Source organism: Caulobacter sp. CCUG 60055 (assembly GCF_022750545.1).
Taxonomy (GTDB): domain Bacteria; phylum Pseudomonadota; class Alphaproteobacteria; order Caulobacterales; family Caulobacteraceae; genus PUIC01.
In genome coordinates, this window is sequence record NZ_PUIC01000013.1 from 55369 (window position 1) to 96598 (window position 41230).

Consider the following 41230-nt stretch of genomic DNA (forward strand, 5'->3'; position numbering starts at 1 on the left):
GCCTGCTCGGCGTCGATCTGGCAGTAGGTGACGATGATCACCTTATCGTTCTTCTGCACCAAGCGGGCGGCGGCGCCGTTGACGCCGATGACCTTGGAGCCGCGCGGCGCCTCGATGGCGTAGGTGGTGAAGCGCGCGCCGGTGGTGATGTTCAGCACGTCGACCTGCTCGTGCGGGAATATCCCGGCGGCGTCGAGCATGTCGCGGTCGATGGCGATCGAGCCTTCATAGTCCATATCGGCCTGCGTCACCGTCGCGCGGTGCAGCTTGGCCTTCATCATCGTCACCAGCATGGGCGGCTGAAATCCCTGTCGCTCATGGCGCGGCCTAACCCACGGCCGCGAAAAATAGGGCGAAGGGCATATACCCATTTTGCCCCCGCCGTTCAATTGCGGCCCCGTGTCGCCGGCCCGCCGCGCCGGCCGGCGGTCGGGAGCGCCGACGGCTTTACGCGCGCCGCTTAGGTTGCGACCCTGGCGCGACGACAATCCGGAGTTCCCCCATGCGTCTCGCCGTCCTCGCCATGATCGCCGCCGCCTCCCCCGCCCTGGCGCAGACGCCGCCGGCCGACCTCGCCCGCTACGACAAGGCGCCCTGGTGGATGGACAAGCCGGTGATCGCCTCGACCGGTTTCGTCGAGAGCGAGATCGCGCCGAACCGGGCGACATTCGCCGGGCGCTTCCAATCGGTCGCCCGTGACGCCGCGGGCGCGACCAAGGCCGCCGCCGACAAGGCCCGCATCCTCGGTCGGGTGCTCGCCGCCTACGGCCCCGAGACGGTGAGAGTGGAAACCAGCTTCAGCATGGTTCCACTCTACGAACAGTACCGCGACAAAAACGGGACCATGGTCGACAACGAACGGGCCGACAAGATCGACCGCTACCAGGTCTCAGCCAATGTTTCCGTCGAGGTGCGCGACGTGCGTCTGGTCGAGAAGGTCTATGCGACAGTGTTGTCGGCCGCACCGACCGACGTCTCGCAGGTGCGCTTCACCCTGGAGCCCGACAACGAAACCAAGACCCAGATGTTCAAGCTGGCGGTCGGCGACGCGACCCGCCGGGCCCGGCTGGCCGCCGAAGTCGCCGGGGCGCGGCTCGGCCCGGTCAAGCTGATCGATCCGACCGGCCGGGCTTGCCAGACCGACGTGCTGGTGGCCGGCGCCGGGCGCAGCTACGGCGGCGGCTTCGCCGAACGGGCGCCGCCCCCGGCCCCGCTCGCCGCCCGGCCGTCTGTCGACGAAATCATCGTCACCGGCCAGAAGCGGGCGGCCGAGGCCGGCCTGAAACCCGAGGACATGCAGCTGCCGCTGCAACCGCCGCTGCAGACGTTGAACGCCAGCGCCTGCGTGGTGTTCTCCCTGAACTGAGGCCGCTCACCGCCCCTTCCAGACCGGCGCGCGCTTTTCGGCGAAGGCGCGCGGCCCTTCCTTGAGGTCTTCCGAGCGGAACAGCGCCGCGACGGCGGGATAGCGGCCCTGGCCCTTGATCGCCGCCTCCAGGCTCGGCTCGTCCAGGCCCCTGAGGACCGCCTCCTTGGAGGCGCGGATCGACATGGGCGAGCATTCGCAGATCAGCGTCGCCCACCGGCGGGCGGCGGCCATCAAGTCGGCCGGGGCGACCACCTCGTTGACGAAGCCCAGCGCCGCGCCCTCGGCGGCAGGGACGCGGCGCCCGGTCAGGATCATGCCCATGGCCGCCTTCAGGCCGATCTGGCGCGGCAGGCGGTGCAGCCCGCCGGCCAGGGCCGCCAGGCCGACCCTCGGCTCGGGCAGGGCGAACACCGCCGTCTCGGCGGCGACGATGACGTCGCAGGCCAGGGCGATCTCGAAGCCGCCGCCCATGGCCACGCCGTTGACCGCCGCGATCAGCGGCTTGTTCAGGTCGAACCGGGAGGTCAGCCCGGCGAAGCCCGAGGGCGGCGTGCTCATGTCGCCGCCGGCGGCGGTGTTCTTGAGGTCGTTGCCGGCCGAGAACGCCCGCTCGCCGGCGCCGGTGACGATGGCCGCCCACTGGTCGGGATCGGCGGCGAAGGCGTCGAACGCCTCGTGCAGCTCGAAATGCATCGGCGAGTGCAGGGCGTTCATCACCTCCGGCCGGTTCAGGGTGATGACGGTGACCGGCCCGTCGCGCTCGACCTTGATGAACTGATAGGGCATCGGCTTTCTCCCCGCTTTCGCCAGCGTCGGCGGGGAGCACAGCACGCCTTACCCGAGGGCATGCAATTGCCGGCGATAGCGCCGCCAGTTCTCGACATAGTGCAGGGCCGAGGCGGTCAGCCGCTGCGCCTGGTCGGCGGTGAGTTCGCGCACCACCTTGCCCGGCGCGCCCATCACCATCGAATTGTCCGGGATCTCCTTGCCTTCGGTGATCAAGGTGTTGGCGCCGATCAGGCAGTTGCGCCCGATTTTCGCGCCGTTGAGGATGATCGAGCCGATGCCGATCAGGGAATTGTCGCCAACGGCGCAGCCATGCAGCATCACCATATGGCCGACGGTGACGTTGGCCCCGATGGTCAGCGGGCTGCCCATGTCGGTGTGCAGGACGGCGCCGTCCTGAATATTGCTGTTTTCGCCGATGACGATGGGCTCGTTGTCGCCGCGCAAGGTCGCGCCGAACCATATGCTTGCGTTTTTCTTCAGGATGACGTCGCCGATCACGGTCGCGTTCGGCGCTATCCAGTATTCGTCTTCGTCCGGCAGATTAGGGACGGCTCCGCCCAAGCTATAAACATTCATCCGAACACCCCGTAATTTGGAATCGACGGTTGATTAACCCTATCGAAAGATGTGTAGCATCATTCTAGTGGTGCGATTCGAGGGGTGCGCCTCTCCAGAGTTTTCGGCTGCGGCCCTCACCGGCGGCGGCCCTCCAGGGCGGAGAACAGGGTGTCGCGTTTTTCGGTTCGGCGGTCGGAAGGACCGCCCCCGCATCAGAGCGCAGCGGAGCCGCCCGGCTCCGCGTCCCCGATCTCTCCCGACATTTCCCAGTTTCCTCAAGGGCGGTCCATTGCGGACGCGCCCTTTTTTCTTGGTCCAACGGAGGGCTCCATGACCAAGCGTGCTCTGAAGCGGATGGTGCGCGAAGGCGCGTTCGACGCCGGGCAGTTCGAGGACGCCAAAGTACGCCGCCTCCCGGTCGAACGCGGCTGGTCTCCGCTAGGGCATGGCGACAACGACGAGCGCGACCAGGCCTATCTGAAGACCATAAAACCCAAATCGCCCGGCCAGGCCGAACTGCTGGACGCCATCGACACCCGCAACCTCGTGGTCGCCCTGGGTCCGGCCGGCACCGGCAAGACCTATCTGGCGGTGGCCAAGGCGGTCGAGGCGCTGGAGGCCGGCAAGGTCGGCCGCATCGTGCTGTCGCGGCCGGCGGTCGAGGCGGGCGAGTCGATCGGCTTCCTGCCCGGCGACATGGAGGACAAGCTGGCTCCCTATCTGCGGCCGCTCTACGACGCCCTGTCGGACCGGCTGTCGATGAAGCGGGTGCGGGCGCTGATGCAGGAAGGTGCCATCGAGATCGCCCCGGTGGGCTACATGCGCGGGCGCACGCTGAACAACGCCTTCATCGTCATCGACGAGGCGCAGAACTGCACCTACGTCCAGCTCAAGATGCTGCTGACGCGGCTGGGCTGGCACTCGACCATGGTGGTCACGGGCGACCCGAACCAGTCGGACCTGCTGCCCGGGGTCTCGGGCCTGAAGGACGTGGCCGACCGCCTGGAGCAGGTGAACGACATCAGCGTCGTCCGCCTGGTCGAGCGCGACATCGTCCGCCACCCGCTGGTGGCCAGCATGCTCGGCGTGCTCTGAGAACCGGCGAAGGCGGCTGGCCGCCTTCGTCCCCGCCTTGACGAGGGGCCGGCCGCGACGCGGCCGGCCCTAGCTCTTCGGAGCCTGCGGCAGGCGTGGAAGGGCCTGGGCCGGCCCCTCGCCCCGGGCGAAGAAATCCAGGCGGACCACCGCGCCCGCGCCGTCGCGCACCGGCGCGAAATAGGACAGCTCGTCGGGCTCGAAATAGAGCCGGCCGTCGGCCCCGGCCTGGATCGGCGACGGCGTGCGGCTTCCGCGCTGGGCGAACAGGCGGCCGTCCTTGACCGAGAAGGTCCAGGCGGTGGTCTCGTCCAGGCGATAGCTTCCGGCCAGGGCCGCCAGGTCCGACGCCGACGGACGGCCGGGGACCACCTGGCCATAGGGACGGCCCAGGGCCGCCGCCGCCAGCCGCCGCCCCAGGGTCTGGGCGTCGAACTCGTCGTCATTGGCCAGCACCACGACGGTGACGTCCTGGCGCGGCAGATAGGCGATCATCGAGGCGAACCCGTCGATCTGGCCGGTATGGCCGACCATCGGCTCGCCGCGCACATGCCAGAGGAAGAGCCCGAAACCATAGCCGTAGGCGGCATTGAACCCGGGCAGACCCGCCGGCGGCGGCGCGGTCATCGCCTGGAACGAGGCCGGCGTCACGATCCGCCCCCGGGCCAGGGCCCGCATCCACAGCCGCAGGTCGTCGGCGGTCGACACCAGCCCGCCCGCCGCCGCCGGGATGGAGGCGCTGATATAGGCGGCGTTGCGCACCGCATGGGTCTGCGGATCGGTGGTGTAGCCGGCGACGCGGCCAGGGATGATCGGCGCGGCGGCGCCGTAGGCCGTATGCTTCAGGCCGAGCGGGTCGACCACCGTCGCCTTGACCGCCTCGTACCAGGGCCGGCCGGTGACCTTCTCGATCACCGCGCCCAGCAGCACGTAGCCGTCGTTGGAATAGGCGTACCGGCTTCCGGGCGCGAAGGTCGGCGACTTCTGGCGGAACTCGGCCAGCAGGGTGGCCGTGTCCACGTCGCGGCGCATGAACCCCGGCGGGGCGGCGTGCGGCTGCGTGGCGACGCCGGAGGTGTGGCTGAGCAGGTGGCGCAAGGTCACGCCCTCGGCCCCGGCGATGTCGGGCAGATATTTGGGCAGCGGATCGTCGAGCGACAGCCGCCCGTCCTCGGCCAGCTTGACCACGGTGGCGGCGGTGAACGTCTTGGTCACCGAGGCGATGCGGAACACCTGGTCCGTCGCCAGCGGGACCGGCAGCTCCAGGTCGGCGCGGCCGAGCGCCTCGCGATAGACGACGTCGTCGCCCCTGGCGATCAGCACCACCGCCCCGGGGCCGGCGGCGCTGGCCGTCCGGGCCAGGGCGTCATGGACGGCGGCGGCCATGGCCGGGTCGAGCCCCGGCGCGGCGCGGGCGACGGACCACGGCTGGCCGGCCAGGGCCAGGACCGCCGCGAAAGCAAGGACGCGCCCGCGCATGTGCAAGTCTCCGCAGCGGCTGAGGATCGCGCGGATGCTCCTATGAAACCGCCGACGCCTCCAGCCGTCCGACGGCGTGGGCGAGATTAAATATCCGACAGGATCGGGCGGCGGCGGCCGTCAAGGCCCCGCCGCGTTGGGGAAAAGGTGAAAAATCGCCGAAACGGCGACGATCGCCGCAACGTTGACGCTCAGGGAGCCCGCAACTAGGGTTCGCCGCCCCGGAACCTCTCGCATAGACGGCTCACCGTGGCCCTGGACGCCCCACAACCGGCGACGATCAACCGCGACGGCGTGCCCGTCGGGCGGGACGATTTCGACGCCCTGCGCGCGCTGATGCAACGGTCGGTGCAGGCCTGGGGCGCTGGCGACGCCGAGGCCTACGCCGCCTGCTTCACCGAGGACGCCGACTACGTGGTGTTCGACGGCGCCCGGCTGCACGGCCGGGCCATCAACGCCGTCATGCATCACCGCGCCTTCGAGGGTCCGTTGAAGGGCTCGCGCCTGGAGGCGCAGCTGGAGAGCGTGCGCTTCCTGTCGCCGGAGGTGGCGCTGGTGCACAGCCGGGCCCAGTTGGTCCGCCGCGGCCGGCGGCGATCCGGGCAGATGTTCCGCCAGACCCTGGTCGCGGTATGTCGCGACGGCGAGTGGGCCTACGCCGCCTTCCAGAACACCCGCATCATCGACCGGCCGATGTGGAAGGCGTGGCTGGCCTGGGCGCTCAATCTCTGACCCGGACCGGATCGACATAGGCGTCGATCAGCAGCGCCGCCTGCGCGGCGACGCCGCCGGCCGGACCGCCCGGCCCGAACAGCTGGCTCGACACATAGACGCCCTCGAGCAGCAGCAGCAGCCCGTCGGCCAGGGCGTCGGGCCGCGCAGCGCCCATCGCCCGCGCCATGTCGGCGAGCCGCGCGCGCAGCGCCTGCTTGTGCTCGGCCGAGACCTGGCGGGCGGGATGGTCGGCGCGGGGATACTCCACCGCCGCGTTGGTCAGGCCGCAGCCGCGATAGCCAGGTCGTTGCGACCGCTCGCCCAGCCCCTCGAAATAGGCCAGGACCTGGGCGCGGGGATCGCCCGGATGCGCCTCGCACACAGCGTCGAACAGGCCCCAGAAGTGCTCTTCCTCCTGCCGCAGATAGGCGACCGCCAGATCGTCCTTGGAGGCGAAGCTGCGATAGAGGCTCGGCTTGGTGACGCCGGCCCGGGTGACGATCTCGTCCACCCCCACGGCGCGGATGCCGTCGCGATAGAACAGGTCGCAGGCGGTGTCGAAGATCCGCTCGGCGGCGCGAGGCGGCCTGGCGACGGATTCCGGGTCCTTGTGATCGGCGGACATGATTGGCCCTTGACGATGTAACCGATCGGTACGTAGATCGGGCGGAACGGGGACGTACCGGTTAGTCACATGATCATAGCGCTGCGCAGGGCCCTTGGCCAGAACTACGCCTTCCTGGCGGCCGGCGCGGCCTTCCTCGCGCTGCTGGCCTCGGCGGCGGTCCGCTCGGCGCCCGGCGTGCTGATGCTGCCGCTGGAGCACGCCTTCGGCTGGGACCGGGGAACCATCTCGTTCGCGGCGGCGACCGGCATCCTGCTCTATGGCCTGACCGGCCCGTTCGCGGCGGCGCTGATGCAGTCGTTCGGCGTGCGGCGCACGGTGGCCCTGGCGCTGGGCCTGATGTCGCTGTCGGCGGCCCTCAGCGCCTTCATGACCCAACCCTGGCAGCTGGTCGCCACCTGGGGGGTGATGTCGGGCCTGGGCACTGGAGCGGTGGCGATGGTGTTCGCCGCCACCCTGGTCAACCGCTGGTTCGTCGCCCGGCGCGGCCTGATGAGCGGATTGCTGGCGGCCAGCACCGCGACCGGCACCCTGGTGTTCCTGCCGGTCCTGGCCGCCATCGCCCAGAACGGCGGCTGGCGGCCGGTGGTGTTGATCATCGCCGTCGCCGCCGGCGTCCTGGCGCCGCTGGTCGCCCTGCTGATCCCCGACAGCCCGGCCGAGATCGGCCTGCGCCCCTACGGCGCCGAGGCGGACGCGCCGCCCCCGCCGCCGGCCTCGGCCCGCAACGCCCTGGCCCTGGCCTTCGGGGCCCTGGGCCGCGCCCTGCCCTCGCCGACCTTCTGGATCCTGTTCGGCACCTTCTTCGTCTGCGGCCTGACCACCAACGGCCTGATCGGCGCGCACATGATCGCCTTCTGCTCCGACCACGGCCTGCCCGAGGTCAAGGCCGCCGGGGTGCTGGCGATGATGGGGCTGTTCGACCTCGTCGGCACCACCCTGTCGGGCTGGCTGACCGACCGCTACGACCCCAGGAAGCTGCTGTTCGTCTATTACCTGCTGCGGGGCCTGTCGCTGATCTGGCTGCCGTTCACCGACTTCTCGCTGCTGACCCTGACCATCTTCGCGGTGTTCTACGGCCTCGACTGGATCGCCACCGTCCCGCCGACCCTGCGCCTGACCACCGAGGCCTTCGGCGAGCGCGACGCCCCGGTGGTGTTCGGCTGGATCGCCGCGGGCCACCAGATCGGCGCTGCCACGGCGGCCATGACCGCCGGCCTGCTGCGGGTGGCGCAGGGACGCTACCTCGAGGCCTTCGTCATCGCCGGCGCCACCGGGATCGCCGCCGCCGCCGCCGCCCTGCTCGTCCGCCGCCGGGCCGCCGAAACGTTCCAGAGGGCTTGAGCCGAAAGCTTAAAACTGGTCAGTGTCGGCGCCACGACGCCGCACGAGCGGCCCACCCCATATGAGGCCGCCTTGACAGCGACTGCACTTCCCACCGCCGGCCGCGGGGTCGAACTGACTCTGCGCGGCCTGATCCTCGGCGCCCTGATCACGGTCCTGTTCACCGCCGCCAACGTCTATCTGGGCCTGAAGGTCGGCCTGACCTTCGCCTCCTCGATCCCCGCCGCCGTCATCTCGATGGCCGTCCTGCGCCTGTTCCGCAACGCGACCATCTACGAGAACAACATCGTCCAGACCGTCGCCTCAGCGGCGGGCACGCTGTCGTCGGTGATCTTCGTCCTGCCCGGCCTGGTGATGATCGGCTGGTGGACAGGGTTTCCGTTCTGGCTGACGGCCGGGATCTGCGCCATCGGCGGGGTCCTGGGCGTCATGTACACCATCCCGCTGCGCCGGGCGCTGGTCACCAACTCCGACCTGCCCTATCCGGAAGGCGTCGCCGCCGCCGAGGTGCTCAAGGTCGGCGCCGGCTCGCGGGCCGACGCCGCCGAGGCCGCGGCCGACGGCAAGGCCGGCCTGGCCGCCATCGTCATGGGCTCGCTGGCTTCGGCCGGCGTCGCCCTGCTGACCGCCTTCAAGGCGTTCGCCGGCGAGGTCACCGCCTTCTTCCGCATCGGCGGCGCGGCGACCGGCATCGGCGGATCGGTGTCGATGGCCCTGATCGGCGCCGGCCACCTGATGGGCATCGCCTGCGGCGTGGCCATGCTGGCCGGCCTGATCATCGCCTGGGGGGTGGCCACGCCGCTGCTGACCCTGATGCATCCGGCCGCCGGGCCGGCGGCCGAGGCGGCGACCGCCGTGTGGAAGACCCAGGTGCGCTTCATCGGCGCCGGCGCCATCGGCGCAGCCTCGCTTTGGACCCTCGGCAAGCTGGCCCTGCCGGTATGGAACGGACTGATCTCGGCTCTAGCCGCCGACCGCCAGCGTCGCGGCGGCCAGGGCGCGACCCTGCCGATCACCGAGCGTGACATCCCCATCGGCCTGGTCGGGGTGATCATCGTCGCCTGCCTCGTGCCGCTGGCGGCGCTGCTCTACGCCTTCCTGGCCGGCGGCGCCCTGCAGGGACTGGCCGTGCCGCTGATCGCCGGCGCGGTGCTCTACACCGTCATCGTCGGCTTCCTGGTCGCCGGCGTCTGCGGCTACATGGCCGGGCTGATCGGCTCGTCGAACAGCCCGGTCTCGGGCCTGTGCATCCTGGCGGTGCTCGGCGCGGCCGGACTGCTTGCGGTGACGGTCAAGACCGCCGCCGGCCCGGAGAACGTCCCGGCCCTGGTGGCCTTCGCCCTGTTCGTCACGGCCGTGGTGCTGTGCGTGGCGACCATCGCCAACGACAACCTCCAGGACCTGAAGACCGGCCAGCTGGTCAACGCCACTCCCTGGAAGCAGCAGCTCGGCCTGATCGTCGGCGTCGCCGTCGGCGCCCTGATCATCCCGCCGATCCTCGACCTGCTCAACCGCACCGCCGGCTTCGCCGGGGCGGCCAGCGTCCACATCGCCGGGGCCACCCCCCTGCCCGCCCCCCAGGCGACCCTGATCTCCACCCTGGCCAAGGGCGCGCTGGGCGGACACCTGCCGCTGGGCCTGCTGGGAATCGGCGCCCTGGTCGGGATCGGCCTGGTGGTCGTCGACGAAATTCTGCGCAAGACCGGCCGCTACAGCCTGCCGCCGCTGGCGGTGGGGCTGGCCATCTACCTGCCCAGCGCCGTCACCGCCCCCGTGGTGGTCGGGGCGGTGGCCGGCTGGCTCTACGACCGCTGGGTCGCCAAGGGTCCGCGCGCCCAGCACGCCAAGCACATGGGCGTCCTGCTGGCCTCGGGCCTGATCGTCGGCGAGGGCCTGTTCAACGTCGCCCTGGCCCTGCTGGTGGCGACGACCAACAACGGCTCGCCCCTGGGCTTCGTCGGCGCGCCGCTGGTCAAGCTGTTCGGCGGCGAGGAAAGCCCCGGCTTCGTGCTGTTCAGCTTCGTCGGCTATTTCGCCATCGCCGCCTGGCTGTACGTCTGGGTCCGCCGCCGGTCGCTCAAGACCGCCTAAAGCAAACGCCGCCCCCGGAGCCTCGTCCGGGGGCGGCGCCTCAGCATCACCAAACCGAGCTCGCCGCCGGCGCCCGCAGGCGCCGACGGACGGGCCTTAGACGTCCAGGTCTTCGGCCAGGATGGCCATCTCGAACAGGAACGAGCCGTCTTCGTCCTCGTCCTGATAGATGACGCCGATGAACTCGCCCTTCAGCTCGACCTCGGCGGAATCCTTCTGCTTCGGCCGCGCCTTCAGCGCGATGTGCGGGTTGCCGAAGGTGCGTTTCAGGTGCGCTTCGATGCGCTTGATGTCTCTGTCGTCCACGGGGAGCGCTCCAAATCTTCAGGGCGCGAACCTAGCGGCATCCGCAGGAGGGGCAAGCCCCAAAGGCGCGGCGAGCGGCGGATCGGGCGTCGTCGCCCCCTGCTCGACCAGCCAGTCGCGGAACGCGGCCGAGGCCGGGTTGCGAACGCCTTCGGGCCGCAGCGCCACATAGTCGCCGGCCGTGGCCACGAACCCGAGCGGCGCGGCCAGCCGCCCGGCGGCGATGTCCGGCATGGCGAAGGCCCACGGGCCGATGGCCACGCCCAGGCCGGCGGCGGCGGCCTCCAGCATCGAGAAATTGTGCTCGAACTCCCGCTCCAGCGGCGGCGGCCCCAGGCTGACGCCCATATTGGCCTGCCAGTCGGACCAGGCCTGCGGGAAGGTCTTGGGGAACAGGCGCGGCAAGGCCGACAGCGACGCCAGCGAGGCGCCCTTGGCCGCCAGCAGGGCCGGCGACAGCACCGGGCCATGATATTGCTTGAGAAACCGCGTCGCCTCGCCCTCGCCGGCCTGCGGGTACGAGACGCGGATGGCGAGGTCGGTCCCCGAGCGCCGGAAGTCGCAAGGCTCGTGCGACTCGCTGATGCGCACGGGAATGTCCGGATGACGGGCGATGAAGTCGGGCAGGCGCGGGATCAGCCACTTCATGGCGAAGGTCGCCAGGCACGACACCTCCAGCGGCGCGCCCCGGGGAGCGGCCTCGGGCAGCCCCCGCTCTATGGCGTCGAAGGCGGTCGTCAGCGAGGCCGCCAGCCGCGCGCCCTCCTCGGTGAGGCGCAGCCGGTTCCTCGGCCCTTCGACCAGGACGACGCCGAGCGCGTCCTCCAGCTGCTTGACCTGGCGGCTGACCGCGCCGTGGGTGACGTAGAGCTCCTCGGCCGCCGCCGTCATGCTGCCGCGCCGGCTGAACGCCTCGAAGGCGCGCAGGGCGTTGAGCGGCGGCAGGCGACGACGGGCCATGTGAAGAAACCTCACAAACAGGCCCAGTTAAATCGATTGGCCGAACGCCGCAACGCGTCGATATCCGTCGGCGATGAAAGACGCAGAAAAACACCGCGAAACGCTTTCGGCGCAACGGCGCCGGACCCTGGACGGCCTGGTCGCGGCGGCCCTGATGACCGCCGCCGCCGCCTTCGGACTCCATGAGGCGCGACACGCCGCGACGCCGGCTCCGGCCGCTAGACGCCAGGTGCTGGCGGCGCTGCCCGCTCCGCCCGCCTGCCCGGCGACGCCGGCGGGCTAGATCACGTAGTCGTAGACCACGTCGGCGAGGGTGTGGTCCATGGTCCGGGCCGGCTCGTCGCAGGTCGGGCAGTTGACCAGCCGCGCCGGCACGCCGGCGGCGGTGCATCCCGGCGGCACCGGCTTCAGCACCACCGAGCCCGAGGCGATCTTGGCGTAGTCGCCGATATGGATGTTGCCGAGCACCTTGGCGCCGGCCCCCAGCAGCACGCCCTTGCCGATCTTGGGGTGACGGTCGCCGCGCTCGGCCCCGGTGCCGCCCAGCGTCACGCCGTGCAGCATCGAGACGTCGTCGCCGACCACGGCGGTCTCGCCGATCACCACGCCGGTGCCGTGGTCGAGGAACACCCCCGCGCCGATGCGGGCGGCCGGGTGGATGTCGACCTGGAACAGCTCGGACATGCGGCTCTGCAGATAGAGCGCCAGGGTCTCGCGCCCCTCGCTCCACAGCCAGTGGGCGACGCGGTGGGTCTGCAGCGACAGGAAGCCCTTGAAGAACAGGAACGGCTGCATGTAGCCCTTGCAGGCCGGGTCGCGCTCGAAGACGGCGCGCAGGTCGGCCTCGGCCTTGTCGATGATCGACGGATCGCCCTCATAGGCCTCCTCGGCGACCTCGCGCATGCTCATGGCGCGCAGCTCCTGGTCGCCCAGCTTGCGGGCCAGCTGGTAGGACAGGGCGGCGGCGAGGTCGCCGTGCTTGAGGATCACGGCGTTGATCAGCGAGGCCAGGCTGGGCTCGACGGCGGCGACGTGCTGGGCCTCGTTGCGCAGGGCGGCCCAAACCGGGGGCGGACCGCCTCGGGTCACCACTTCAAAGCGCTTGGACATGCCTGCTCTCCTGTTCCCGCTAGCCTAGCATAGCCTTGGCCAGATCGCGCGGGAGCTCTCCCTCCCTGGCCATATGGTAGGCCCGCCACAGCATCGCCAGCGTGATCATGTCGCGCAGGCCGCCCTCGCCGGCCTGGTCGAGGGCCTCGCGGAACGGCACCCGCGCCAGGGTCAGGGCCTCGGTCTCGTCCGGCTCGGCCTCGACCGCTGCGAGGCCGGTGGCGATGTAGCCGTAGCCGCGCTCGTCGGTGATCGAGTTGGAGACGTCGAACCGCATAGCCTCGCGCCAGACGGCGGCGGTCAGCCCGGCCTCCTCGCGCAGCTCGCGCTTGGCGGTGTCGAGCGGATCGACGCCCAGCGGTCCGCCGCCCTCGGGGATCTCCCAGGAATAGGCCCCGTGCGCGAAGCGGTGCTGGCCGACCAGCACGATCGTGCCGTCGTCGTGGATCGGCAGCACGCCGATCGCCAGGTTCTTGAACCGCACCACGCCATAGAGCGCCGGCCGCCCGGTGGGCGCGACCGCCTGGTGTTCGCTGACGCTGATCCACGGATTTTCATAGACCAGCCGCGCCTCGCCCGGCCGCCACGGCGTTCCGTGCGACGTCAGCCAGTTCGGTTTTTGCGACATATTCTCAAGAGCCCATTGCCGAGACCGGTCGAGGTTTATACCTGAGGCCTTCCCAAACCGTTCCCGCAGCGAGCCCGACCTTGACCGTTCCCGCCCAGCCCGAATTCGGCGCCGCCCTGCCGATCACGCCCTCGCCCGCCACGCTCGACTTCCTCGCCCTTCGCCGCTCGGCCTCGCCGTTCGAGCTGACCGGCCCGGCGCCCGACGAGGGGACGCTGGAGACCCTGCTGCGCCTCGCCGCCCGCGTTCCCGACCATGGCAAGCTGTTCCCCTGGCGCTTCGTCATCCTGGAAGGCGAGGCCAAGGCCGCCTTCGCCGCCCGGCTCGAAGCCCTGGCCGCCGCCCAGCCCGACGCCGCCAAGGCGCTGGCCACCCTGGGCAAGCTGAAGACCCCGCCGCTCACCGTGGCGGTGATCTCGACCTTCACGCCGGGCAAGATTCCGGAATGGGAGCAGCGGCTGTCGGCGGGCGCGGTGTGCATGAACCTGCTGATCGCAGCCCAGGCCATGGGCTTCGGGGCCAACTGGATCACCGACTGGTACGCCTACGACCCGCAGGCCACGGCCCTGCTCGGCCTCGGCGAGCGCGAGGAGGTGGCCGGCTACGTCCATATCGGAACCGCGCCGACGCCGCCGCTGGAACGGGTGCGCCCGGACGTGGCGGCGATCACCAGCCGGTGGTCGCCGGCCTAGGACGTCGCGGGCGGCTCAGCCCCGGCCGCGATAGGGCGGCACGCCCTGGTCGGGCAGCCACAGGCCCTCCGGCGCGGGGCCGGTCTGCCAGAACACGTCGATGGGAATGCCGCCGCGCGGATACCAGTAGCCGCCGATGCGCAGCCAGCGCGCCTGGGCGGTCTCGGCGAACTTGCGCCCGATGGCCACGGTGCAGTCCTCATGGAAGGCGCCGTGGTTGCGGAACGAGCCCAGATAGAGCTTCAGCGACTTGGACTCGATCAGCCAGTCGCCGGGGGCGTAGTCGATGACCAGGTGGGCGAAGTCGGGCTGGCCGGTCACCGGGCACAGCGAGGTGAACTCCGGCGCCACGAAGCGGGTCAGGTACAGCACCCCCGCCTGCGGGTTGGGCACGCGCTCCAGCACGGCCTCCTCCGGACTGGCGAAGCCGCGGGCGTCGCGCCCCAGCTGCGTGAGATGCTCGGTCAGATCGGTGCTGTCGGTCATGCCCGACAGTTAGGCCCCGACGCGACGCGGGACAAGCCCGCCGCCGGCCGCTATCACCGTCGCAGGCCAAGAGGGAGAAAACGGACATGTCGGGCAAGGATTTCGACGGCGCGGTGGTGGTGGTGACCGGCGCCTCCACCGGGCTGGGACGCGCCATCGCCGTGGAGACGGCGGCGCGGGGCGCCCGCGCGGTGGTCGTCAACTTCGCGAGCAGCGCCGCCGAGGCCGAGGCCACCGCCGCCCTGGTGCGCGCCGAGGGCGCGGAGGCGGTGCTGGTCCAGGCCGACGTGGCCGAGGACGAGGCCTGCCGCCGGATCGCCGCGGCGGCCGAACCGTTCGGCCGCGTCGACGCCCTGTTCAACAACGCCGGCATCACCCGCATGGCCCCCAACCACGGCGATCTCGACGCCGTCCAGGGCGAGGACTTCCTGCGCCTCTATCAGGTCAATGTCGTCGGCGCCTTCCAGATGATCCGGGCCGCCCGCGCGCTGCTCGAGGCGGGCCCCGCCGCCGGGGCGGTGGTCAACACCTCGTCGATCGCCGCCGTGACCGGCATCGGCTCGTCGGTGCCCTACGCCGCCTCCAAGGGCGCGCTGACCACCATGACCCTGTCGCTGGCGCGGGCCCTGGCCCCGAAGATCCGGGTCAACGCCGTCTGCCCCGGCTTCATCGACACGCCGTGGTTCGACAAGGCCATGCCCCAGGACCGGGTCGAGCGCCTGCGCCAGGGCGTGGTCGCCTCGACGCCGCTGCAGGCCGCGTCCAAGGCCGAGGACGTCGCCGGGGCGGCGGTGTTCCTGGCCTCGCCCGCCGCGCGCCACGTCACCGGCGAGACGCTGCTGGTCGACGCCGGCACGCACCTGGGCTACGCGCCGCTCGGCATGCGGTGATCCTTACGCGACCCTTATCCCGCCGGGGGCTTTTCCGGATCGCCGGCATAGGGCCGATCTGGCACTCAAAGCGCCCAACAAATGGGCGCCGCGGGGACCTGCCGCCTAGCGAAGGGTCACCGCCGGCCATAGCAGGACCCGCGTTCGCCCGTTCGTTGATCGCCTCCCCCGCCGCCGCGATGCTGATGGTCGGCGTCGGGCCCGGCGGGGCGGCGTCCGCCCGTTGACGGCCCGACGCGGCCGCCGACGGTTCGATAACAAAGGGGATAAGCGATGAGAGTCTTCAACCTGTTTCTCGGCGTCGCCGCGGCGTCGCTGGGCCTGGCCGGCGCGGCCCTGGCCGACGAGGCGCCGTCCGGGCCGGCGATCGCGTTCAACGCGGCCTACTCGTCCGACTACATTTTCCGCGGCATCAGCCAGACCGGCGGCAAGGGCGCGGCCTCGGGCGGCGCCGACCTGACGTACCAGCAGTTCTACGCCGGGACCTGGCTGTCGCAGGTCAACTTCGGCCCGACGGCCGGCGACCCGCAGAACAAGACCAAGATGGAGTACGACCTCTACGCCGGCGTGCGGCCGACCGTGGCCGGCTTCAGCCTCGACCTCGGCGTCATCCGCTACGGCTATACGGACTCGCCCTCCAGCGCCCATTACGCCTATTGGGAAGGCAAGATCCTGGCCAGCCGCGCCGTCGGGCCGCTGACCGTAGGCGGGGCCTTCTACTATTCGCCGGAATATTTCGGCAAGGTCGGCGACGCCGAATATGTCGAGCTCAACGGCGCCTACACCTTCAAGAACAAGGCCTCGCTGTCCGGGGCCGTCGGCTACGAGAACCTCGACAAGAGCAAGGCCGGCATCGACGGCTACACGACCTGGAACCTGGGCGTGACCTACCCGATCACCGACCATTTCGGCATCGACCTGCGCTATTCGGACACCGACGACACGTCGCGGCGGTTCTACACCTCCAACTTCGCCGGCGACCGCCTGACCGCCTCGCTCAAGGCGACCTTCTAGTCCGGCGAGCGGGCGCGCGCTTTCGGTTGCGCGCCCGCCCCGTCGCGGTAGTTTGCTCCCGGCCCGCGCCGCGCGGGAACGGGAGCACGCCATGCCTTACCGCATCAAGGTCAACGGCCGCGAGCGGACCGTCGACGTCGACGGCGACACACCCTTGCTGTGGGTGCTGCGCGACAGCCTCGACCTGCCCGGCGCCAAGTTCGGCTGCGGCATGGCCCAGTGCGGCGCCTGCACGGTCCACGTCGACGGCGCGCCGACCCGGTCCTGCGTCACCCCGATCGAAAGCGTCGGCAAGGCGGCGGTGGTCACCATCGAAGCCATGAGCGCCGATCCGATCGGCGCGCGGCTCCAGGACGCCTGGGTCAATCTCGACGTGCCGCAATGCGGCTATTGCCAGGCCGGACAGATCATGTCGGCGGCCGCCCTGCTGGCCCGCAATCCAAACCCGTCCGACGACGACATCGACGCGGCGATGAACGGCAACCTGTGCCGCTGCGCCACCTATCTGCGCATCCGCCAGGCCATCAAGCACGCCGCCCGCGGCGGCAAGGCCGCGTCGTGAACGCCCCGGCGCCGGCCGGCGGTTCCCGCCGCCTGTTTCTCAAGACCGGACTGGCCGCCGGCGGCGGCCTGATGCTGTCGTTCGGCTGGGCCGCCGAGGGCGACGCCGCCCCGGCCGCGGCCGTCAACGCCTATATCCGCATCGCCGCCGACGGGACGGTCACCATCGTCTCCAAGAACCCCGAGATCGGCCAGGGGGTGAAGACCTCGATCCCCATGCTGGTCGCCGAGGAGCTCGACGTCGACTGGTCGGCGGTCCGCATCGAACAGGCCCTGGCCGACCAGGGCGTCTATGGCCGGCAGGTCGCCGGCGGCAGCATGGCCACCACCTTGCAATGGGACGAGCTGCGCCGGGTCGGGGCCGCCGGCCGCCAGATGCTGATCGCCGCCGCCGCCCGGACCTGGGGCGTGCCGGCCTCGGAGTGCGCCACCAGTCCGGGCCGGGTGCGGCATCTGCCCACCGGCCGCGAGCTGGGCTACGGCGCCCTGGCCGCCCAGGCCGCCGCCATGCCGCCGCCCGACCTCAAGTCGGTTCCGCTGAAGGACCCCAAGGATTTCCGCATCATCGGCGCGCCGACGCCCGGCGTCGACAACCGCGCCATCGTCTCGGGCCAGCCCTTGTTCGGCGTCGACGTGCGGATTCCGGGGATGCTGCATGCGACCTTCGCCAAGTGCCCGGCGTTCGGCGGCAAGGTCGCCAGGGCCGACCTGGCCGCGGCCAAGGCGGTGCGCGGCGTGCGCCAGGCGTTCGTGGTCGAGGGCGGGACGGCGCTGGACGGCCTGCTGCCCGGCGTCGCCGTGGTCGCCGACGGCTGGTGGGCGGCGCGCAAGGGCCGCGAGGCCCTGAACATCGCCTGGGACGAGGGCCCCGCCGCCGCCCAGAGCAGCCAGGGCTTCGCGCGCCGGGCGGCCGAGCTGGCGGCCCAGCCGCCCCATCGCACCCTCCAGGCCGACGGCGACGTCGACGACGCCCTGAAAGGCGCGGCCAAGGTGGTCGAGGCCGCCTATTCCTATCCGTTCCTGGCCCACGCCCCGCTGGAGCCACAGAACTGCACCGCCTGGGTCCGCGACGGCAAGGTCGAGATCTGGGCCCCGACCCAGAACCCCGAGCCGGGCCGCCAGCTGGTGGCCAAGACCCTGGGCGTCGCCGCCCAGGACGTGACCATCCACATGACCCGCTGCGGCGGCGGCTTCGGCCGGCGGCTGAACAACGACTACATGGTCGAGGCGGCGTGGATCGCGCGGGCGGCCGGCGCGCCGGTCAAGCTGATCTGGAGCCGCGAGGACGACATCCAGCACGACTTCTACCGCCCGGCCGGCTTCCATCATTTCAAGGCGGGGCTGGACAAGGCCGGCGGGCTGGTCGCCTGGCGCGACCACTTCGTCACCTTCGGCGAGGGCGAACAGTACGCGCGCAGCGCCGGCATGAACGCCAGCCAGTTCCCCTCGCGCGCCGTCGCCAATTACCGGATCGACGTCTCGACCATGCCGTTGGGCGTGCCGACTGGCCCCCTGCGCGCGCCGGGCAACAACGCCTTCGGCTTCGTCATCCAGTCGTTCATCGACGAACTGGCCCACGCCGCCGGCGAGGACCCGCTGAAGTTCCGGCTCAAGCTGCTGGGCGAACCCCGGCTGCTGGGCAAGCCCGGCGAGGGCGACAGCTTCGACACCGGCCGCATGCGCGGCGTGCTGGAGCTGGTCGGCGAGAAATCCGGCTGGGGCCGGGCCACGCCCAAGGGTGTCGGCCTGGGCGTGGCCTTCCACTACAGCCATCTCGGCTATTTCGCCGAGGTCGTCGAGGCGGCCGTGTCGCCGGAAGGCGCGGTCAAGGTGCGCAAGGTCTGGGTGGCCGCCGATGTCGGCTCGCAGATCGTCAACCCCAGCGGCGCGCTGCAGCAGGTGCAGGGGGCGGTCCTGGACAGCATAGGCCAGACCCTGGGCCAGCAGATCGTCATCGAGGCCGGCCGCGCGGTCCAGAGCAACTTCCACGACTTCCCCCTGCTGCGCATGGCCGACGCGCCGCCAGTCGAGGTCCACTTCCTCAGGACCGACCATCCGCCCACCGGGTTGGGCGAGCCGGCCCTGCCGCCCTTGCCGCCGGCCCTGTGCAACGCCGTCTTCGCGGCCTGCGGCCGACGCATCCGCGCCCTGCCCATCGATCCGGCGGCGCTCAAGACCGCCTAGGGAGACCATCCATGAACCAGCGCCTCATCCGTCCCCTCCTGATCGCCGCCGCCCTGGCCGCCGCCACCCCGGCCCTGGCCGCCGGCGACGCCGCCAAGGGCAAGGCGATCTTCTCCCGCTGCTCGGGCTGCCACGCCCTGACCGGCAAGAGCGTCGCCGGCCCCTCGCTGGCCGGCGTCGTCGGGCGCAAGGCCGGGGCCGACGCCGGCTTCCACTATTCCAAGGCGATGAAGGCCTCGGGAACGGTCTGGACCGAGGCCAAGCTCGACGCCTTCCTGGCCGCCCCCGCCAAGGCCCTGCCCGGAACCTCGATGTTCGTCAGCGTGCCCAACCCGACCGAACGGGCCGACCTGATCGCCTATCTGAAGACCCTGCCGGCCCGCTGACCGTCGGCGCGGCCGCCGCTCAGGCGGCCGTGCGCGCCTTCTGGGTGATCTCGTCGGCGAGGCGGCCGTGCACCTCGGCCATGTGCGCGAAGCCGGTCTCGAAGGTCGCCAGCCCCTGGGTCAGCGAGCGCAGCTCGGCGATCAGGTCGCGGCGCTCGGCCTGGGGCAGGTGGGCCTCGATGCGGTCCCAGCCGGGCCAGCCGTCCCTGGGCCCGAAACCCAGGATCTGCCCCCGCCGCCCGGACAGGGCCGAGGTAATCTTCGAGGTGCACGCCGACGGCGAATAGATGTCGAGCTTCTCGATCGGCTCCATCAGGCACGAGCCGCAGCTTTGCAGTCCCTCGCCCATGGCCAGCCGTCCGGCGGCGCGGAACGACATCTCAGAGCTGTCGACGCTGTGATAGGCGCCGTCGACCAGCGTCACCTCGACATCGATCACCGGAAAGCCCAGGGGGCCTTTCTCCAGCGCGTCGCGCACCCCCTGCTCGACCGCCGGAATCCACTGCTTGGGCACGGCCCCGCCGGTGATCTTCTGCGAGAACAGGAAGCCCGCGCCGCGCTCGCGCGGTTTTATCTCGATGGTGACGTCGCCGAACTGGCCGTGGCCGCCGGTCTGCTTCTTGTGTCGGCCGCGCTGGGAGACGCCCTTGACGATGGTTTCCTTGTAGGGCGCGCTGGGCAGGCCGGTCTCGACCTCGACGCCGTAGCGACGGCGCAGACGATCGAGCGCCTGGCGGACGTGGGCCTCGCCCTGCCCCCGCAACAGGACCTCGTGGGTTTCGGCGTCGTGCGTCAGGCTGAGGCCGGGGTCCTCCTCGACCAGCTTGGCCAGGCCCCCCGACAGCCGCACGTCGTCCTTGCGCGCCACGGCCGCCACGGCCAGGGCGAACAGCGGCGGACGCGCGGACGGGCGAACCGCCGTCTGCTGCGGCCGCCCGGTCAGCGACAGGATGTCGCCGGCGGCGGCCTGCTCGATCTTGCCGATGGCCACGATGTCGCCGAGCTCGGCCGATGGCGCGCGCCTGGAGGCGCCCCCCTGGATGGCGTAGAGGCCGCCCGCCCGGCCATGCTCGCCGGACGGCAGGACAAGGTCGGCGCCGTCGGCCAGCGTTCCGCCCAGCACCCTGGCGTAGGCCAGCTTGCCGGCCTGGCCCGCATGCGAGGTCTTGAGGACGTAGGCGCCCGGTCCGCCCGCGCCCAGGCGGGCCGCCGCCGCCTCGACCGGCGGGATTTCATGGCGCAGGGCCTTGAGCAGGCGGCGGACGCCGAACCCGTTGAGCGCCGAGCCGAAGAAGACCGGCGTGATCAGCCGCTCCCGCATCTCGCGCGACAGGTCGGCGAAGACGGCGTCCTGGCTGGGCGTGACGTCCGACAGCAGCTGCTCCAGCAGGTCGTCGTCGAAATCGGCCAGTTGCTCCAGCATGTGGAAGCGGGCCTCGGCCTCGATCTCGGCCATGTCGGCGGGCAGGTCGACGCGCTGCGACGGCTGGCCCGGCCGGTAGACGAAGGCGCGCTCCAGGGCCAGGTCGACGAAGCCGACCACCTGCTCGCCGCCCCAGATGGGGATCTGCCGGGCCACCAGGGGCTCGGCGCTGACCGGCGCCAGGGCGTCGAGCAGGTCGCGCAGCGAGCCGCGCGCCTGGTCGATCTTGTTGACGAACAGGACGTGGGGCACGTCCAGCCGCTCCAGCTCCTTCAGCGTCGGCTGCAGCAGCACGGCCTTGTCGGGATCGGCGTCGACCACCACCACGGCCAGATCGACGGCCGGCAGGGCGAAATCCCCTTCGGAAGAGAACTCCACGGACCCGGGCGTGTCGACGACGGCGTAGCGGTCGCCGAGGAACTCGAACCCGGTCACCGTCATCTCGACCGATTGCCCCCGCGCCTCGCCGTCCGAACCGCCTCGTCGCTCGCGCCCGCTGGCGGCGGCCAGCATGGCCTCGAGCAGGGCCGTCTTGCCGGCGCCGCTGGGGCCGACCAGGGCGAGCGCATGAACCGAACCGGGCTGCCGTGCAGGCATGGGGCGTCTCCCACGGTTGCGGCGGGCCGGACATGTTCACGGGAGCGCGTGAACTGGCCCGTCGAGGGCGATGGGACACCCGCCTTGCGCCGGACGCAAGGGCGAGACCCGTGGCGGATCGGAAATAGTGGCCGCCCCGGCCGTTGCGGCGGCGGGCGCAAGGCGGCGCGATGATGGTGCGGGCGGCCGGAATCGAACCGGCACGAGCCTCACGGCCCTACGGATTTTCGTACCACTTCGGCTTTCGCCGCCGCCCGCGCGGGCGTTCGTGGTCTGGACTATCCCTTCGCCCTAGCCTGAAAGGCCTTAGGCGCCGCCCGTCTAGTCTCTACACCTTCCTTCGCGCGCGAAGGCTTGGCTCGGGATCGCCATCTGACAGGGTTCCCCGAATTTGAGCGGTTCTACGTCCTGGATTTCCCCAGGCGCACTCAATGGTCGGCCTTAAGTCCGTTGCGTCTACCAGTTTCGCCACGCCCGCACGGCCGGACGGGTTGTATAGCCATCCCGATCCTGGGCGCCAAGCCGACGAAACGGACACGCGCGCCGCCGCCCCGACACAACCTTGGAGAGCATCGCGCGGGAAAAGACCCGCATGCCTCCCGCAATCACTGCGCCTGAGACGCGGCCAGCTTCGCGGAACACGCGAAATCCGCGACATTTCATGACCTTCCGGAAGGTGCGACCCTTTTCATTCTCGACCTGACGCACGATATTTGAGACCTTGCCGCTAGGCGATTTCGCAGGTTTGGGGGATTGTTCATGGCCGGTCGCGCGCCGCCCTTCGCGGCGCTGAGGGTGCTCGAAGCCGCCTGTCGGCATCGCAGCTACAAGGCGGCGGCCAGCGAGCTGAACGTCACCCACAGCGCCATCAGCCAGGCCATCAACCGGCTCGAGGATCTCTTGGGATCGCGGCTGTTCGAGCGCCGCGGCGCGATGATGGAGCCGTCGAGCACCAGCCTGGCCCTGGCCCGCGCCTACGCCGACGCCACCCAGGTGCTGAACCAGACCCTGCAGGACCTGACCGCCCAGGAGAGCGTCGACACCATCGAGGTCGGGCTGCCGGCCGCCCTGGCCAGGCTGTGGCTGGCGCCGCGCCTGCAACGCTTCCAGCGCGAGTTCCCCGACATCCGCCTGTCGCTCAAGACCGACATGCGCGGCCAGTCCGACTCCGGCCTCGACGTCATCATCCACCAGGACGAGACGCCGCGCGTGCGGCATTCGACCGAGCCGCTGGCCGACATCTCGGAATTCCCGGTCTGCAGCCGCTCGTTCTTCATCCAGCAGGTGATCGGCTCGCCGCAGGACCTTCGCCGCGTGCCGCTGCTGGTCGACGGCGAATCCTCGTGGGAGACCTGGCTGGAGGCCGCCGGCGTGGGCATCAGCGCGCCGCTGATCAGCGTCTCCTTCGACGACTCCACCCTGGCGCTCGACGCCGCCAGCGCCGGCCTCGGCATGGCGCTGAGCAACCAGCTGGCCGCCGAAGGGCACCTGCGGTCGGGCCGCCTGATCGCCCCCTTCGACTTCGCCTCCCCGTCCAGCAATCGCCTTTATGTGTCGCGGCGACGCGACACGTCGAAGACGGAGCTGCTGTCGCGCTTCATCGGCTGGCTGAAGGCCGACATCGCCACCGCCGACCAGATCGCCCCCGGAGGCGATTCCGCGACGGGGCCGGCGCCGGAGCGCGGCATCGGCCACGGCCGGCTGCCGGTGTTCGTCTCCGGACGCGGCGCCCGGGCCTAGGCTTCGACAATAGGTTGCGGCGAACTGCGACGGACAGATGGTCCGCCGCCGCGCAACCATGCCTGGCGGCCCTCCCGCGACAAAAATGCTACGGCAAGATGACAAAAACTTACAGAACGCCGCTATATAAGTCGCTTGCCTGAAACCTCCCCTAAGGCGGAAAAATGTTCTCTCGAACAGCTGTTCCTGCGCGGTTTTCTCCGCGCTCGTGCAGCTTTCAATGAGCGCGATCGCTCAACAGGGACCGAATTTCCAGAGGGGACCACCGTTGAACTGCAACTCCATCCGAGGGCGTCTGCTGACGTCCACCTTCATCGTGGGCGCGGCCGCCTCGGCCTTCGCCGCGACCAGCGCCTTCGCCCAGACCGCCCCCGCGGCTCCCGGCACCGTCGAGGAGATCGTCGTCACCGGGTCGCGCATCGCCCGTCAGGACTATGTGGCCACCAGCCCGATCGTCACGGTCGGCCAGAAGGACCTGGAGCGCACCGGCGCCATCACGGTTGAGAAGATGCTCAACCAGCTGCCGCAGTTCGTGCCCAGCGTCAGCGACACCTCGAACAACCCGTCCAACAACGGCCAGGCCAACATCCAGCTGCGCGGCCTGGGCACCGCCCGCACCCTGGTGCTGGTCGACGGCCGCCGCGTCACCCCGTCTAACAGCTCGGGCGTGATCGACGTCAACACCATCCCGGCCGCCCTGATCGAGAACATCGAGACCATCACCGGCGGCGCCTCGGCGGTCTACGGCTCCGACGCCATCGCCGGCGTGGTGAACTTCAAGCTGAAGCACAACTTCAACGGCCTGCAGATCGACAGCCAGTGGGGTCAGACCGACCACACCGACGGCCAGACCAGCAGCGTCTCGATCACCGCCGGCAGCGCCTTCGCCGAGGACCGCGGCCACGCCGTCCTGTCGCTGGGCTACGCCAACCGCGACGCGATCTTCAACGGCGCCCGCGCCTTCTCCAGCTACGGCGGCGCCTCGGCGACCATCCCGCAGGGCACCTTCCCCGCGCAGGGCAAGCCCTCGCAGGCGGCGATCGACGCGGTCTTCGCCAAGTACGGCGTCGCGCCCGGCACCGTCCCGGCCGGCTGGGACAAATTCGGGTTCAACAGCGACGGCACGCTGTTCTTCAACGGCGTCAACTACAAGGGCCCGACGACTCCCGACTTCTCGACCATCGTCGCCGGCAAGGGCAGCGTCACCACCGGCAACTACAACACCGCCATCCTGAACGAGCTGGTCCTGCCGCAGACGCGCTACAACGCCTTCGGCCGCGTCGACTACAACGTCACCGACAAGATCAAGACCTACGGCCAGTTCAGCTTCACCAACTACACCTCGGACACCGAGCTGGCCCCGTCGCCGGCCTCGGGCAGCCCGACGGGCACGGCCACGGGCCTGGGCGCCACCGGCTTCCTGGTTCCGGTGACCAACCCCTTCATCCCGGCGGACCTCAAGGCCCTGCTCGCCGCCCGGACCACGGGTTCGCCCACGGACCCCTTCCTGCTCAACAAGCGCCTGAGCGAGCTCGGCGGCCGTCACGAGCATGACGAATACAACATCTATCAGATGCAGATCGGCGCCTCGGGCGAGACCGGCCTGAAGGACTGGACCTGGGACGCCTTCGCGGCCTACGGCGTGATGGACCTGCTGGTCACCCAGACCGGCAACGCCTCGCACCAGGCCCTGCGCACCCTGCTCGAAGCCGCCGACGGCGGCGCCAGCCTCTGCGCCGGCGGCTACAACCCCTTCGGCCTGCAACCGCTGTCGGCCGCCTGCCGCGCCTACGTCTCGCGCACCACCAAGAACTCGACCAACTACACCCAGCGCCAGGTCGAGCTGAACTTCCAGGGCGGCCTGTTCAACCTGCCGGCCGGCGAAGTCCGCGCCGCCGTCGGCGCCGACTACCGCAGCGACCGATTCAGCTTCGTCCCCGACGCCGTGCTGTCCACCCCGGACATCTCGAACCTCGGCACGCCGCTGCAGAACAAGGCGCCGGGCGTCATCGGCTTCAACGCCCAAAACCCGCTGACCGGCAAGACCGACGTCTATGAGCTGTACGGCGAATTGCTGATCCCGGTGCTGAAGGACCTGCCGTTCATCAACTCGCTGAACATCAACCTCGGCGGCCGCTTCTCCGACTACAACACCGTCGGCGCGATCTCGACCTGGAAGGCCGACGTCGAATGGAAGCCGATCCCGTCGATCCTGGTGCGCGGCGGCTACCAGACCGCCATCCGCGCCCCCAACATCGGCGAACTCTACGCCCCGCTGGGCCAGAACTTCCCGAACATCGGCCTGGCCTACAACCAGACCACGGGCAAGGCGAACGGCCTGGGCAGCGGCGATCCTTGCGACGTCCGCAACGTCTATCGGACCGGCGCCAACGGCGCGTCGGTGCGGGCGCTGTGTCTCGCCCAGGGCGTTCCGGCGGGCATCGTCGACACCTACACCTACAGCAACCAGCAGATCCAAGGCACCACCGGCGGCAATCCGAACCTGACCGAAGAGAGCGCCGACAGCTACTCGATCGGCGTGGTCTGGCAGCCTCACTTCGACCATCCGCTGCTGTCCAAGCTCAGCGCCTCGATCGACTACTACAACATCGACATCCAGAACGCGGTCGGCACGGTTTCGGCCTCGACGGCGGTGTCGAAGTGCTACAACGCCGACGGGGCGAACCCCACCTACTCGCCGACCAACTTCTACTGCTCCCTGCTGCAGCGCGACGCGACCACCGGCAACTTCGTCAACAGCATCCAGACCAACGCCAACCTGGCCGAGGTCAAGACCGCCGGCGTCGACTTCCAGGTCGACTGGGGCTTCGGCCTCGGCGCGGTGGGTCTGAACGACAACTACGGCGCGGTGAAGCTGAACGTCATCGGCACCTACCTGACCCAGTTCGAGGTGCAGCTGCTGCCGGGCGACCCCTTCCGCGACCTGAAGGGCACCATCGGCGACCAGGCCATCACCAACGTCGGCAATGCGCTGCCTGAGTGGAAGTTCCTGACCTCGCTGACCTATGACGTCGGCCCGGTCGATCTGAACGCCCGCTGGCGCTACATCGGCAAGATGACCGACCAGACCTGCACGGGTAAGAGCACCTGCACGGCGACCAGCCCGGCCGCTGTCAGCTACTACGACCTGACCGGCAGCTGGCGGATCAACCAGACCTTCACGGTCACCGGCGGGGTGAACAACATCACCGACAAGCAACCGCCGTTCTTCTCGTCGTTCGTCCAGGCGAACACCGACCCGTCGACCTACGACGTGCTCGGCCGCCGCTACTTCATCGGCCTGAAGGCCACCTTCTAAGTCGAAGGACCACGATCAGAGCCTGGGCCGGCGAACCTTCGGGTTCGCCGGCCTTTTCTTTTGGAAGGGGCCAGTCAGGCCGCCCGTTCGTCGGGGATGAACACCCGCTCGATCCCGGCCGCCTTCAGCGAAGCGACCAGCTCCTCGACCACGGCCTCGACCACGGCCGCATCGCGCCCCCGGATCACCAGGTTCGAGCCGTAACCGTCGGCCGTATAGAAGGGGTAGCTGCCCAGCGACAGGTCGGGGTTCGCCTTGGCCACCCGCTCCAGCGGCTCGGCGATGACGCCTTCGCCCGCGCCCTCGACCCGGACGTTGCGCGAAATCACCACCGCCCCGCCCTTCAGGCGCCAGCCGATGTCCTCGAGCATGCCGCGCATGATCTGCGGCACCCCGGCCAGCACGAAGACGTTGCCGATCTGGAAGCCGGGCGGGCCCTGCACCGGGTTCTTGACCAGCACGCCGCCCTCGGGCACCCGCGCCATCCGCCGGCGGGCGGCGTTGACGTCCTCGCCCCAGCGCGCGTGCAGCATGGCCATGATCTCGGGATGCTCGTGCAGCGCCACGCCGAAGGCGGCCGCGACGCCGTCGGCGGTGATGTCGTCGTGGGTCGGGCCGATGCCGCCGGTGGTGAACAGATAGTCGTAGCGGGCGCGCAGGGCGTTGACGGCGGCGACGATCTCCTCGTGCACGTCGGGCACGACGCGGGCCTCGGCCAGGTCGACCCCGTGCGCGGCCAGGAACTTGGCGATGGCGTTCAGATTGACGTCCTGGGTCCGCCCGGACAGGATTTCGTCGCCGATGATCAGGACCGCCGCCGTCACCCGTTCTGCGCTGGCCATCGCCCGCCGCCTTTCCTATCTAGGTTCGCCCTGTCCCGACTGAGTAAGCAGCCCATGCAGTTCCCGCAACCGCTGGAGCGCGGCGTCCTCGCGCAACGCTACAAGCGCTTCTTCGCCGACGTCGTCATGGACGACGGGCGCGAGATCACCGCGCACTGCCCCAATCCCGGCGCCATGCTCGGCCTGAACACGCCGGGCCTGCCGGCGTGGCTGTCGCGCTCGGACGATCCCAAGCGCAAGCTGGCCCACACCCTGGAGTTGGTCGAAGCCGACGGCGGCCTCGTCGGGATCAACACCATGCACCCCAACCGCCTGGTCGCCGAGGCCCTGGCGGCGGAGGCCGTCCCTGAACTGGCCGGCTACGCCTCCGTCCGCCGCGAGGTGAAGTACGGGACCGCCAGCCGCGTCGACTTCCTGCTGGAGGACCCCGCCCGGCCGCCCTGCTGGCTGGAGGTCAAGAACGTCCACCTGCGCCGCGAGGGGACCTTGGCCGAGTTCCCCGACTGCGTGGCGGCCCGCTCGCTCAAGCATCTTCATGAACTGACCGCCGAGGTCGAACGCGGCGCGCGGGCGGTGATGCTGTTCGTCGTCCAGCGCACCGACTGCGACGCCTTCGAGGCCTGCGCCGATCTCGACCCGGCCTATGCCAGGGGTTTGATCGAGGCCGCGCGCCGGGGCGTTGAAGTTCTGTGCTATGCTTGCGACATAAGCAGCGAAGAAATCCGTCTGACGCGCCGCATCCCCTGGAGATCCTCCAACGCGGTCGCGCTTCAGGAGAAGCCATGACCACCACCGAAGTCCTCGACGCCCCGACCCGCACCAACGGCATCAAGATCCACAAGCCCGAGGATTTCGAGGGCATGCGCCGGGCCGGCCGCCTGGCCGCCGAATGCCTCGACCTGCTCACGCCCCACGTCGTTCCCGGCGCGGTGACCGACGACCTCGACCGCCTGGCGCGCGAGTTCATCCTCGACCACGGCGCCCTGCCGGCCTGCCTGTTCTACCGCGGCTACTCCAAGACGGTGTGCATCTCGCCCAACCATGTGGTCTGCCACGGCATCCCGGGCGCGCGCGCCCTGCGCGAAGGCGAGATCGTCAATATCGACGTCACCGTCATCGTCGACGGCTGGCACGGCGACCACAGCCGCATGTACGGCGTCGGCCCGATCTCGACCAAGGCCCGCCGCCTGATCGAGATCACCTATGAATCGCTGGAGCGCGGCATCGCGGCGGTGAAGCCGGGCGCCACCACCGGCGACATCGGCTACGCCATCCAGTCCTATGTCGAGAGCCAGCGCTGCTCGGTCGTGCGCGACTTCTGCGGCCACGGCCTGGGCCAGGTGTTCCACGACAACCCCAACATCCTGCACTTCGGCCGCAAGGGCGAAGGCGCCGTGCTGAAGCCCGGCATGTTCTTCACCATCGAGCCGATGGTGAACCTGGGCAAGCCGCAGGTGAAGCTGCTGTCGGACGGCTGGACCGCCGTCACCCGCGACAAGTCGCTGTCGGCCCAATGCGAGCACTCCATCGGCGTGACCGAGGACGGGGCCGAGATCTTCACCCTGTCGCCCGAGGGCCTGTTCAGGCCGGCGCTCGAAACCGCCGCCTGACGTTCGCCGCCTGACGTTCGCTGGGCGAGACGAACGCCGCCCCTTCCTCGTGGCCGCTTCACGCGTCATGGTGGGCGTCGGCGCGGATTGCAATCGGGGGACGGGTGGACGACGCATCTGAAGGCCTGGCGGAAAAGCCGGCCAGGCCCCACCAGCACGGCCACCGCGACCGCCTGCGCCAGCGCGCCCTGGCGGGGGGCCTGGGCGCCCTGCCGGACTACGAGCTGCTCGAGCTCTATCTCTTCCGCTCGATCCCCATGCGCGACGTCAAGCCGCTGGCCAAGGCGTTGCTGGCCCGGTTCGGCGGCCTGTCCGGCGTATTCGCCGCCTCGGTCGAGGAGTTGCGCACCGTGCGCGGGGTGGGCGAGACCGTCGCGCTCGACCTGAAGCTGCTGCACGAGGCGACCTTGCGCGTCGGCCGGCAGGATTTCGAGAAGCGCACGGTGATCTCGTCGTGGAGCGCCCTGCTCGGCTATGTCCGGGTCGCCCTGGCCAACGAGCCGCGCGAACAGTTCCGCGTGCTGTTCCTCGACAAGAAGAACCAGCTGATCGCCGACGAGGTGATGAACCACGGCACCGTCGACCACGCCCCGGTCTATCCGCGCGAAGTGATGCGCCGGGCGCTGGAGCTGTCGTCCTGCGCCATCATCATGGTCCATAACCATCCTACTAGACCCACATCGATCACGCTCGATCACGCCCAAGCACATTGAAACACCACGATTTTTGGGCTTGAAAAGCTTCCGGTGACTGGGGCAAACTGAGGGCGGTAATTGGGGGATCGGAGCACATTCCGACCCCAATAACCGACTGACTACCGCCCTCAGTTTTCGGGAGACGTAGCATGGGCAGCCTCACCGATGGCGCGATCCGGCGCAGCATCAAGGACGTCGAACTGACCGGAAAGCAGAAGTCCCTGGCCGACGGCGAGGGACGCGGCGTGGGCCGCCTGGTCCTCGTCGTGCGGCCGATGCCTAAGCGGGTGCTGGCGGAATGGATGGCCCAGCAATGGCGCGACGGTAAGCGGATCAAGGCGAAACTCGGCGACTATCCATCGATGTCGCTCGCCGCAGCCCGAGAGGTTTTCAAGCGCGACTTCGCGGACGCGATCCAGAAGGGTCGGAGCATCAAGATCGTCACCGATGCTCGGCCCGGAACCGTCGCCGACCTTTTCGAAGCCTACGTCGCCTCGCTCAAAGAAGCAGGTAAGCCGTCCTGGAAGGAAACGGAGAAAGGACTGAACAAGGTAGCCGACACTCTTGGGCGCAACCGCCTTGCCCGGGAGATCGAGCCGGACGAGGTGACGGAGGTGCTCCGCCCGATCTTTGAGCGTGGGGCCCCTGCCATGGCGGACCACGTCCGCTGCTACATCCGCGCAGCTTACAGCTGGGGAATGAAATCGGAGCACGACTATCGAAACACGTCGCCGCGCCGATTTCGACTGGTCTACAATCCGGCGGCAGGTATCCCGACTGAGCCTAAGGTCGTCGGGTCCCGGTGGCTGGACGAAGATGAGTTTGTCCAGCTCTGGCGATGGCTCGAATGCCCCGACGTGCCGGTGCACCCGCCCTATCTGCGGGCCGTTCAGATCCTGATGCTCACGGGCCAGCGGGTCGAGGAAATCGCGCGCCTTCACAAGGATCAGTGGGATTCCCGCGAACGAATTCTCGACTGGTCAAAAACCAAGAACAGCAAGCCTCATGCGGTCCCTGTTCCGTCCTTGGCGGCGGAGCTTCTCGATTCCATTAAGCCGAACGAACATGGGTGGTTCTTCCCCTCGGCGAAGGATCCATCGAAGCCCGTCAGCCATGGGACGCTCTATGCCTTTATGTGGCGCCAGCGCGACCGCGGCGTCATCCCGGTCGTGACCAATCGCGACTTGCGGCGAACGTGGAAGACGCTGTCAGGCAAGGCTGGCGTGCCGAAGGAAATCCGCGATCGCATTCAGAACCATGCGCTGCAGGACGTTAGCTCCAAGAGCTACGACCGCTGGAACTACATGCCAGAGAAGCGAGCTGGCATGGCGCGCTGGGACAAGTTCGCCCGCACCATGCTGGCCAAGAAGCCCGTCCGCCGGCCAGCGAAGCAGGCGGCGTGATCTCGCGCGTACTTATGATCGTGGCGTGCGTCTTGGCCGCTGGGGCGGCTGCGACCCCGGCAGCTGCGGATCCGTGCACAGCACCGGTCCCCACTCGCGCCGGTCACTCCTTTTCGGGCCAGGTCCGTTACGTGGGTGACGGCGACGGCCTGTGCGTCGGCGATTCCCCAGATCCGACGACTTGGATCGAGGTCCGCCTGGCGGATTTCGATGCGCCCGAGCTTCACGCCCCAATCGGAGCGCGTGCCAAGGCAGCACTGGAAGATGTCGCTCTCGGCCGCGGGGCCTTCTGCACCGCGGTGCGTGGCCGCAATGGCCGCGTGCAGGTCTATGACCGCGTCATCGCCGTCTGCCAGATCAGCGGACGATCGATCGGAACATTGTTGCGGCAGATCGGCGCGCCTCAGGGCGGCCGCTAGCCCGAGAACCTGTAGCTCCCTAGGCTCACCCGCTGTCGCTCGAGCGTCCAAGCTCCTGTGGACCCGCTTCGCACAGACGATGAGATACTGCCTCGGTGCCGAAGCAACATGCCGGCCATCGCCGACCCCGCGCGGGCTGATCCCGCAAACTCACTGTAACCAGCTCGCGGGAATGAGCTTCTCGCCCTTCCTCCATCGCTCGATCACCGCCGTTGCGAACCACTCCGGCTTTAGGTCTGCGTGATCCATGATGATGATCTGCAGCTCCGGCGCGAGTTCGGCCGCTGCATCGGCCGCCAGCTTGAAGAGCTGCAGCACGGCGGTCTGGTCCTCGTCGGAAAGCCCGTCGATTGAACCTTCCGCATCGCGGTCCGGTGGATAGTGAGCTTGAGATGGCTGGTCGAAAATGATGAACCCCGGCACGGGACGCTTCTTTTGACGAAACCATTTATGGAGAGCCAGGTGTGCCAGGACGTGGTAGCCGACCCAATTCTCGCCGCTTCCCATCCGGAACAAAGGGACCGGACCGTCAAGAGTATCAGCGACGACCGTCAGGGCCCTGATGTCGAGCCTTAGCTGGCTACCTCGGTGCTCCAGTTCCAGATCGTCAGAATACTGGGTCATGTAGCGGCCGATAATGTTCAAGAAGGCATCAAGCTTTTCCTTCATCGCTTCGGCGTCGAGCTCCCGCTCCAGCGCCGCAACCCGAATCCGGCTTGCCGCGATGGCCGATTTCAGCCCTGAGCTGGTGTCGGCGGTGCTGGCGGTCTCGACATACTGAGTGATCTTTCCGGTTGTTCGCGCCTGTAGAATGAAGCTGTCCTGTTGAACGCGGAGGATCTCGTTCTCCCTCATTCGCGCCGCAATCTGCTGCTGGTTTTCCCGCAGACGCTGCTCGATGTCGGCCTCTTCGCGATTGAGCGACGCCAATCTGAGCTGAAGCCGCGGGTTCTCAGCCTCAACCGCCTCGAGTTGATCGCTGAGCTCCTGAAGCGAGCGCTGCATCTGCACCACGGTCGGCGCCGGCACGGGAAGCTGGCTTTCGCACAGCGGGCAATGAGCGGAATCGTGATCGCCATGTTTGATCAGGCCGACGGAGCTCAAGCGAGCTCGCTGCTCTTTTGCTTCACGTTCGTAGCCACTCGTCTCCGACGTAAACGTCCGGGTCGATCGAATCTCGGCGTTGACCCTCTCGAGTTCGGTTCGAAGACCCTGGCGTTCAGCGCGTAGGCCAGCCAGCACGTCCTCGCCGTCACCCACCATAAAATTGTCGCGCACGCCGGTGTCACGCACCACGCGCTGAAGAACCGCAAGGACCGCCTCGTAGGTGAGCGCGACAGTCCGCTCGTCGATAAGTCCCACCTGTTTGGCTTCGTCGACAAGGGCGCGCGCACGCGGGTACGTGCTGCTATCAAGGGCGTCCGCGTCGCGGAGCTGGCGTTCTAGCTGACGTAGTTCGCGTTTGGCCTGATCGAGCTGGGATTGCTTGAATAGGCGGTCTTCATCCACGGCCCCAAGGAAATAGGGCAACGTATCTTTGATGGCCTGACTGACGAAGTCCTCGCCTTGCCGGTGGAACAGGCGCTGTTTGCTGTCGATGTCGTTCTGGTCTTGGAAGGAGAGCAACAGCGCGTGCCGGAAGTTTGCCTCCAGCGGGTCGCGGGTTGGGGTCGGAGGTCGATGTTCGTTCTCGCTGATGCCGATCGCGGCGCCGAGGAACTTCTCTACTGCGCCCACCGTCGTGTTTTTGAACAGGGCGGACTCCGACGGTGTCTCGATGCTCGACCCTCGGTCCATGTAGATATCGCCGTTCGTTCGATCGCCGACATCGGGGTTGCGACGGGCGATGAAGATCTGTCCGTCGCCAATTTGAAACAGCAAAGCATACCAGCCGACATACTTGCGGATCACGCCATCCGCGACGTTGCATTCGCTGCGGCCCGTACAGTAATCGATGATGTCGATTATCGCTGACTTGCCGGTTTTTGAGCCGCCGGTCAGTATATTTAGCTCGCCGGGTCTGAACACGACCTCGCGAACTTCACCCCGGCGACTGTAGAGAATGAGCTTGGCAATTTGCAGACTCACGGTGTCACCCCCCACGCGGCGTAGATTGTTGCGGTTGTGCCCGCGGCGGCAAACCATCGTCCCAAGAAACCTGCCCGGTCGACGCACTCGCGGGCTTCTGCGGTGAACAGCGCGGTCCGCTTCTCGGTCGCGGTTTGACGCTTCGCCCCAACGCTCAGGTCGCCGCTGTCCGCCAGCGCCAAGATCTGGTGCTGAGCACCGAACACAACGGCTTCGCGGGTGATCGCGCTCAGGCGCGTCACCCTGTTCGCGAAGTCGACAAGTTGCTCACGGTTGTCCTGAATCCAAGGCAAAAGCGAGGTCACTGTCGAGCTCGGCAACGCTCGCCGCGTGCCCTGGTGCAGAACGATCGGGAGAATAAGGAAGGTGAGAGCAAACGGGAACGGCCGCCCCGCCTTCTTCGTATAGTCTTCAGTCGTCTTCGCCAGCAAAGTGGCGCAGAAAGCCGGATTGAACAGATAAGCTTCTTCGGTGACGCGGTTCGACCAGGGCTGCATGGATTAGCCCACCCCGTCATCGGAAGGGTCATCCTGGTCGCTCTGATATTCAGGATGCCACCCGACTGCGTATCGATTCGACAGTATGTGATAGCTGCCGTGGGTCAGGAACCGGTCCCGAACGCTTCTCAATGTAAACTGGGCCTCGTTCTCCACCCATTTGTAAAGCAGCTGCCCGGCGGCGACCTTCTCGGTGGGCGGGCAACCCGGGCCGAGTTCGTCGACCAAGGCGGCGTGGCGCGGCTCCCACGCTTCCACGAGCTGCCGCTCATAGTTCTCGAGTTCGCCACCTACGAGAAGCTCTTCGCGCGCCCAGCGCGATCGCTGCTCGGACGCTCGGTAATAGTCTCGAATCGCGAACTCCACGCGCCGCGGGCCGACCTCGATCCTTCGCAACTGTTTCACGAAAGGACGCTTGTCGAGTTCGGCGACGACCGTCGGTGACGGATAGGTGGACGCATAATCGACCGGCAGGGCGTCTCGCCTGAACTCCTCCCGAAGTTCATCGACCCGCTGGTCAATGGCGAGCACGGGGATGGCCGAAGGGCCTGCTCCGGAGAGGGCCTTGATCACCACGCCGAACCACCATCCTTCAAGGCGCTCTACCAGATGGTCGACCTGATCGCGCGGCGCGGCGTGAACGAGCTCGCGCGCGATCTCATCCCCGACGTCGACGATGTTGGGCGAGCCGTCGAGAACGAGGATCGCCTTCAGCATGCTTTGACGCAAATCTTCCGGCAGCGCCGAGTAGGCTTGATAGGCTGCAGCGTTCTCCTTGTTCTTGGATGAAGCAGCGGTCTTCAGGAGCAGCTGATCAGCGGCCGACTCATCCCGTTCGCGCATGCGCAAGAGCGCCGCCGCTGACCCATCTGGCGCGAACCCTGTCGTCAACAGGACGAACTTGATCCTGAAGGGCGCCTCGACGTCTTCCGTCACGCGCTTGGTCCAGATGAGCAACGTTTTCCACAGATCGACGCTGGCATCCGTCAGGTTGCCCAGCTTGCCCACATGGTGCTTGGTCTGGATAAGCTGTGTCGGCTCACCGTTGACCTCGAACCCCACATCGTCGAACTTCTCGATCGAAATCTCCAGTTGGGGCGACTTGGCGATAGCCTGAAGACCGGCGAGCAAGGCGTAGCGGCATTGAAAAAGGTAGCCAGTCGCCGAAGCGCTGGCTTCGTGCGTGCTGGCTGGCTTCATCCCTGGCTCTGGCCCCTACTCAAATGAAGATTCCTTCGGTTCGGTAATTACAGCGATCACCTTCAATGTAAGTGACCGCTCGTGCAATACAGAATGCCCAGTCCTGTCCCCCATCATTCATCTGGGGGAGTATGTCCGAGTTCCACCGCCTTCCGGCGCTGTCCCGCGCTCAGCGCGCTCCAGAAGCGATGAACCCGGCGTGTCGGCATCTGTCGCAGGTCCTCGATGTGCTGGGCGCGGCGAAGCTCGACCTGAAAGAAGGAGGGGTGGTGGTCGATCCGAAACGTCCGAAGCTTCCAGAACACCACGGCGGCATATTTGGGCGTGAGCTTCTTGTTGCGCCGGTAGTAGTCGAGCGCGCCCGACAGCACCGGGTTGACCTCCTTCGTGGCGAGCTGTTCCAGCGCACGGATGCAGGACTCCAGTTGCATCCGCTGGGTAAGTTTGGCCAGATGGCGCTTTGCCTCCTCGGGCGAAAGGCGCCGGCCATTCTCCATGACGGCGACGTCGAATTGAAGTATGCAATGTGAGCCGACCCAGAGCGCTGCCTCGGTATATGGGTTGGCGATCTCGAAGTGATATCTGAGGTCCTGCTGGCCGCACAGTTCGCATGTCTCGATCGGTGTCTCGTGGTCGACCGTGTTTTCGGTGAAGGACCACTCGGCGAAGGCGGCAGGCAGCGTGTCGGCCACCGAAAGGGGCAGAATGCTGTCGCGCACGCGCTGGCTGTAGCCTCCCACTTCTCATCAGGCCTCGTTATTTAAGCTGACTTACCTTAGCCCATTTCCTATTTAAGCCAAGTGGGCATTGCTTAAATAAGGGTGGGTTGCCATAATCGGCGCACATGGTTGATCCCGAACCCAATCAGCGGCTGGGCCGCTTTGTCGAAACCCCCGTCGCCGGCGAGACGGTGCGTGCCTTCGTGCCGCCGCCGCTCCCCCCGGCGCCGCCGATCGACGTGCTCACGCTGCTGGACCGTTTGAGCCTAGCTGAACGCGCGCTGGGCCGCCTCGACGGCATAACCATGCTTTTGCCGCGCCAGGAGCTCTTCCTCTACATGTATGTGAGGAAGGAGGCCGTCCTCTCGTCCCAGATCGAGGGAACCCAATCCACCCTTACCGACCTCCTGCGCTTCGAGACCGAGGCGCAGGCCGGGCAGCCGATCGACGACATCCGCGAAGTCTCGAACTACGTCGACGCAATGATGTATGGCCTGGAGCGGCTTGAGGACTTGCCGCTGTCGCTCCGCCTGATCCGCGAAATGCACGCACGGCTTCTGCAAAGCGGGCGGGGCGGCACCAAGAGCCCGGGCGAATTCCGGCGCTCGCAGAACTGGATCGGCGGCAGCCGACCAGGCAACGCGCTTTTCGTCCCGCCTCCAACGACGGAGTTGGATGGCTGCCTCGACGCCCTTGAACGCTTCATGCACGAGGACGAGTCTCGACTGCCGGCGCTGATCAAGGCGGGCCTCCTGCACGTCCAGTTCGAGACGATCCATCCCTTCCTGGACGGCAATGGCCGTATCGGGCGTCTGCTGGTGACGCTTTACCTTTGCGTTCACGGCGTGCTGCGAAAGCCGCTGCTCTACCTGAGCCTCTATCTGAAGACCCATCGCGCCGACTATTATAGGCTGCTTCAGGAGGTGCGCGAACACGGGGCTTGGGAGGCTTGGCTGGACTTCTTCCTGACCGGCGTTGCGGATACGGCAAACCAAGCCTTCGACGCCGCGACCCGGATCGTCGAACTGTTCAAGCACGACCGCGAACGCATCACCGGCGAGAGCGAACGCCCTGGCTCCGCGCTGCGCATCCACGATCTCCTTCAGCAGAACCCCTATCTCACCGCAAACCTGCTGGTCGAGCGAACGGGCCTGTCCGCGCCCACCGTCAACGCCGCGCTTGCCGATCTTGAACGCCTCGGCATCGTCGAGGAGGTGACCGGCCGGCGGCGCGGTCGCGTCTTCGGCTATCGCCGCTATCTCGCAATCCTCAGCGAGGGCACCGATCCCCTGCCCGCAGCCTAACCCGAGAGAAAATTGTGCGTCTAGAAAGCGTCACCCTGTCCGGCTTCCGCTGCTTCGGCCCCGACCCGATCACGGTGCCGATTGCCTCGGAGATCACCGCCGTCGTTGGTCCGAACGCGGCCGGCAAGACCGCGCTCCTCCACGCCTTGTCGAAGCTGTTCGGCGTCTCGCGCGCACAACGCACCGTGCAGCGGTCGGATTTTCATGTCGGAGCTGACGAGGACATCGATGACCGTGAGCCGAAGGACCTGTTCATTGACGTGTTGATCGGACTGCCCGAGCTGGCCGACGGCACCGCCACGCCCGAAACCATCGCACCGTCATTTCGGCACATGCAGCTCGAGCGTGCAGACAAAGCACCGGTCTGTCGCTTGCGGCTCGAAGCGCGTTGGGAGGACGACGGAACCGTCGAGGGCGAGGTGTCGCAGGAGCTGTTCTGGGTCGATACGCTCGACGACAATCCCCCGGACGACAAGCGCCACCCCGTCTCTGCGGCCGATCGCGGCCTCATCCAACTCTACTACACCCCGGCCAGTCGCGATGCCGCCGCTCAGATCCGCGCCACGACCGGAGCGCTCGCCGCGCGCCTGCTGCGCGCCATTGAATGGTCATCGGACACCGAGGACGCCGTAAAGGGCGCGAGCGAAGATCTGGCCACCGCGTTTGAGGGCGAGGCAGCAATCGCGGCGATCGCAAAGGCCCTACAGACACGCTGGTCGGACCTCCATGACGATGTCGTCGACACCAAGCCTCGGCTCAGCCTCGTTAGTCGTAGGTTTGAAGAAATCGTCAGCAAAATCGCGGTCATCTTCGACCAAGGCCCCGACGGCCAAGAACGCGGCCTGGACGCGCTGAGCGACGGCCAACAATCGCTCTTCTACTTCGCGCTGGCCGCGGCCGTTTTCGACCTTGAGCGCCAGGTCGTCGCGGGCAAGGTCGAAGGCTTTCTTGACGACCAGCTGCGTATCCCCGCACTCACGCTGTTCGCGCTGGAGGAGCCGGAAAACCACCTGTCGCCGTACTTCCTTGCCCGGATCATTCGTCAGGTCCGGTCGCTCACCGACGGCGGGGGCGCCCAGGCGATCGTCACCAGCCATTCCCCGGCGGTTCTGAGCCGGGTCAACCCGCGCGAGGTTCGCTACTGCCGCAGCGACCCGAAGACGCGCGTCTCGTCCGTCAAGAAGATCAAGATGCCGACGGGCATAGACGAGGCGGCCAAGTTCGTCCGTGGCGCCATGCTCGCCTACCCGGAACTCTACTTCGCACGCTTCGTCCTTCTCGTCGAAGGGGACTCGGAGCGGATCGTCCTCCCGCGTCTCGCCGAAGCGCTCGACCTCCTGATCGATCCTGCCTTCGTCGCGATCGTGCCGCTGGGCGGGCGCCATGTGCAGCATTTCTGGCGGTTGCTGACGCACCTTGGCATTCCACACGCGACTCTGCTCGATCTCGACCTCGGCCGTAGCGGCGGCGGCTTCGGCCGGGTGAAGACCGCGATCGAGAAACTTATCGAATTCGGCGTGCCGAAGGCTAACCTGCTCAAGATCGAAGGCGGCATGTTATCGGACGCCGATTTCGCCAAGATGCACACGTGGCAGGATGCCGATGACCGCAAGCTGCTCAAGGGATGGGTCGACTGCCTGAAGCCTCACGCCGTCTACTTCTCCGCGCCGCTCGACCTCGACCTGGCGATGATCGCGGCTTTTCCCGACGCCTATGAAGCAGTTATACCCAAGGGGGGCGGACCCAAGATGGCCGTCGATAAGGCAGCCGAAGTCGTCCTGGGCACAGCTGGACCAGGGCTCGCCCTCTACACCGGACCTTACAAGGACTACCCGGATCTGCTGCCCGCCTATCGCTACCACTTCATCACGAACAGCAAGCCGGCGACACATCTCGCGGCGCTCACCCACATCAAGACCAAGGCCTTGCGTGAGGACATGCCGCCGTTGCTTTCGGAACTTCTCAACCATATCGCCAAATGCCTGCGGCGAGACTGACCATGGCGGTGCTTGCGCGACGGGTTCGACCCGACGATTGGAAGCCGATCGGTGTCGACGCCCTCGAAGCGAACGCGATCAAGGTGGTCCGCTCCACCGACAACCGCTCGGTCATCGCCGGCCCCGGTGCGGGGAAGACCGAGCTCCTCGCACAGCGCGCCGCCTATCTTCTGCAGACCGGCATCGCGCCGCCGCCGCGGCGCATTCTCGCGATCAGCTTCAAGCGTGACGCCGCGACCAATCTCGCCGCCCGCGTCCGCCAGCGCTGCCATCGCAGCCACGCCGGCCGTCTCGATTCGATGACCTTCGACGCGTTCGCCAAAAGCCTGGTCGACCGGTTCGGCCAAGCGCTGCCCGAGCGATGGCGACCGCGACCCGACTATGAACTCATGTTCCCAAACGATACGGCCTTTCGGGGATTTCTGTTCCAGGATGTCGGTACGCCTCCGAAAGCCATAGGCAGCTACGCTGACCTCCAGGCGATCTCCATCAAGACATTCGAGCGCTCGCTGCTCGTAGGCTCACCGCTTCCCGTTCTGGGCTGGCCTGACCCGACAGTCGGCCAGTGGGCGGCGGATCGATTCTGGCAATCGTCGCTGCACGAGGGAAAGAAGACCTTTCTGTCGTTCCCGATGATCGGACGGCTCGCCGAACTGCTCCTGCGCGTCAATCCGATGGCGCGCGACGCCCTCCGTTTGACCTACTCGCACCTGTTCATGGACGAGTTCCAGGACACCACCCAGATCCAATACGATCTCGTGCGAACGATCTTCCTCGGAACCGATGCAGTGATCACTGCAGTGGGAGACAATAAGCAGCAGATCATGCGTTGGGCGATGGCGATGGACGATCCATTCTCCGCGTTCGACGCCGATTTCGGCGGCAAGCGCACGCCGCTCTACAACAACTATCGGTCGTCGCCCGAGCTCGTGCGCATCCAGCATGTCCTCGCGCAAGCGCTAGACGCTCGTGCGGTAGAGCCCGTTTCGAAGACGGCAACCACGATTGCAGGCGAAAGCTGCGCAATCTGGGACTTCTCGAGTCCCGAGATCGAAGCACAGCGGCTGGCCCGGTTCGTCGCCGGCGAAGTGAAGGCCCATGCGCTCGGCCCTCGCGACTTCGTCCTGCTCGTGCGCCAGAAGGCGGTCGACTATGCGGCCGTACTCGAGCCAGCCTTTCGAGCCGCGGGAATCCCGCTTCGCAACGAGGCCGGAACCGTCGGCGCCGTCATGTTGCAAGAGCTTCTCGCGGAAGAAGCATCAGAGCTGTTGGTCAAGGTTCTACGTCTTGCCATGACGAAACGCGCAGGTCGGCATTGGACCGAATGCCAGGAGGCGCTGGGGGCTTTGCGCGGGATTTCTCCCGAGGACGAAGCCGCCCAGGCAATATTCGCCCGCGAGCTCGACGCCCAAGCGACCCAGCTCAGCGCCGACCATCCCGAACCGCCAGCGTCCAAAGCCGATGCGCGGACCATCGTTGATGACGTCCTTTGCTTCGTCGGCCGTGAACGGCTGATCGCCGTTCATCCCGCCTATGCGCAGGGCGGGTGGTTTGAGAAGGTCGTTGAGGCCACCGCAGTGCATCTGCACGGGTCATCGGCCGACGCCGCAGATTGGACGGAGACCCTCGACACCTACGAAGGCCTGCATGCCATTCCGCTCATGACGATCCACAAGAGCAAGGGGCTCGAATACCATAGCGTCATCTTTGTCGGGCTTGATGACGGCGCCTGGTGGAGTTTTGCTGGCGACCAAATGGAGGCGACCGCCTGTCAAACGGCTTGCAAAATTGACCCCCGATCGGCGTCCAAGATTGACCCCCCTGGCGCTGGCGTTGGCAGTCGCCCGGCGGCGTAGCGCGGAGCCCTTGCGCAGCGCAGCGCGTAGCCGATCTGAACCGCCCGGCGCGCGGCCCGGGCCGCCACGGAGTAGCGGTTACGATCGAAGTTGATCAGGCAGGTCGCCTGGGCCACCGCCTCGACCTGGTGGAAGCCGTCGAAGGGGCCGGCAAACGGCGCCAGAAACGGCCTCTCCGCCTCGAAGACCTCCCAGACCGTCCGGTCACGTTGTTCCGGATGGCGATCGCTGCGCGCGCGG

38 protein-coding genes and 1 pseudogene (1 of these 39 cut by a window edge) are annotated in these 41230 nt (G+C 68.1%); 22 read left to right on the forward strand and 17 right to left on the reverse strand.

Going from position 1 to position 41230, the window contains the following annotated elements; genetic code table 11:
• Positions 1–293: the 5' portion of an aspartate 1-decarboxylase gene (gene panD / locus C5708_RS16235; protein ID WP_242922733.1), read on the reverse strand. 64 nt of this gene lie to the left of the window's left edge; the window shows 293 of its 357 coding nt (coding positions 1–293); the start codon lies at positions 291–293; its stop codon lies beyond the left edge, outside the window.
• A 209-nt stretch (positions 294–502) separates the two neighbouring features.
• Here panD and C5708_RS16240 point away from each other — a divergent pair, with 209 nt between their 5' ends.
• Complete coding sequence (locus tag C5708_RS16240) at positions 503–1366, forward strand: SIMPL domain-containing protein (RefSeq protein WP_242922734.1); 864 nt, start codon at positions 503–505, stop codon at positions 1364–1366.
• A 6-nt stretch (positions 1367–1372) separates the two neighbouring features.
• Here the strand turns inward: C5708_RS16240 and C5708_RS16245 are convergent, their stop codons facing one another.
• Both C5708_RS16245 and C5708_RS16250 read right to left on the reverse strand, forming a co-directional pair.
• On the reverse strand, positions 1373–2155 hold the full coding sequence (locus tag C5708_RS16245) for an enoyl-CoA hydratase-related protein (RefSeq protein ID WP_242922735.1): 783 nt from the start codon (positions 2153–2155) through the stop codon (positions 1373–1375).
• Between the two features lie 48 nt (positions 2156–2203).
• Positions 2204–2734, reverse strand: coding sequence for a gamma carbonic anhydrase family protein (locus C5708_RS16250; RefSeq protein WP_242922736.1), 531 nt, complete (start codon positions 2732–2734; stop codon positions 2204–2206).
• Between the two features lie 312 nt (positions 2735–3046).
• Here C5708_RS16250 and C5708_RS16255 point away from each other — a divergent pair, with 312 nt between their 5' ends.
• A complete protein-coding gene (locus C5708_RS16255) occupies positions 3047–3811 on the forward strand; it encodes a PhoH family protein (protein WP_242922737.1) in 765 nt (254 codons plus the stop codon).
• Positions 3812–3880: 69 nt separating this feature from the next.
• On the opposite strand, the gene C5708_RS16260 is transcribed toward C5708_RS16255, so the two are convergent.
• Positions 3881–5290: a serine hydrolase domain-containing protein gene (locus tag C5708_RS16260; RefSeq protein ID WP_242922738.1), complete on the reverse strand. Its 1410-nt coding sequence runs from the start codon at positions 5288–5290 to the stop codon at positions 3881–3883.
• Between the two features lie 249 nt (positions 5291–5539).
• Here C5708_RS16260 and C5708_RS16265 point away from each other — a divergent pair, with 249 nt between their 5' ends.
• The gene (locus C5708_RS16265; protein ID WP_242922740.1) at positions 5540–6022 is read left to right on the forward strand and encodes an SgcJ/EcaC family oxidoreductase; all 483 of its coding nucleotides are present in this window, start codon (positions 5540–5542) and stop codon (positions 6020–6022) included.
• On the opposite strand, the gene C5708_RS16270 is transcribed toward C5708_RS16265, so the two are convergent.
• Positions 6012–6629: a TetR/AcrR family transcriptional regulator gene (locus tag C5708_RS16270; RefSeq protein WP_242922742.1), complete on the reverse strand. Its 618-nt coding sequence runs from the start codon at positions 6627–6629 to the stop codon at positions 6012–6014. The genes C5708_RS16265 and C5708_RS16270 overlap by 11 nt on opposite strands.
• A 69-nt stretch (positions 6630–6698) precedes the next feature.
• Here C5708_RS16270 and C5708_RS16275 point away from each other — a divergent pair, with 69 nt between their 5' ends.
• Together C5708_RS16275 and C5708_RS16280 are read left to right on the forward strand one after the other, a co-directional pair.
• On the forward strand, positions 6699–7973 hold the full coding sequence (locus C5708_RS16275) for an MFS transporter (protein ID WP_242922744.1): 1275 nt from the start codon (positions 6699–6701) through the stop codon (positions 7971–7973).
• 72 nt (positions 7974–8045) lie between these two features.
• On the forward strand, positions 8046–10064 hold the full coding sequence (locus C5708_RS16280; RefSeq protein ID WP_242922746.1) for an oligopeptide transporter, OPT family: 2019 nt from the start codon (positions 8046–8048) through the stop codon (positions 10062–10064).
• A gap of 96 nt (positions 10065–10160) precedes the next feature.
• On the opposite strand, the gene C5708_RS16285 is transcribed toward C5708_RS16280, so the two are convergent.
• Both C5708_RS16285 and C5708_RS16290 read right to left on the reverse strand, forming a co-directional pair.
• Entirely contained in the window at positions 10161–10370 is a 210-nt protein-coding gene (locus tag C5708_RS16285) for a DUF3126 family protein (protein ID WP_242922748.1), read from the reverse strand.
• Positions 10371–10388: 18 nt separating this feature from the next.
• Positions 10389–11330, reverse strand: coding sequence for a LysR substrate-binding domain-containing protein (locus C5708_RS16290; protein ID WP_242922750.1), 942 nt, complete (start codon positions 11328–11330; stop codon positions 10389–10391).
• Positions 11331–11403: 73 nt separating this feature from the next.
• On the opposite strand from C5708_RS16290, the gene C5708_RS16295 reads away from it, so the two are divergent.
• On the forward strand, positions 11404–11613 hold the full coding sequence (locus tag C5708_RS16295; protein WP_242922752.1) for a hypothetical protein: 210 nt from the start codon (positions 11404–11406) through the stop codon (positions 11611–11613).
• Here the strand turns inward: C5708_RS16295 and cysE are convergent.
• Both cysE and C5708_RS16305 read right to left on the reverse strand, forming a co-directional pair.
• Positions 11610–12440, reverse strand: coding sequence for a serine O-acetyltransferase (gene cysE, locus C5708_RS16300; RefSeq protein ID WP_242922754.1), 831 nt, complete (start codon positions 12438–12440; stop codon positions 11610–11612). The two genes, C5708_RS16295 and cysE, sit on opposite strands and share 4 nt — an antisense overlap.
• Before the next feature lie 19 nt (positions 12441–12459).
• Complete coding sequence (locus C5708_RS16305) at positions 12460–13068, reverse strand: NUDIX hydrolase (RefSeq protein WP_242922756.1); 609 nt, start codon at positions 13066–13068, stop codon at positions 12460–12462.
• Positions 13069–13148: 80 nt separating this feature from the next.
• Here C5708_RS16305 and C5708_RS16310 point away from each other — a divergent pair, with 80 nt between their 5' ends.
• On the forward strand, positions 13149–13760 hold the full coding sequence (locus C5708_RS16310) for a nitroreductase (RefSeq protein ID WP_242922758.1): 612 nt from the start codon (positions 13149–13151) through the stop codon (positions 13758–13760).
• Between the two features lie 15 nt (positions 13761–13775).
• On the opposite strand, the gene queF is transcribed toward C5708_RS16310, so the two are convergent.
• A complete protein-coding gene (gene queF, locus C5708_RS16315; RefSeq protein ID WP_242922760.1) occupies positions 13776–14246 on the reverse strand; it encodes a preQ(1) synthase in 471 nt (156 codons plus the stop codon).
• An 86-nt stretch (positions 14247–14332) separates the two neighbouring features.
• Here queF and C5708_RS16320 point away from each other — a divergent pair, with 86 nt between their 5' ends.
• The 5 genes from C5708_RS16320 to C5708_RS16340 all read left to right on the forward strand — a co-directional run bounded on the left by C5708_RS16320 (position 14333) and on the right by C5708_RS16340 (position 19281).
• Entirely contained in the window at positions 14333–15136 is an 804-nt protein-coding gene (locus C5708_RS16320; RefSeq protein ID WP_242922762.1) for an SDR family NAD(P)-dependent oxidoreductase, read from the forward strand.
• 273 nt (positions 15137–15409) lie between these two features.
• On the forward strand, positions 15410–16150 hold the full coding sequence (locus C5708_RS16325) for a TorF family putative porin (RefSeq protein ID WP_242922764.1): 741 nt from the start codon (positions 15410–15412) through the stop codon (positions 16148–16150).
• 91 nt (positions 16151–16241) lie between these two features.
• Positions 16242–16712: a (2Fe-2S)-binding protein gene (locus tag C5708_RS16330; RefSeq protein WP_242922765.1), complete on the forward strand. Its 471-nt coding sequence runs from the start codon at positions 16242–16244 to the stop codon at positions 16710–16712.
• Positions 16709–18895, forward strand: a complete 2187-nt coding sequence (locus C5708_RS16335; RefSeq protein WP_242922766.1) for a molybdopterin cofactor-binding domain-containing protein — start codon at positions 16709–16711, stop codon at positions 18893–18895. Before C5708_RS16330 ends, C5708_RS16335 begins: the two co-directional genes overlap by 4 nt.
• 11 nt (positions 18896–18906) lie before the next feature.
• The gene (locus tag C5708_RS16340) at positions 18907–19281 is read left to right on the forward strand and encodes a c-type cytochrome (RefSeq protein ID WP_242922767.1); all 375 of its coding nucleotides are present in this window, start codon (positions 18907–18909) and stop codon (positions 19279–19281) included.
• Between the two features lie 19 nt (positions 19282–19300).
• Here the strand turns inward: C5708_RS16340 and C5708_RS16345 are convergent, their stop codons facing one another.
• On the reverse strand, positions 19301–21301 hold the full coding sequence (locus C5708_RS16345; protein WP_242922768.1) for an elongation factor G: 2001 nt from the start codon (positions 21299–21301) through the stop codon (positions 19301–19303).
• A gap of 759 nt (positions 21302–22060) precedes the next feature.
• On the opposite strand from C5708_RS16345, the gene C5708_RS16350 reads away from it, so the two are divergent.
• Positions 22061–23041, forward strand: coding sequence for a LysR substrate-binding domain-containing protein (locus C5708_RS16350; protein WP_242922769.1), 981 nt, complete (start codon positions 22061–22063; stop codon positions 23039–23041).
• Positions 23042–23261: 220 nt separating this feature from the next.
• Positions 23262–26360, forward strand: a complete 3099-nt coding sequence (locus tag C5708_RS16355; RefSeq protein WP_242922770.1) for a TonB-dependent receptor — start codon at positions 23262–23264, stop codon at positions 26358–26360.
• Between the two features lie 74 nt (positions 26361–26434).
• On the opposite strand, the gene C5708_RS16360 is transcribed toward C5708_RS16355, so the two are convergent.
• Complete coding sequence (locus C5708_RS16360; protein WP_242922771.1) at positions 26435–27202, reverse strand: molybdopterin-binding protein; 768 nt, start codon at positions 27200–27202, stop codon at positions 26435–26437.
• Between the two features lie 54 nt (positions 27203–27256).
• Between C5708_RS16360 and sfsA the strand changes: the two genes are divergently transcribed.
• The 5 genes from sfsA to C5708_RS16385 all read left to right on the forward strand — a co-directional run bounded on the left by sfsA (position 27257) and on the right by C5708_RS16385 (position 31329).
• On the forward strand, positions 27257–27988 hold the full coding sequence (sfsA, locus tag C5708_RS16365) for a DNA/RNA nuclease SfsA (RefSeq protein ID WP_242922772.1): 732 nt from the start codon (positions 27257–27259) through the stop codon (positions 27986–27988).
• Positions 27985–28812 carry a type I methionyl aminopeptidase gene (map, locus tag C5708_RS16370; RefSeq protein WP_242922773.1) on the forward strand — a complete coding sequence of 276 codons (828 nt, stop codon included), beginning with the start codon at positions 27985–27987 and terminating at the stop codon, positions 28810–28812. Before sfsA ends, map begins: the two co-directional genes overlap by 4 nt.
• A gap of 104 nt (positions 28813–28916) precedes the next feature.
• On the forward strand, positions 28917–29525 hold the full coding sequence (gene radC / locus C5708_RS16375) for a DNA repair protein RadC (RefSeq protein ID WP_242922774.1): 609 nt from the start codon (positions 28917–28919) through the stop codon (positions 29523–29525).
• Between the two features lie 131 nt (positions 29526–29656).
• Positions 29657–30910, forward strand: a complete 1254-nt coding sequence (locus C5708_RS16380; RefSeq protein ID WP_116968893.1) for a site-specific integrase — start codon at positions 29657–29659, stop codon at positions 30908–30910.
• 131 nt (positions 30911–31041) lie between these two features.
• Positions 31042–31329, forward strand: coding sequence for a hypothetical protein (locus tag C5708_RS16385; protein ID WP_232824134.1), 288 nt, complete (start codon positions 31042–31044; stop codon positions 31327–31329).
• A gap of 150 nt (positions 31330–31479) precedes the next feature.
• On the opposite strand, the gene C5708_RS16390 is transcribed toward C5708_RS16385, so the two are convergent.
• The 4 genes from C5708_RS16390 to C5708_RS16405 all read right to left on the reverse strand — a co-directional run bounded on the left by C5708_RS16390 (position 31480) and on the right by C5708_RS16405 (position 35833).
• Complete coding sequence (locus C5708_RS16390; protein ID WP_162006109.1) at positions 31480–33417, reverse strand: DUF3732 domain-containing protein; 1938 nt, start codon at positions 33415–33417, stop codon at positions 31480–31482.
• A complete protein-coding gene (locus C5708_RS16395) occupies positions 33414–33914 on the reverse strand; it encodes a three component ABC system middle component (RefSeq protein WP_137901409.1) in 501 nt (166 codons plus the stop codon). The genes C5708_RS16390 and C5708_RS16395 overlap by 4 nt, the downstream gene beginning before the upstream one ends.
• A 3-nt stretch (positions 33915–33917) precedes the next feature.
• Entirely contained in the window at positions 33918–35114 is a 1197-nt protein-coding gene (locus C5708_RS16400) for an ABC-three component system protein (protein ID WP_137901410.1), read from the reverse strand.
• A 113-nt stretch (positions 35115–35227) separates the two neighbouring features.
• Entirely contained in the window at positions 35228–35833 is a 606-nt protein-coding gene (locus C5708_RS16405; RefSeq protein ID WP_198669277.1) for a hypothetical protein, read from the reverse strand.
• Between the two features lie 125 nt (positions 35834–35958).
• On the opposite strand from C5708_RS16405, the gene C5708_RS16410 reads away from it, so the two are divergent.
• From C5708_RS16410 to C5708_RS16420, 3 genes are read left to right on the forward strand one after another with little or no spacing between them, the layout of a single operon-like run.
• Positions 35959–37137, forward strand: a complete 1179-nt coding sequence (locus C5708_RS16410) for a Fic family protein (RefSeq protein ID WP_116968897.1) — start codon at positions 35959–35961, stop codon at positions 37135–37137.
• A gap of 14 nt (positions 37138–37151) precedes the next feature.
• Positions 37152–39134, forward strand: a complete 1983-nt coding sequence (locus C5708_RS16415) for an AAA family ATPase (RefSeq protein WP_116968898.1) — start codon at positions 37152–37154, stop codon at positions 39132–39134.
• 2 nt (positions 39135–39136) lie between these two features.
• Complete coding sequence (locus C5708_RS16420) at positions 39137–40990, forward strand: ATP-dependent helicase (RefSeq protein WP_242922775.1); 1854 nt, start codon at positions 39137–39139, stop codon at positions 40988–40990.
• 32 nt (positions 40991–41022) lie between these two features.
• Here C5708_RS16420 and C5708_RS16425 read toward each other — a convergent pair.
• Positions 41023–41230: pseudogene (locus C5708_RS16425) on the reverse strand (IS21 family transposase); the annotation flags it as partial.

Coding starts and splice junctions, on each gene's coding strand:
- C5708_RS16240 (WP_242922734.1), top strand. CDS start 503: ATGCGTCTCGCCGTCCTCGCCATGATCGCCGCCGCCTCCCCCGCCCTG.
- C5708_RS16245 (WP_242922735.1), bottom strand. CDS start 2,155: ATGCCCTATCAGTTCATCAAGGTCGAGCGCGACGGGCCGGTCACCGTC.
- C5708_RS16250 (WP_242922736.1), bottom strand. CDS start 2,734: ATGAATGTTTATAGCTTGGGCGGAGCCGTCCCTAATCTGCCGGACGAA.
- C5708_RS16255 (WP_242922737.1), top strand. CDS start 3,047: ATGACCAAGCGTGCTCTGAAGCGGATGGTGCGCGAAGGCGCGTTCGAC.
- C5708_RS16260 (WP_242922738.1), bottom strand. CDS start 5,290: ATGCGCGGGCGCGTCCTTGCTTTCGCGGCGGTCCTGGCCCTGGCCGGC.
- C5708_RS16270 (WP_242922742.1), bottom strand. CDS start 6,629: ATGTCCGCCGATCACAAGGACCCGGAATCCGTCGCCAGGCCGCCTCGC.
- C5708_RS16275 (WP_242922744.1), top strand. CDS start 6,699: ATGATCATAGCGCTGCGCAGGGCCCTTGGCCAGAACTACGCCTTCCTG.
- C5708_RS16290 (WP_242922750.1), bottom strand. CDS start 11,330: ATGGCCCGTCGTCGCCTGCCGCCGCTCAACGCCCTGCGCGCCTTCGAG.
- C5708_RS16295 (WP_242922752.1), top strand. CDS start 11,404: ATGAAAGACGCAGAAAAACACCGCGAAACGCTTTCGGCGCAACGGCGC.
- cysE (WP_242922754.1), bottom strand. CDS start 12,440: ATGTCCAAGCGCTTTGAAGTGGTGACCCGAGGCGGTCCGCCCCCGGTT.
- C5708_RS16305 (WP_242922756.1), bottom strand. CDS start 13,068: ATGTCGCAAAAACCGAACTGGCTGACGTCGCACGGAACGCCGTGGCGG.
- queF (WP_242922760.1), bottom strand. CDS start 14,246: ATGACCGACAGCACCGATCTGACCGAGCATCTCACGCAGCTGGGGCGC.
- C5708_RS16320 (WP_242922762.1), top strand. CDS start 14,333: ATGTCGGGCAAGGATTTCGACGGCGCGGTGGTGGTGGTGACCGGCGCC.
- C5708_RS16325 (WP_242922764.1), top strand. CDS start 15,410: ATGAGAGTCTTCAACCTGTTTCTCGGCGTCGCCGCGGCGTCGCTGGGC.
- C5708_RS16330 (WP_242922765.1), top strand. CDS start 16,242: ATGCCTTACCGCATCAAGGTCAACGGCCGCGAGCGGACCGTCGACGTC.
- C5708_RS16340 (WP_242922767.1), top strand. CDS start 18,907: ATGAACCAGCGCCTCATCCGTCCCCTCCTGATCGCCGCCGCCCTGGCC.
- C5708_RS16345 (WP_242922768.1), bottom strand. CDS start 21,301: ATGCCTGCACGGCAGCCCGGTTCGGTTCATGCGCTCGCCCTGGTCGGC.
- C5708_RS16350 (WP_242922769.1), top strand. CDS start 22,061: ATGGCCGGTCGCGCGCCGCCCTTCGCGGCGCTGAGGGTGCTCGAAGCC.
- C5708_RS16355 (WP_242922770.1), top strand. CDS start 23,262: ATGAGCGCGATCGCTCAACAGGGACCGAATTTCCAGAGGGGACCACCG.
- C5708_RS16360 (WP_242922771.1), bottom strand. CDS start 27,202: ATGGCCAGCGCAGAACGGGTGACGGCGGCGGTCCTGATCATCGGCGAC.
- sfsA (WP_242922772.1), top strand. CDS start 27,257: ATGCAGTTCCCGCAACCGCTGGAGCGCGGCGTCCTCGCGCAACGCTAC.
- map (WP_242922773.1), top strand. CDS start 27,985: ATGACCACCACCGAAGTCCTCGACGCCCCGACCCGCACCAACGGCATC.
- C5708_RS16380 (WP_116968893.1), top strand. CDS start 29,657: ATGGGCAGCCTCACCGATGGCGCGATCCGGCGCAGCATCAAGGACGTC.
- C5708_RS16395 (WP_137901409.1), bottom strand. CDS start 33,914: ATGCAGCCCTGGTCGAACCGCGTCACCGAAGAAGCTTATCTGTTCAAT.
- C5708_RS16400 (WP_137901410.1), bottom strand. CDS start 35,114: ATGAAGCCAGCCAGCACGCACGAAGCCAGCGCTTCGGCGACTGGCTAC.
- C5708_RS16410 (WP_116968897.1), top strand. CDS start 35,959: ATGGTTGATCCCGAACCCAATCAGCGGCTGGGCCGCTTTGTCGAAACC.
- C5708_RS16420 (WP_242922775.1), top strand. CDS start 39,137: ATGGCGGTGCTTGCGCGACGGGTTCGACCCGACGATTGGAAGCCGATC.